This window comes from Micromonospora sp. GCM10011541 (assembly GCF_042650725.1).
Taxonomy (GTDB): Bacteria; Actinomycetota; Actinomycetes; order Mycobacteriales; family Micromonosporaceae; genus Micromonospora; species Micromonospora sicca.
This window is the reverse complement of record NZ_JBHSBP010000033.1, coordinates 1-55,154: the sequence shown is the minus strand read 5'-3', so window position 1 is coordinate 55,154 and position 55,154 is coordinate 1. Positions and strand designations below refer to the sequence as shown.

General features: G+C 73.7%; 53 protein-coding genes (1 of these 53 running past the window's edge). 25 read left to right on the top strand and 28 right to left on the bottom strand.

Annotated features, from left to right (window positions below; all coding sequences use genetic code 11):
* Positions 1-415 carry the beginning of a CaiB/BaiF CoA-transferase family protein gene (locus tag ACFOYX_RS13975; RefSeq protein WP_322441871.1) on the bottom strand. 752 nt of this gene lie to the left of the window's left edge, so 415 of the gene's 1,167 nt are visible here — the first part of the coding sequence; its start codon is at positions 413-415; its stop codon lies beyond the left edge, outside the window.
* Positions 416-688: 273 nt separating this feature from the next.
* Between ACFOYX_RS13975 and ACFOYX_RS13970 the strand changes: the two genes are divergently transcribed.
* From ACFOYX_RS13970 to ACFOYX_RS13955, 4 genes are all read left to right on the top strand, one after another.
* Positions 689-1,708: a TerC/Alx family metal homeostasis membrane protein gene (locus tag ACFOYX_RS13970; RefSeq protein WP_322441870.1), complete on the top strand. Its 1,020-nt coding sequence runs from the start codon at positions 689-691 to the stop codon at positions 1,706-1,708.
* A 93-nt stretch (positions 1,709-1,801) separates the two neighbouring features.
* A complete protein-coding gene (locus ACFOYX_RS13965) occupies positions 1,802-2,401 on the top strand; it encodes a sulfite oxidase-like oxidoreductase (RefSeq protein ID WP_322441869.1) in 600 nt (199 codons plus the stop codon).
* A gap of 1 nt (position 2,402) precedes the next feature.
* On the top strand, positions 2,403-3,164 hold the full coding sequence (locus tag ACFOYX_RS13960; RefSeq protein ID WP_322441867.1) for a ferredoxin reductase: 762 nt from the start codon (positions 2,403-2,405) through the stop codon (positions 3,162-3,164).
* 16 nt (positions 3,165-3,180) lie between these two features.
* A complete protein-coding gene (locus ACFOYX_RS13955) occupies positions 3,181-3,474 on the top strand; it encodes a DUF6510 family protein (RefSeq protein WP_322441866.1) in 294 nt (97 codons plus the stop codon).
* A 108-nt stretch (positions 3,475-3,582) separates the two neighbouring features.
* On the opposite strand, the gene ACFOYX_RS13950 is transcribed toward ACFOYX_RS13955, so the two are convergent.
* The 10 genes from ACFOYX_RS13950 to ACFOYX_RS13905 all read right to left on the bottom strand — a co-directional run bounded on the left by ACFOYX_RS13950 (position 3,583) and on the right by ACFOYX_RS13905 (position 16,328).
* Positions 3,583-4,521, bottom strand: coding sequence for a carbohydrate kinase (locus tag ACFOYX_RS13950; protein WP_322441865.1), 939 nt, complete (start codon positions 4,519-4,521; stop codon positions 3,583-3,585).
* A gap of 1 nt (position 4,522) precedes the next feature.
* On the bottom strand, positions 4,523-5,602 hold the full coding sequence (locus ACFOYX_RS13945) for a glycosyl hydrolase family 32 (protein ID WP_322441864.1): 1,080 nt from the start codon (positions 5,600-5,602) through the stop codon (positions 4,523-4,525).
* 140 nt (positions 5,603-5,742) lie between these two features.
* Entirely contained in the window at positions 5,743-6,777 is a 1,035-nt protein-coding gene (locus tag ACFOYX_RS13940; protein ID WP_109805303.1) for a LacI family DNA-binding transcriptional regulator, read from the bottom strand.
* A gap of 72 nt (positions 6,778-6,849) precedes the next feature.
* Positions 6,850-7,977: a glycoside hydrolase family 172 protein gene (locus ACFOYX_RS13935; protein WP_322441863.1), complete on the bottom strand. Its 1,128-nt coding sequence runs from the start codon at positions 7,975-7,977 to the stop codon at positions 6,850-6,852.
* Between the two features lie 46 nt (positions 7,978-8,023).
* Positions 8,024-8,863 (bottom strand): carbohydrate ABC transporter permease, encoded by an 840-nt coding sequence (locus tag ACFOYX_RS13930; RefSeq protein WP_322441862.1) that lies wholly within the window; start codon positions 8,861-8,863, stop codon positions 8,024-8,026.
* Positions 8,863-9,825, bottom strand: coding sequence for a sugar ABC transporter permease (locus tag ACFOYX_RS13925; RefSeq protein ID WP_322441861.1), 963 nt, complete (start codon positions 9,823-9,825; stop codon positions 8,863-8,865). Before ACFOYX_RS13925 ends, ACFOYX_RS13930 begins: the two co-directional genes overlap by 1 nt.
* Entirely contained in the window at positions 9,822-11,150 is a 1,329-nt protein-coding gene (locus ACFOYX_RS13920) for a sugar ABC transporter substrate-binding protein (protein WP_322441860.1), read from the bottom strand. The genes ACFOYX_RS13925 and ACFOYX_RS13920 overlap by 4 nt, the downstream gene beginning before the upstream one ends.
* A 465-nt stretch (positions 11,151-11,615) precedes the next feature.
* Positions 11,616-13,292: a glycosyltransferase family 2 protein gene (locus ACFOYX_RS13915; protein WP_322441859.1), complete on the bottom strand. Its 1,677-nt coding sequence runs from the start codon at positions 13,290-13,292 to the stop codon at positions 11,616-11,618.
* Positions 13,289-14,869 (bottom strand): glycosyltransferase family 4 protein, encoded by a 1,581-nt coding sequence (locus ACFOYX_RS13910; RefSeq protein WP_322441887.1) that lies wholly within the window; start codon positions 14,867-14,869, stop codon positions 13,289-13,291. The genes ACFOYX_RS13915 and ACFOYX_RS13910 overlap by 4 nt, the downstream gene beginning before the upstream one ends.
* A 229-nt stretch (positions 14,870-15,098) precedes the next feature.
* On the bottom strand, positions 15,099-16,328 hold the full coding sequence (locus ACFOYX_RS13905; RefSeq protein WP_322441858.1) for an MFS transporter: 1,230 nt from the start codon (positions 16,326-16,328) through the stop codon (positions 15,099-15,101).
* A gap of 423 nt (positions 16,329-16,751) precedes the next feature.
* On the opposite strand from ACFOYX_RS13905, the gene ACFOYX_RS13900 reads away from it, so the two are divergent.
* Positions 16,752-17,279 carry a GNAT family protein gene (locus tag ACFOYX_RS13900; RefSeq protein WP_322441857.1) on the top strand — a complete coding sequence of 176 codons (528 nt, stop codon included), beginning with the start codon at positions 16,752-16,754 and terminating at the stop codon, positions 17,277-17,279.
* A gap of 46 nt (positions 17,280-17,325) precedes the next feature.
* Here ACFOYX_RS13900 and ACFOYX_RS13895 read toward each other — a convergent pair whose 3' ends face one another.
* On the bottom strand, positions 17,326-17,487 hold the full coding sequence (locus ACFOYX_RS13895; protein ID WP_161557994.1) for a hypothetical protein: 162 nt from the start codon (positions 17,485-17,487) through the stop codon (positions 17,326-17,328).
* Positions 17,484-18,095, bottom strand: a complete 612-nt coding sequence (gene rpsD, locus ACFOYX_RS13890) for a 30S ribosomal protein S4 (RefSeq protein WP_322441856.1) — start codon at positions 18,093-18,095, stop codon at positions 17,484-17,486. The genes ACFOYX_RS13895 and rpsD overlap by 4 nt, the downstream gene beginning before the upstream one ends.
* 400 nt (positions 18,096-18,495) lie before the next feature.
* Between rpsD and ACFOYX_RS13885 the strand changes: the two genes are divergently transcribed.
* Positions 18,496-19,797: an NAD(P)/FAD-dependent oxidoreductase gene (locus ACFOYX_RS13885; RefSeq protein WP_322441855.1), complete on the top strand. Its 1,302-nt coding sequence runs from the start codon at positions 18,496-18,498 to the stop codon at positions 19,795-19,797.
* Between the two features lie 7 nt (positions 19,798-19,804).
* Here ACFOYX_RS13885 and ACFOYX_RS13880 read toward each other — a convergent pair whose 3' ends face one another.
* The 3 genes from ACFOYX_RS13880 to ACFOYX_RS13870 all read right to left on the bottom strand — a co-directional run bounded on the left by ACFOYX_RS13880 (position 19,805) and on the right by ACFOYX_RS13870 (position 22,969).
* Positions 19,805-21,004 (bottom strand): AI-2E family transporter, encoded by a 1,200-nt coding sequence (locus ACFOYX_RS13880; RefSeq protein ID WP_322441854.1) that lies wholly within the window; start codon positions 21,002-21,004, stop codon positions 19,805-19,807.
* 114 nt (positions 21,005-21,118) lie between these two features.
* Complete coding sequence (locus ACFOYX_RS13875; RefSeq protein ID WP_322441853.1) at positions 21,119-21,910, bottom strand: fused MFS/spermidine synthase; 792 nt, start codon at positions 21,908-21,910, stop codon at positions 21,119-21,121.
* A gap of 78 nt (positions 21,911-21,988) precedes the next feature.
* Complete coding sequence (locus tag ACFOYX_RS13870; protein WP_322441852.1) at positions 21,989-22,969, bottom strand: DUF2267 domain-containing protein; 981 nt, start codon at positions 22,967-22,969, stop codon at positions 21,989-21,991.
* A gap of 202 nt (positions 22,970-23,171) precedes the next feature.
* Here ACFOYX_RS13870 and ACFOYX_RS13865 point away from each other — a divergent pair, with 202 nt between their 5' ends.
* The 4 genes from ACFOYX_RS13865 to ACFOYX_RS13850 all read left to right on the top strand — a co-directional run bounded on the left by ACFOYX_RS13865 (position 23,172) and on the right by ACFOYX_RS13850 (position 25,264).
* Positions 23,172-23,486: a hypothetical protein gene (locus tag ACFOYX_RS13865; protein ID WP_322441851.1), complete on the top strand. Its 315-nt coding sequence runs from the start codon at positions 23,172-23,174 to the stop codon at positions 23,484-23,486.
* Between the two features lie 180 nt (positions 23,487-23,666).
* Entirely contained in the window at positions 23,667-24,014 is a 348-nt protein-coding gene (locus tag ACFOYX_RS13860) for an STAS domain-containing protein (protein ID WP_322441850.1), read from the top strand.
* A gap of 70 nt (positions 24,015-24,084) precedes the next feature.
* Complete coding sequence (locus ACFOYX_RS13855) at positions 24,085-24,531, top strand: response regulator (protein ID WP_109804626.1); 447 nt, start codon at positions 24,085-24,087, stop codon at positions 24,529-24,531.
* A 181-nt stretch (positions 24,532-24,712) separates the two neighbouring features.
* Positions 24,713-25,264 (top strand): ATPase, encoded by a 552-nt coding sequence (locus ACFOYX_RS13850; protein WP_322441849.1) that lies wholly within the window; start codon positions 24,713-24,715, stop codon positions 25,262-25,264.
* 7 nt (positions 25,265-25,271) lie between these two features.
* On the opposite strand, the gene ACFOYX_RS13845 is transcribed toward ACFOYX_RS13850, so the two are convergent.
* Positions 25,272-26,117 (bottom strand): hypothetical protein, encoded by an 846-nt coding sequence (locus ACFOYX_RS13845; protein ID WP_322441848.1) that lies wholly within the window; start codon positions 26,115-26,117, stop codon positions 25,272-25,274.
* A 343-nt stretch (positions 26,118-26,460) separates the two neighbouring features.
* Here ACFOYX_RS13845 and ACFOYX_RS13840 point away from each other — a divergent pair, with 343 nt between their 5' ends.
* Positions 26,461-27,411, top strand: coding sequence for an endonuclease/exonuclease/phosphatase family protein (locus ACFOYX_RS13840; RefSeq protein WP_322441847.1), 951 nt, complete (start codon positions 26,461-26,463; stop codon positions 27,409-27,411).
* A gap of 10 nt (positions 27,412-27,421) precedes the next feature.
* Here ACFOYX_RS13840 and ACFOYX_RS13835 read toward each other — a convergent pair whose 3' ends face one another.
* Both ACFOYX_RS13835 and ACFOYX_RS13830 read right to left on the bottom strand, forming a co-directional pair.
* Positions 27,422-27,847 carry an OsmC family protein gene (locus tag ACFOYX_RS13835; protein ID WP_109804628.1) on the bottom strand — a complete coding sequence of 142 codons (426 nt, stop codon included), beginning with the start codon at positions 27,845-27,847 and terminating at the stop codon, positions 27,422-27,424.
* 75 nt (positions 27,848-27,922) lie between these two features.
* Positions 27,923-28,870 (bottom strand): serine/threonine-protein kinase, encoded by a 948-nt coding sequence (locus ACFOYX_RS13830; RefSeq protein ID WP_322441846.1) that lies wholly within the window; start codon positions 28,868-28,870, stop codon positions 27,923-27,925.
* Between the two features lie 179 nt (positions 28,871-29,049).
* Here ACFOYX_RS13830 and ACFOYX_RS13825 point away from each other — a divergent pair, with 179 nt between their 5' ends.
* The 3 genes from ACFOYX_RS13825 (at position 29,050) to ACFOYX_RS13815 (ending at position 32,023) form a co-directional block, all read left to right on the top strand.
* Positions 29,050-29,283, top strand: a complete 234-nt coding sequence (locus ACFOYX_RS13825; protein ID WP_322441845.1) for a hypothetical protein — start codon at positions 29,050-29,052, stop codon at positions 29,281-29,283.
* A 510-nt stretch (positions 29,284-29,793) separates the two neighbouring features.
* The gene (locus tag ACFOYX_RS13820; RefSeq protein ID WP_377534004.1) at positions 29,794-30,540 is read left to right on the top strand and encodes a response regulator transcription factor; all 747 of its coding nucleotides are present in this window, start codon (positions 29,794-29,796) and stop codon (positions 30,538-30,540) included.
* Positions 30,518-32,023 (top strand): ATP-binding protein, encoded by a 1,506-nt coding sequence (locus tag ACFOYX_RS13815; RefSeq protein ID WP_322441844.1) that lies wholly within the window; start codon positions 30,518-30,520, stop codon positions 32,021-32,023. The genes ACFOYX_RS13820 and ACFOYX_RS13815 overlap by 23 nt, the downstream gene beginning before the upstream one ends.
* Before the next feature lie 188 nt (positions 32,024-32,211).
* On the opposite strand, the gene ACFOYX_RS13810 is transcribed toward ACFOYX_RS13815, so the two are convergent.
* Complete coding sequence (locus tag ACFOYX_RS13810; protein WP_322441843.1) at positions 32,212-33,057, bottom strand: arginase family protein; 846 nt, start codon at positions 33,055-33,057, stop codon at positions 32,212-32,214.
* 37 nt (positions 33,058-33,094) lie between these two features.
* Here ACFOYX_RS13810 and ACFOYX_RS13805 point away from each other — a divergent pair, with 37 nt between their 5' ends.
* Entirely contained in the window at positions 33,095-33,775 is a 681-nt protein-coding gene (locus ACFOYX_RS13805; protein WP_322441842.1) for a helix-turn-helix domain-containing protein, read from the top strand.
* Positions 33,776-33,788: 13 nt separating this feature from the next.
* Here the strand turns inward: ACFOYX_RS13805 and ACFOYX_RS13800 are convergent, their stop codons facing one another.
* Entirely contained in the window at positions 33,789-34,187 is a 399-nt protein-coding gene (locus tag ACFOYX_RS13800) for a VOC family protein (RefSeq protein ID WP_322441841.1), read from the bottom strand.
* Positions 34,188-34,370: 183 nt separating this feature from the next.
* Here ACFOYX_RS13800 and ACFOYX_RS13795 point away from each other — a divergent pair, with 183 nt between their 5' ends.
* The 4 genes from ACFOYX_RS13795 to ACFOYX_RS13780 all read left to right on the top strand — a co-directional run bounded on the left by ACFOYX_RS13795 (position 34,371) and on the right by ACFOYX_RS13780 (position 39,488).
* Entirely contained in the window at positions 34,371-34,520 is a 150-nt protein-coding gene (locus tag ACFOYX_RS13795) for a hypothetical protein (RefSeq protein ID WP_165439974.1), read from the top strand.
* A gap of 17 nt (positions 34,521-34,537) precedes the next feature.
* A complete protein-coding gene (locus tag ACFOYX_RS13790; protein ID WP_322441840.1) occupies positions 34,538-35,947 on the top strand; it encodes a class I SAM-dependent methyltransferase in 1,410 nt (469 codons plus the stop codon).
* Positions 35,948-35,996: 49 nt separating this feature from the next.
* Positions 35,997-37,985 carry a sulfatase-like hydrolase/transferase gene (locus ACFOYX_RS13785; protein WP_322441885.1) on the top strand — a complete coding sequence of 663 codons (1,989 nt, stop codon included), beginning with the start codon at positions 35,997-35,999 and terminating at the stop codon, positions 37,983-37,985.
* 219 nt (positions 37,986-38,204) lie between these two features.
* Positions 38,205-39,488, top strand: coding sequence for a citrate synthase (locus ACFOYX_RS13780; protein ID WP_322441839.1), 1,284 nt, complete (start codon positions 38,205-38,207; stop codon positions 39,486-39,488).
* A gap of 82 nt (positions 39,489-39,570) precedes the next feature.
* Here ACFOYX_RS13780 and ACFOYX_RS13775 read toward each other — a convergent pair whose 3' ends face one another.
* Entirely contained in the window at positions 39,571-40,977 is a 1,407-nt protein-coding gene (locus tag ACFOYX_RS13775; RefSeq protein ID WP_322441838.1) for a glycosyltransferase family 4 protein, read from the bottom strand.
* Positions 40,978-41,294: 317 nt separating this feature from the next.
* On the opposite strand from ACFOYX_RS13775, the gene glgX reads away from it, so the two are divergent.
* The 3 genes from glgX to treZ are packed head-to-tail and all read left to right on the top strand — an operon-like array spanning position 41,295 to position 47,480.
* A complete protein-coding gene (glgX, locus tag ACFOYX_RS13770) occupies positions 41,295-43,412 on the top strand; it encodes a glycogen debranching protein GlgX (RefSeq protein ID WP_322441837.1) in 2,118 nt (705 codons plus the stop codon).
* Position 43,413: 1 nt separating this feature from the next.
* Positions 43,414-45,750 carry a malto-oligosyltrehalose synthase gene (gene treY / locus ACFOYX_RS13765; protein WP_322441836.1) on the top strand — a complete coding sequence of 779 codons (2,337 nt, stop codon included), beginning with the start codon at positions 43,414-43,416 and terminating at the stop codon, positions 45,748-45,750.
* On the top strand, positions 45,747-47,480 hold the full coding sequence (treZ, locus tag ACFOYX_RS13760) for a malto-oligosyltrehalose trehalohydrolase (protein WP_322441835.1): 1,734 nt from the start codon (positions 45,747-45,749) through the stop codon (positions 47,478-47,480). The genes treY and treZ overlap by 4 nt, the downstream gene beginning before the upstream one ends.
* Positions 47,481-47,637: 157 nt before the next feature.
* Here treZ and ACFOYX_RS13755 read toward each other — a convergent pair whose 3' ends face one another.
* The 4 genes from ACFOYX_RS13755 to ACFOYX_RS13740 all read right to left on the bottom strand — a co-directional run bounded on the left by ACFOYX_RS13755 (position 47,638) and on the right by ACFOYX_RS13740 (position 50,046).
* Positions 47,638-47,802, bottom strand: coding sequence for a hypothetical protein (locus ACFOYX_RS13755; protein WP_201749705.1), 165 nt, complete (start codon positions 47,800-47,802; stop codon positions 47,638-47,640).
* A 14-nt stretch (positions 47,803-47,816) separates the two neighbouring features.
* On the bottom strand, positions 47,817-48,023 hold the full coding sequence (locus ACFOYX_RS13750; RefSeq protein ID WP_091094605.1) for a helix-turn-helix transcriptional regulator: 207 nt from the start codon (positions 48,021-48,023) through the stop codon (positions 47,817-47,819).
* Entirely contained in the window at positions 48,023-48,502 is a 480-nt protein-coding gene (locus ACFOYX_RS13745) for a DUF2975 domain-containing protein (protein WP_322441834.1), read from the bottom strand. Before ACFOYX_RS13745 ends, ACFOYX_RS13750 begins: the two co-directional genes overlap by 1 nt.
* 65 nt (positions 48,503-48,567) lie before the next feature.
* Positions 48,568-50,046: a glutamate--cysteine ligase gene (locus ACFOYX_RS13740; RefSeq protein WP_322441833.1), complete on the bottom strand. Its 1,479-nt coding sequence runs from the start codon at positions 50,044-50,046 to the stop codon at positions 48,568-48,570.
* A gap of 181 nt (positions 50,047-50,227) precedes the next feature.
* On the opposite strand from ACFOYX_RS13740, the gene ACFOYX_RS13735 reads away from it, so the two are divergent.
* On the top strand, positions 50,228-50,566 hold the full coding sequence (locus ACFOYX_RS13735; RefSeq protein ID WP_322441832.1) for a DUF3817 domain-containing protein: 339 nt from the start codon (positions 50,228-50,230) through the stop codon (positions 50,564-50,566).
* Between the two features lie 56 nt (positions 50,567-50,622).
* On the opposite strand, the gene ACFOYX_RS13730 is transcribed toward ACFOYX_RS13735, so the two are convergent.
* Positions 50,623-51,483, bottom strand: a complete 861-nt coding sequence (locus ACFOYX_RS13730) for an alpha/beta hydrolase (RefSeq protein WP_322441831.1) — start codon at positions 51,481-51,483, stop codon at positions 50,623-50,625.
* Between the two features lie 37 nt (positions 51,484-51,520).
* On the bottom strand, positions 51,521-52,069 hold the full coding sequence (locus tag ACFOYX_RS13725) for a hypothetical protein (protein WP_322441884.1): 549 nt from the start codon (positions 52,067-52,069) through the stop codon (positions 51,521-51,523).
* Between the two features lie 139 nt (positions 52,070-52,208).
* Between ACFOYX_RS13725 and ACFOYX_RS13720 the strand changes: the two genes are divergently transcribed.
* Together ACFOYX_RS13720 and ACFOYX_RS13715 are read left to right on the top strand one after the other, a co-directional pair.
* A complete protein-coding gene (locus ACFOYX_RS13720) occupies positions 52,209-53,333 on the top strand; it encodes a Vms1/Ankzf1 family peptidyl-tRNA hydrolase (RefSeq protein ID WP_109802495.1) in 1,125 nt (374 codons plus the stop codon).
* The gene (locus tag ACFOYX_RS13715) at positions 53,326-55,089 is read left to right on the top strand and encodes a thiamine pyrophosphate-binding protein (protein WP_322441830.1); all 1,764 of its coding nucleotides are present in this window, start codon (positions 53,326-53,328) and stop codon (positions 55,087-55,089) included. Before ACFOYX_RS13720 ends, ACFOYX_RS13715 begins: the two co-directional genes overlap by 8 nt.
* Positions 55,090-55,154: the final 65 nt, after the last annotated feature.

Here is a 55,154-nt window from a genome sequence, read left to right as displayed (position 1 = left end):
CGATGTCGTGCCCGGCGGACGCGGCGAGGGGGCCCTGTTGTCCCCAGCCGGTCATCCGCCCGTAGACCAGCCGGGGGTTGACCGCGTGACAGTCGTCGGGGCCGAGCCCGAGGCGTTCGGTGACCCCGGGGCGGAAGCCCTCCAGCAGCGCGTCGGACCGTTTGACCAGGGCCAGCACCACCTCGCGGCCGGCGGCCGACTTGAGGTCCACGGCGACGGAGCGGCGGTTGCGGTGGAGCAGGTCCCCGGGCAGGCTGCCGAACCCGGCGGGTGCCGTCCGGTCCACCCGCACCACGTCGGCGCCGAGGTCGGCCAGCATCATCGCAGCGAACGGGCCGGGCCCGATGCCGGCCAGCTCGATCACGCGGACCCCGGCGAGGGGGCCGACCGGGATGGGCGCTGCGTCGTCGGTCATCGGGCCACGATAGGCGTCCGCCGTCCACCCCGTCGCCCCCCGGGCCGGCGGCGTACCGCCACCCAGCGGTTGACCAGGGCAACCAGCTGACCTGGGGTGGCGGGTCCGACTTGGCGGACGAGCCGAGCGGCCCTAACCTTGCGACACGAGGGGAGTACTTCCCACGAACCATTCCGGTCAGTACGGTGCGCCCCGGGCGCGCCTCGGGTGGTTGCCCACGGGAACGGTGGGTGAAGGAGACCTCGAACATGTCACGGTGTTCGAGGAGGCCCCATGACCGAATTGTCATATCTGTCCGCCGCCGAGCTGTCGTCGGTCGGCACCCCCACGCTGTGGGGGGTGACCATCGCCGGGGTGCTCGCCCTGCTGGTGCTGGACTTCCTGGTCACCCGCCGCCCACACGAGGTGTCGATCAAGGAGGCGCTCGGCTGGTCGGCGTTCTACATCGCCCTGCCGCTGGCCTTCGGTGCCTGGGTCTGGTCCCGCTTCGGCTCCGAACTGGGCGTGCAGTACCTCACCGGTTACCTGGTGGAGAAGTCGCTCTCGGTCGACAACCTCTTCGTCTTCATGCTGCTGCTGGCCGCGTTCGCGGTGCCGGCCGTGCTCGCCCAGCGGGTGCTGCTATACGGCATCGCCGGCGCGCTGGTGCTCCGCGCGATCTTCATCGCCCTCGGCGCCGCCGCCCTGCAGACCCTCGACTTCGCCTTCCTGCTGTTCGGCCTCATCCTGATCGCCACCGCGGTCAAGCTGCTGCGCGACGCCCTCTCCGGGCACGCGCAGGAGGTCGACATCAACAAGATGCGGTCGGTGCGGCTGCTGCGCCGGTTCATGCCGGTGGTCGACGAGTACCACGGCACCAGGATGACGATCCGGCAGCACGGCCGGCGCGCGCTCACCCCGCTCGCCCTGGTCGTGGTGGCGGTGCTCGCCACCGACATCGTCTTCGCCGTCGACTCGGTGCCCGCCGTCTACGGCATCACCGAGGACCCGTACCTGGTCTTCGCCACGAACGCGTTCGCCCTGCTCGGCCTGCGGGCGCTCTACTTCGTGCTGCACGCCGCGCTGAGCCGCTTGGTCCACCTCAGCTACGGCCTGGCCATCATCCTCGCCTTCATCGGGGTCAAGCTGGGCCTGCACTGGGCGCACGGCAGCTGGTCCGGCGTACCGCAGATCCCGACCCTCGCCTCGCTCGGCGTGATCATCGGCGTCCTGGTGGTCGTGACCCTGACCAGCCTGCGCGCCACCCGCGACCGCGAGTCCGTCGACGCCGCCGTCGTCACCGAACGGCACTGACCCCGGGATCCGGCCGCCGTGGTTGGTCACCCACGGCGGAGAGTCCGGCCGATCGGGGTGTCCAACCCCACCCCCGGGTGGTACGACTGTCGGGTGGGAATTGTGTCGCCTGGCTTCCAGGGTCGGCCCCGCTCGGCCGAACCGGCCCTGCCGCCCGGCCAGTATCTGACCGAGGACTTTCCGGTGCTCTCCGCCGGTCCGACGCCGCGGGTGCCGCTGGACACGTGGGAGTTCGTCGTCACCGACGAGGGGGGCGCCGAGTTCCGGTGGTCCTGGGCCGAGCTGATGGGCCTGCCGCAGGAGACGCCCACCGTGGACATCCACTGCGTCACCCGGTGGTCCAAGCTCGGCACCAGCTGGCAGGGGGTGTCGCTGGACACCCTGCTGGAGGGAATCGGGACCGCCGCCCGGTACGCGCTGGTCCACTCGTACGGCGGATACACCACCAACCTGCCGTTGGACGACCTGCGCGGTGGCCGGGCCTGGGTGGCGCACACCTACGACGGCGGCCCGCTGCCGGCCGAGCACGGCGGCCCGGCCCGGCTGCTCGTCCCGCACCTGTACTTCTGGAAGTCGGCCAAGTGGGTGCGGGGCATCCGGTTGCTGGTCGACGACAAGCCGGGCTTCTGGGAGACCGCCGGCTACCACGACTACGGCGACCCGTGGCGCGAGCAGCGCTACCAGGGCGACTGAGGTGGCCGCGCCCACGACCGGCAGCCGGGTGGCCGCGCCGCTGACCTGGCGGGTGGCCTGGCTGGTGGAGCGCCGGACCGAGACGCCGACCGCGCAGACCCTGGTCCTGGAGGCGCCCGGCTGGCCGGGGCACCTGGCCGGGCAGCACGTCGACGTCCGGCTCACCGCCCCGGACGGCTACCAGGCCGGCCGATCGTACTCCCTCGCCGGTCCCGCCGAGGGGGACCGGATCGCGCTGACCGTCCAGAAGGTGCCCGACGGGGAGGTCTCGCCGTACCTGATCGACGTGTACGCCGAGGGCGACCCGGTGGAGGTGCGTGGCCCGGTCGGCGGCTGGTTCGTCTGGCGTACCGACGAGACCGCGCCGGTGCTGCTGGTGGCCGGCGGCTCGGGCGTGGTGCCGCTGATGGCGATGGTCCGGGCCCGCCGGGAGGCGGGCAGCCGGGTGCCGTTCCGGCTGATCTACTCGGTGCGCACCCCGGCGGACGTGATCTACGCCGACGAGCTGCGCCGGCGGGCCCGCGACGACCAGGGTCTGGACGTGGCGTACGTGTACACCCGGGAGGCGCCCGAGGGGTGGCGGGGCGAACCGCACCGGATCGGCCTGGCCGACGTGAACACCCATGGCTGGCCGCCGGACCTGGAGCCGCTCTGCTACGTCTGCGGCCCGACCGGGTTCGTGGAGACGGTGGCGGACCTGCTGGTCGGGCTGGGACACCAGGCCCGGCGGGTGAAGACCGAACGGTTCGGCCCGACCGGTTGAACGGCGAGGAGACCTGATGACCGACATGTCCTACCTGGACGGCAACATGCTCGACGGGCCGCTGCGCGAACTGTTCGCGGTGGACCTGAGCGCCGCCACCGGCCGGTGTGAGTCGTGCGGGACGGTCGGTCCGGTGGCCGGGCTGCACGTCTTCTCGCACGCTCCGGGCCTGGTGGGCCGCTGCCCGGCCTGCAGCGGGGTGATGCTGCGGCTGGTCCGGGCGCCCGACCGGGCCTGGCTGGACCTGCGCGGCACGACCTACCTCCAGGTGCCGATGCCGCTGGACCAGCCGCACCCCCGCCCACTCTGACCGACCGAAACCCGGTCCACCTCGCGGACTTCACCCGCGAGGAATGACCCACCGCTCCTGGACGGTACCGTCCCGGTCGAACGATGGCTGTCCGAGATCGAAGGCGGTTCACGCGTCGACGACGTTCGCCAACTCGTCGCGGCGGGGTGGGTCGGCGCCCGGCCGCTCGCAGGTCATCCCCGCCACCAGCGTGGCGTGGTCGAGCACCGCGCCGAGTCGCGCCCAGTCCAGCGCGCCGACCGCCGCCGGGGCGGCGGCGTCTGCCTCGACCAGGGCATCGAGCAGTCCGGCGGTGAAGGCGTCGCCCGCGCCGACGGTGTCCGCCACGGCCACCCGGCGGGCCGGTCGGGCGACGGACACGTCGGTGGTGGCGGCGTACGAACCCGCCGCGCCCCGGGTCGCCACCACCAGCCGTACGCCGAGGTCGAGCAGGCGGTCGGCCGCCTCCTCGACGGAGGCCCCGGGGAAGAGCCAGGCCAGGTCCTCGTCGCTGGCCTTGACCAGGTGGGCGTGCCGGGCCAGCGTGAGCAGCCGCGCCCGGGCGGCGTCCGGGTCGGCGAGGACCGCCGGGCGCACGTTCGGGTCGAGGCTGACCAGCACCCGGCCGGCGGCGTGCTCCCGGGCGAGCAGGTCGGCGAGCAGGTCCGCCCCGGGCGGCAGCAGGGTGGCCAGCGAACCGGTGTGCAGCACTCGGGTGCCGGCCGGCACCCCGTCCAGCTCGTGCGGCGCCCAGTGCCAGTCGGCAGTGCCGTCGAGGTAGAAGTCGTAGCTGGCCGCCCCCGTGACGTCCAGCGCGACGACGGCGAGGGTGGCCGGCCGGTCGTCGGCCACCGCCCAGGTCAGGTCCACCCCGTTGGCCTCGGCGTGCGCGCGCAGCCGGCGTCCGAACGAGGTCCGGGAGAAGCGGGCCAGCATCGCGGTCGGCCGGCCGAGCCGGGCAAGCCCCACCGCGACGTTGAGCGGGCTGCCCCCTGGGTGGGCGGCGAGCAGGTCGCCGCCGCCGGAGGGCGCGAGGTCGATCACCGCCTCCCCGAGCACGGTCAGCACGTCAGGCCCCCGCGGCCAGGGCGTCCGCCGCCGTCGCGCCGTTGACCTGGGTGCCGGCCGCGGGTGGGCCAGCCTGGCCGAGGTCCGGGGCGACATCCCGGCGGCCGTGCACCGAGTACGGCACTCCCGGCTCGGCGTCGCCGAGCAGCACCGTGCCGTCGTCGAGCACCCGGACCGGGATCGGGTCGCTCAGCTCGCCGACGAACCGGCCCTGCTCGTCGTGATTGTGGAAGGCGAGCAGCTGCCACCGGCCGTTATTGTCCCGCACCAGGCGTCCGCTGTAGAGGCTGTCATCGGTGAGCCGCTGCGCCTTCGTGGCGTCGAACGGGCCGAGCAGCGAGTCGCCCGGCACCGCCCACACCCCGCAGGCCCGGGCGTCGCGGCAGCGCTCGGCAAGCTGGTCGTGCAGGCAGGAGAAGATCAGGATCGGCCGGCCGTCGACGATCTCCACCTGGGGGACCTCGAGGTGGCCGAAGCCGCTGCCAGCCGTGGTGACCGGCGGCTGCGCCGTCCAGTGCACCAGGTCGTGCGAGCGGGCGTGCGCGATGACGCCCCGGTCGTCGACGGGCCCCTCGTTGGCCCGCGCCGTGATCAGCATGTGCCAGCCGTCGCCGTCCGGGTCCGCGAAGACCCAGGGGTCCCGCCACGCCTCGTCCTGCCAGGTGGAGTCGCCGAACCGCTCGTACCAGCGGCCGGCGGCGGTGAGCACCGGCGAGGTCGGGTGCCGTTCCCAGGTGACCAGGTCGTCCGAGGTGGCCAGCCCGATCCGCTGCACCAGGGCGCGTTCCGTGCTGCCGGCGCCGGTGTAGAACATGTACCAGCCGCCGTCCGGGCCGGGCAGCACCGAGCCGGTCCAGGTGGCCACGTCGTCGAAGGCGGGCCGGTCGGCCGGGACCAGCGCGTCGGCGAGCTGGGTCCAGGTCCGAAGGTCGGTGGAGAAGGCGTGGCCGACGCTGGCCCGGAAGTGCCGCCGGTCCGGGTCGCCGAGCGCCCGGGAGGCGCGCAGGAAGTACAGGTGGTGGGTGTCGCCCTCGCGGGCGAACCAGAAGTCCCAGATCCAGGCGTCGGGAAGTCGCAGCACGGTGGGTCCTTTATCTCGGCCGCCGTCAGCGGCGGTGTGTCGACGCCGCGAGTGGCGGCGGGGGTGCGTCGGCCGCGCTGGTGCGCGGCGGGCAGATGGATGCCGTCGGGTACGTCGGTGGGGCCCGACGGACGGACCGGTCAGTTCGGGGCTGTGGCGACCGACTGGCGGCGGACCAGCGGGCAGGGCATGACGACCTGCCGGGCGGTACGCCGGCGGGCCCCCTTGGGCTGGTCGAGCAGGTCGACCATGGTCTCCACGGCCCAGGCGCCCATCTCGTAGTGCGGCAGCGCCACGGTGGTCAGCCCCGGGTACAGCCCTTCCGCGATGAGTTCTTGGTTGTCGAAGCCGATCACCGAGAGGTCGTCGGGGATCCGCAGGCCGAGTTCGGCCGCCGCCCGGTACGCGCCCATCGCCATCCGGTCGTTGAAGCAGAACAGGGCGGTCGGCCGCTCGGCCCGGCCGAGCAGCTCCCGCGCCGCCCGGTAACCGCCGGGGGTGTCGGACTGCTCGACGACGACCAGCTCCGGCCGGAACGGCACCCCCGCCGCCCGCAGCGCCTCCTGGTAGCCCAGCAGACGGCCGTGGGTGGCGGGGATGTCGTCGACGTTGGTGAGAAAGCCGATCCGACGGTGGCCGTGGGTGAGCAGCTCGCCGACCGCCACCTCGCCGCCGCCGCGCTCGTCCGGCACCACCGACGGGTACGCCCCGTCGGTGCTGCTCGCGTCGAGCAGCACCACCGGCATCGGGCGCAGCTCGTCCGGGACCCGCACCACCTGGTGGTACATGGTCGCGTAGAGCACGCCGTCCACCCGGTGCCGGGCGAGCGCCTGGACCTCCCGCCGCTCGACCTCCGGGTCGCGCCCGGTGGTGAGCAGCATGAGCAGCCAGCCGCGGGCCGAAGCGGTCTCCTGCGCGCCGAGGATGATCCGCCCGGCGTGCGGGGTGGTGGCGATCTCGTCGCTGAGCAGCCCGAGGGTCTGCGAGCGCTGCAGCCGCAGCCCCCGGGCCAGCCCGTTCGCCGCGTAGCCGAGCTGGCGGGCCGCCGACTCGACGCGTTCGCGGGTCTCCGGGCTGACCCGGGTGCCGGACTTGTTGTTCAGCACGTGGGACACGGTGGTCACCGAAACGCCCGCCGCGGCGGCTACGTCGCGGATGCTCGCCTTCTGTCCCATCAGCTCACCATCGCAGTGCTCGGGTGGGCCCCGCCGTCCGGAGTGGACGACCGGCCAACGGTATCGGAGCGGTCACTCGTCCCACAGGCCGTGCTCGGGCCAGCGGCGCGGCAGGCGCTCGTCGACCGGCGGCAGGTCCAGCAGCGGCTTGTGCGGGTGGTGCTGGTACCAGTACGCCACCGACGAGAAGTCGTTGCCTTGGTCGTTGGCGTGCCCGTGCTCAATGGTCACCTTGATGCTCTTGCTGAAGCGCACCGGGTCCTCGATGTGGAACCGGTACATGCTCCACAGGCCGAAGTGCTCCTGGGGGCTGCTGGCCAGGCTGATGCCGTGGTACGGCCCGGCGTACGCCCCGCTGGGGAAGCCCCATGCGGCGTTGAAGTAATCCTCGGTGCCGGTGCCGTGCAGCGACGGCGGCCACTGCTCGCCGTCGATGAAGATCATGTCGTCGCCCTCACCCGGCCAGCTGTACGGCTGGTTGGAGGCGTTGTGGTTGTCGATGCTGAGCACGCAGCCGACGTAGTGCCCGGCGCCGCCCTCGGCGTCCAGGATGACGTAGTTCTCCTCGCCGGTCAGGTTGGTGCCGGGCAGGTCCCACGGCGCCGGCTTCTCGCCCGGGGCGAGCCCGTTGGGCACCGGCGTGCACGGCTTCTCCTGCCGGTAGTACGCGTGGAAGCGGCCCACGTCGTCCGGCACCGCCTCGTCGGTCAGCTCGTAGTCGACGTAGTAGAAGAGGTTCTCGATCGGCTGGTCGCTCTCGTTGCGAATGACGATCTTTGCGTGGCTGCCGAACGGCATCGGGAAGTACGAGTTCATCGCGGCGGCGAACGGCCCCTTCGGACCCCGGCGCGGCCCGAACACCATGCTCAGCGGCAGCGACACGTAGTGCGTGCAGGTGGCGTGGCCGACGCCGAAGAAGTCGCCCAGCGGGCTGCGGACGCTCGGGTTCTCCTCGCCGTCCCAGTACATCTCGATGACCAGCTTGCGGAGGTACATCGGGGAGTAGCAGCGGGTGGTCAGCCAGATGTGCTCGATCACGCCGGTGCCGGTGATGTCGGCCAGCACGGCGGTCTCGCCCGGGGGCACCACCTTGAAGTCGCGGTTGCCGCCGGTGCGGTCCCAGCTCGACTCGCGCTTGGAGCGGCCGGCCTTGACCCGGGAGAGGCCACCGAGGGGGCTGGTGGGTCGCCAGAACGACATGGTGTTCCTTTCGAGGGGTTGTGCGTCGGTGCAGGGGGAGCGGCGGTCAGCCCTTGACCGCGCCGAGGCTGAGCCCGGCGACGATCCGGCGTTGCAGCAGCAGCGTCAGGACGACCGCGGGTACGGAGTAGAGGGTTGCGAGGGCCGTCATCGGACCCCAGTCGAGGCCGAACTGGCTCTGGAAGTTGGCGATCGCGATCGGGGTGGTCTGCGCCCGGACCGAGGTGATCAGGAGGGCGAAGAGGAACTCGTTCCAGGAGGCGAGGAAGGCGAAGATGGCGGTGACCGCGACCCCGCCGGAGACCACCGGCAGGATTACCCGCAGCAGCGCGGCGAACCGGCCGCAGCCGTCGACCAGGGCGGCCTCCTCGATCTCCCGGGGCACGCCCTCGAAGAAGCTGGTCAGCAGCCAGATCGACAGCGGCAGCGCCACCGTGGTCTGGGCCAGGGCCAGCCCGGTCGGGGTGTCGGTGAGGCCGACCGCGCCGAGGATCGTGACCAGCGGGATGCCGACCGCCACCGCCGGGGCCATCCGGACCAGCAGCGAGCCGGCCATCAGCGCCCGACCGGTCCGGCTGCGGTACCGGGTGATGCCCCAGGCCGCCGGGATTGCCAGCGCCATCGACAGCAGGGTGGCGATGACGGCCGTGCTGACGCTGTTGATGAACGAGGCGGTGACGCCCGGCCGGTTCACCGCGGCGAGGTAGTTCTCCAGGCTGAACCGCTGTGGCAGCACGGTCGGCGGCACCGCGATGGCGTCCACCGGCGGCTTGAAGGAGGTAAGCACCAGGTAGACGAAGGGGAACCCGTAGACCACCACGACCGCGACGGCGGCGGCCCAGAGCAGCCCGGTCTTCACCCGCGCGGCGAGCAGGTGGGACGACATCACGACTCCTTGCCCGGCCGCCAGATGGTCAGCACCGCGACCATCGCGACCATCATCATGACGATCATGAACAGCGTGCTGGTGGCGGCGGCCGTGCCGGGGTCGTTGTAGCTGACCATCGTCTTGTAGATGGTCAGGCTCAACGTCTCCGAGGCGGACTGCGGGCCACCGCCGGTCTGGATGAGGATCACGTCGAACGCCCGGGCGGCGTCCACGCCCCGGATGATCAGCGCTACCGCGATCACCGGTCGCAGCAGCGGCAGGGTCACGCTGACCAGCAGCCGCAGTCCGCGGGCGCCGTCGAGACGGGCCGCCTCGTACAGGTCCGGCGGGATGGCCTGGAGGCCGGCGTAGAGCACCAGGGTCATGAACGACGTGGTGAGCCAGACATCGGGCAGCGCCACCGAGAAGAGCACCAGATCGGGGTCGCTGAGCCAGGAGACGTCACCCGGGTTGTCCAGGATCCCGACCCGGGTGAGCAGCTCGTTGACGATGCCGACGTTGTCGATCATCAGGAACCGCCAGAGCAGGCCGGCGACCACCGGGGCGATCATCAGTGGGTAGAGGAAGAGCGTCTGCAGGATCCGGGAGCGCGGCCCGAGCCGGTGGAACAGCAGCGCCACCGCCAGGCCCAGCAGCAGCTCGGCCGTGACCACGATGACGGTGTACGCCAGGGTCCGGCCGGCGGCCGCCCGGATGCCCGGGTCGGTCAGGGCGGTGACGTAGTTGTCCAGCCCGACGAAACTGCGCCCGTTGCCCAGCTCGGAGCCGGTGTAGAGGCTGTCCAGGGCGAGCTTCACCAGCGGCCAGCCGACCAGCGCGAGCAGCACCACCGCGGCCGGCGCGGCGAGCAGGGTGGCGTACCCGGCGTCCGACAGCCCGCGGCGGGTGCGCCACCCACCGGCCTGGGCCGGCGTACGAGGGGCGGTCCCCGGCGGTGCTGCCTGCGCTGTCGAACTCATTTGATGATGCCCTCGATCTGGGTACGTGCCGCCTTGAGCAGCGCGGCGTAGTCCGCGCCCGGCGTCAGCGCCTTCTGGATGGTGGGGACCAGGACGCTGTCGACGATCCGCTGCCAGTGCGGGGTGGCAGGGCGGGCCCGGGTGGCGCTGGCGTTGAGCGTGGCCAGCAGCGGGCCGAACGACTCGTAGCCGGGCTTGTCGGCGTACTGCTGGTAGGCGGACTTGCGGGCGGCGAGGCCGAGGGTGGTGTCGATGCTCAGCGCGTTGTGGTCGTAGGCGGCCTTGATGAACTGCTGGGCCAGGTCGGCCTTGGCGCCGCCCTTCGGGGCCGAGAGGTACCACGGGCCGGGGATGCCGGCGACGCCGGCGGTGCCGCCGACCATCGGCGCCGCGCCGACCTTGCCGGCGACCTTCGCGTCCTGCGGGATCTGCCGGTACGCGTGCGCCCAGAACCGGGTCATCGCGGTCTGGCCCTGGTTGAACAGGTTCTGCGCGGCGTTCCAGTCGGTCTGCGCGGCGCCCGTGGGGGCGACCTTGTGCTTGTTGTTCAGGTCGGCGTAGAAGGCCAGCGCGGCGACGTGCTGGGCGTTGTCGACGATGACGTTGCCGCTGTCGTCGAGGACGACGCCGGGGGAGCCAGCCTGGAGCACGTGGGCCAGCCACTCGGTCTCCACCGCGCCCTTGACGTCGGTGCCGTAGAGCTTCTGGTCCGGGCGGGTGAAGAAGGTGGCGATGTCGGTGAATTGCTGCCAGGTGGTGGGCGGGGCGAGCGGGTAGCCATACTTCTTCTGGAAGGCCGCCTTCTCCTTCGGGTCCTCGAACAGGTCCTTGCGGTAGAAGAGGATCTCGCTGTTGGTCCACACCGGCATGCCGATGAAGTGCCCGTCGGCCTGCGCCTCCTGGATCAGCGCCGGGAAGAGGTCGGTCTTGACCGCGTCGGTGAACAGGCCGTCCAGCGCGGCGAGCTTGTTCGCGAAGAGCGGGATCCAGACCGCGTCGACCGCGCAGACGTCGAAGGAGGGCTTGCCGCCGGCCAGTTCGCTGGTCAGCCGGTTGAACAGCCCTTCGTAGGGGAGTTCGACCAGGGTGACGGCGCTGCCGGTGTCCTGCTTGAACTTGTCGACCACCGGCTGCAACTCGATTTTGCCGCCGCCCTCACAGGCGACGGTGAGGGACTTGTCGCCGGCGGAGCCGCTGCCGCTGGCGCCACCGGCGCCGCAGGCCGAGGTGCCCAGCAGGGCGGCCGCGCCGGCTCCGGCGGTCAGGCCGAGGAAGCCACGGCGGTTCCACCCGCCGGTTGTGGTCCGCATACCGCGAATAGCCATGGTCTGCTCCGTTCAGGGGTTCGCCGGGCGCGTTGGGGGCGCGCGCCGGAGCGCGTGGTGGGAGACGGGTGGGGTGCCAAAACCTTTTGGCAAAAGCTTTTGGCAGAGCGTAAGAGCGCCCTTCGTAGCGGTCAAGTGTCGAATCTGTTACATCCCCGTACCCGCCGGCCCCCGGGCGGCGGCGGCCGCCGCGCTCACCTTCCGGGCCAGCGCCGACGCCAGCGCCCACTACACCGTGAACGTCGACGCGGCCCGGGCTGGTCAAGCTGTGGCGGCCGGGCCGGGACGTCGCCGTGTACCCGACGCCGATCGTGCGCGGCCGGACCTACCACCTGAAGGTGGTGGCCGCAGGTTCACGCATCAGGTCTTCCTGGACGGGGACACCACCCCGGTGATCGACGTCTGCGACGGCACGTACGCCGGTGGCCGGTTCGGGGTGAACGTCTTCGACGCGGTGGGGGAAGCTCAGGACTTGACGCTGAGCTGAGCCACCTGCACCGGGCCCGGCTCAGCGTGGTTCCCCGGCGCGGCCACGGTCGTCGTCGGGGAACCGGCCGGCCGGGTCGCCGGCCCGACCGTACGGACCGGCGTCGGAGCGGCCGGCCCGCTGCGGCGCAGGCGGCGGGCCAGCCGGCTGACCAGCTGCCCGGCGGTCACCGGGACCACGGAGAGGACGAGCTGCCCGCTGCGCGGGTCCACGGTGGCGGCGACGCCGTACAGGCGCAGGCCGTGCCGGAGCAGGCGGGGACGGCCGGTGGCCAGCCGCGGCGCGCGGACCGGGGCGCTGCCCCGGCCGTGTGTGCCGGTCAGCTCGGCGCGGACCGGGTGCCGCTGGCCGGTCGCCGCGCTGGCGGCCAGCAGCCGGTCCACCGGGAAGTCGGTGCGGACGGTCCGGCCGGTGGGGTCGGTGGCGTCCAGCAGGGTGGTGCCGGGGAGCTGCCCGGCGACCAGCCGGACCGGCCCGGCCTCGGCCGCGAACCGGGGGTACGGGCTGCGGGTGGTCACCGCGAGGGTGAGCCCGCCCTGCCAGGTCACCTCGACCGTGTCGAGCTTGGCCAGCCAGTCGGCCCGGACGTCGGTGACGTCGGCCCAGCCGCCGGTCCGGGCGCCCGGGTAGCCGGCGTGCCACCGGCCGTTCTCGACCACGGTCGGGGGGACGCCGCGTTCGGCGTCCTGGTCGATGACGGCGAGCAGGTCGTCCACGCCACCCGCGGTCACCGCGCCGAGCCGCAGCCGGGCCTCGATGTCGAGCCGGTCCCGCAGGTCGTCGGTGACGTACCGGTCGACCAGCCGGCGGACCACCGCGTGCACCTGTTCCTGGTCGGCCCGGTCCAGCCGGCGGAAGTCGTCGCCCACCAGGTTGGCCAGTTCCAGCCCGACGTGGCGGCGCAGCACCGCGTCGCGCCGGGGGCCGGCCGGGATGAGCGCGGCGACGAACGCGAAGAGCCGTTCGACGCTGACCAGCCGGGCCGCCAATCGGCTGTGGTAGGTGATGTTGCGGGCGTTGAGCCGGCGTACCGCGTGGTAGTAGTCGTAGTCGGCGAGCACCGAGGTGCGCCGGGCCCGGTAGCAGGCTTCGAGGGTGAACGGCTGGTCGCTGAGGACCGGCATGTCCTCGGGGAAGCGCAGCCCGTGCCGGTCGACCAGCTCCCGCCGGAACAGCTTCGTGTTGGCCAGGGCCCAGGGCAGCGCCGAGTCGAACAGGTCCACGTCGACCGCGTTCCCGGCGGCGAAGACGTCGGAGAAGACGTGCCGGCCGTTGACCCCGACCACCCTGCCCAGCACCACGTCCGAGCCGTGCCGATCGGCCGCGGCGACCAGCCGTTCCAGCGCCTCCGGCCCGAGGTGGTCGTCGGAGCCGAGGAAGAAGACGTACCGGCCGGTGGCCAGTTCCAGTCCCCGGTTGCAGGGGGCGGCCGGGCCGCCGGAGTTGGGCTGGCGCAGCACCTTGACCGTGCCGGGGTGCCGGGCGGCGAGCCGGTCCAGCAGCCGACCGCCCCCGTCGGTGGAGCCGTCGTCCACCGCCACGATCTCCATCCGCTCGTGACCGATGGTCTGCTCCAGCAGCGAGGAGAGGCATTTCCGCAGGTACGGCATGGTGTTGTAGACGGGGACGACGACGCTGACGTCGGGCGCGGTCATCGGATCGCTCCTTGGGCGGTCGGCCGGTCGGGCAGGGGCGCGCCGGGCGTCGCGGGGTCGGGCGTCGGGGGCGGTCCGGCGTCCGCCAGCAGCCGGTGGTAGACGCCGTCCAGCACCTCGGCCTGCGCCCGCCAGGTCCAGCTCTCCAGCAGACCCGGCCGGTCGTACGCGGCGCGGTAGCGGGCGGGGTCGGCGAGCACGGCGCCCACGGCGCGGACGAAGTCGTCGACGTCGGCGGCCCGGAACACCTCGCCCTGACCGGTCTCCCGCACGGTGGCGGCCATGGTCCGCACGTCGCTGACCACCAGCGGCAGCCGGGCGTGCGAGTACTCGAAGAACTTGGTGATCAGCGCGATCTCGTGGTTCGGCCAGCGGTGGATCGGGATCACCCCGACGTCCGCGTCGGACAGGAACGGCACGACCTGCCAGTGCGGCACGTACGGCAGGACGTGCAGCCGGTCGGCCACCCCGGCCCGGGCGGCCCGGGCGGCGAGCTGCTCGACGTACCGCAGCGCGGGGTTGACCACCAGCGCGACGTGCACCCCGGGCAGTCGGGGCAGAGCGTCGACGAGCGTGTCCAGGCCGCGCTGCGGTGCGGCCGCGCCGCTGTAGACCAGCAGCGGCACGTCGGCGTCGAGGCCGCACTCGGCGCGGATCTCCGGCGGCGGCGCGTCGTCGACCGGGCCGTGCTCCGCCGCGGGGGCGTTGAGCAGTACGGCCGGCGGCGCGGGCAGCCGGTGCTCCCGGCGCAGCAGCTCGGCGAGGTCGTTGGAGACGGTGAGCACCGCGTCGGCGTGCGGGGTGTACTCCCGCTCGTGCGCCCGGTGCGCCGGCAGCCAGCGGGCGTGGTCGCGCCACGGCTTGATGCCGGGCAGGAACTCGTGTGCGTCCCAGACCAGCGCGACCCGCCGGCCCTGCCCGGCGGCGCGGATCTTGGCGCGGGCGCCGACCCCGAGCATCCGGAAGTCGTGGGCGTGGATCAGGTCGGGGCGGAGGCGGTCGATCTCCGGGCCGTAGGCCAGCTCGTAGTCCCACAGCCCGGGCTCCAGCCGCCGCCAGGCGCGGTCGCCCTGCACGACCTGCCAGAACAGGGTGTACGCCCGGTCCCACGGGTTGCGGAACTTCCGCCCGCTGCGGACCCGGTTCAGCATCTTCGTCCGCAACCACACCCACCGGCCGACCAGCCGGGCCACCGTCGCGCGCAGCCGCAGTCCCCGGCGGGCCCGGCGCAGCCGGCCGGGATCCAGCTCGCCGGCGCGGGCCCGCTGCTCCAGCAGCGCGGCGCGGACGGTCAGGTCGGCCTGCCATGCCCGCACCCAGTGGGCCCGGTGCTCGGCGATCCCACCGGGCCGGTACGCCAGCGGCCAGCGCAGCCAGGAGCGGCGGAACTCGTGCCGGCGCCGGTCCAGCGGGTTCGGCATCGGCAGCAGCCGGACCTCGGCGACGCCGAGCTGCCAGCGGCGCTCCACCTCGTCCGGCGACCGGCCGAGCAACGTGACGTCCCAGCCCGCCTCGGCGGCCGAGCGGGCGATCTTCTGCACCCGGGAGTCGCCCTCGACCCTGTTGTCGACGAGCATGACGATCCGGCCGCGGCGCGGTCCGGCCGTCGTCTCGTCCTGTCCCACTGCTGGTCCTCCGCTGGTCGGCCGGCGTCTCAGGCGCGACCCACGCTGGTGGAGCCAGTCGTCTCAGCGACGACGTGGACATGACGTCCAGGCGACCGTCAGGCGGCAGTTGGGTTGTGACCCAGGGCACAGCGACCGCCGGTGGGGAGGCCGAACGGGCCCCCCCACCAGCGGCGCCCGGTCAGCCGTCGGCGGCGGCGAGCCGTCGCCAGACCAGCGCGGTGAGCAGCGCCATCGCCGTTCCCGCCAGCCAGAACGGCGCGACGATGCTTCCCGTCGCCTGGGCGACCAGGCCGCCGGTCGCCGTGCCGACGGCCGCCCCGCCCAGGTCGGCCAGGGAGTACGCGCCGTTCACCCGGCCGCGCAGCCGGTCCGGCACGAGTCGCTGTCGCAGCGACACGACCACTACGCCCCAGACCATGGTGTGCACGCCCCAGATGGCCAGGGCCGCCCCGGCCACCCAGGGTTGCCGGGTGGTGGCGAGCACCACCTGGAGCCCGACCTCGACGAGCAGCCCGACCCGCAGCAGCGTCGGAGTGCCGAACCGGGCCCGCAGCCGGGGCGCCAGGGCCGTGCCGGCCAGCCCGCCGAGCGCGGCGGCGGTCAGCAGCACCCCGTACCCGACCTCGGTGAGGCCGAGCCGCTGCCGGGCGTAGAGCACGAACGCCGCGAACGCCGCGCAGAACGCCACGTTCATCACCGCGATGCAGCCCGCGAGGGTCCGGAGCACCGGCACGCCCCAGAGCGCGCGTACCCCGGCTGCGATGTCGGCCCGCAACGACCGGCGGGGGTCGCCGACCGTCGGTGCCCCCACCGTCGGGGGCACCGGACGCCAGCGCAGCAGCGCCAGCAGCAGCGCGGCCAGCCCGAAGGTGGCCGCGTCGAAGGCGAACGGCGCCGCCGCGGCCAGGACGAAGAGGTACGCCCCGAGCGGCTTGGCCGCGAACTGGTTGCCGAGCACGAAGGTGGCGAAGAGCCGGCTGTTGGCCTGCTCCAGCCGTTCCGGCGGGACCACCGACGGCAGCAGCGCGCCGGCTGCCGCGTCGGACAGGGTCTCCCCGACCGAGGTGAGAAAGAACGCCAGGCAGATCAGTGGCACGGTGGCCCGCCCGGCGAGCACCGCGACGGCGAGCGCGGCCAGCACCAGGCCCCGGCCGACGTTGACGCCGACGATCAGCCGGCGCCGGTCGAGCCGGTCGACCAGGGCCCCGCTGACCAGGGCGAAGAGCAGCCACGGCAGCTGCTGGGCGAACACCGCCGCGGCGAGCGCGGCCGGGTCCCGGGTGAGCGAGGCGACCAGCAGCGGTCCGGCGACCATGGTGACCCCGTCGCCGAGGTTGGAGACCGCGTTTGCGGTCCAGAGGCGGCGGAAGTCGGGGCCGAGCCGGCCGGTGGGGACGGTGGCGGTCATGCCGACCACCGCGCAGGGGTCTGACGTCCGGGCGCGACGAGGCGCCCGGACGGGTTGTCCGGAAGCACGAGGAACTCCCTCGGAAGCGATGTGGGTTGGCGTGGTCACGCCATGACGGAAGACCCGCGCGGGGGCGGGTCACCTGATCGCTTCGCGGCGAGGGGCGGGTGTCGAGGAGGCGATCCCGCTCACGGCGGCGGAGCCGGCGGTGGGCGGAATCGGCGGGCCAGGCGGCGACGGGCGCCGCGTGGCTCGGGTCAGGACACCGTGGTCCCCAGCGGCGAAGCGGGAGCCAGCACCGTGCCGAGAAGAGCCATACCCATGATCGACCTCCTGTCGTCCACGGGTCACGCTAGCGGCCGTCGGCCCGGTCCGCGGCCCCGGTTGGATATCGGTCGGGGCGGTGGGCGAGAGTGTGGCTACGTGAGATACCTGCGCACCGACGGGCGGGTCGGGATCCGCCGCCCCCGCCCTGCCGACGAGAGCGAGTTCCTCGCCGCCGCCCGGCGCAGCCGGGACCTGCACCACCCGTGGCTCGCCGCCCCGGACGATCCGGAGAAGTACGCCGCGTACCTGCGCAAGGTCCGGGGGCGGGACAGCTCGGGCTACCTGTTCTGCGACCTGGCCACCGGAGAGATCGCCGGGTACGCGACCATCAGCGGCATCGTGCTGGGCGCGCTGCGCGGGGGCTACCTCGGCTACGCCGCCCTCCTGCCGTACGCCGGGACCGGGCACGCCTCCGCCGGCATCGGTCTGGTGCTCGACCACGCCTTCACCGGGCTGGGGCTGCACCGGCTGGAGGCGAACATCCAGCCCGGCAACGAGCCGTCCAAGCGCCTGGCCCGCCGGCTGGGGTTCCGGCTGGAGGGCTTCTCCCCGGACTACCTCTTCATCGACGGCGCGTGGCGGGACCACGAGCGCTGGGCGATCACCGCGCCGGAACCCGCCTGACAGCGTGGTGGCGGCCGCCGTACGGCGACCGCCACCGGATGTCGGCTCAGCGTCCGGGGCCGCGGGCCTGCGGACGCTGCCCGGTCAGGCGCTCCAGCCGCGCCTGTTTGTGCTCGACGCGCCGCCGTTGCCGGGGCGTCAGCTCCGGGCGGCCGCTCTGCCGCAGGTACGTCGGCACCCGCCGGTCGTTCGGGATCGGCAGCTTCATGATCCGGTCCTCCGTTCCTCATGGACGGCGAGGGAGAGGTCCCGCAGCACCGGTACCTCCTGCCGCTGCGGCTCCCGGGTCAGCGTCGCGGTGAACCGCTCGGGCCGCACCTCCAGGTACGGCGGGGCGTCGCCCTCGGCGTACCCGGCGACCGCGAAGGCGACCGGGGCCCGGCACTGCCGCTCCGGCCGCACCCGGATGGTCTGCCCGGGGCGGACCAGGTACGACGACCGGTTGACCTTGCCGCCGTCGACCGTGAACGTGTTGTGGGCGACCAGGTCCCGGGCCTCGTCCATGGAGCGCGCGAAGCCCGCCCGGTGCACCAGCGCGTCCATCCGCTGCTCGAGCTGCCCCACCAGGTTCTCCGCCGCGTCACCCGGCTGCCCGCCCGCCGCCGTCAGGGCCCGGGCCAGCTGCCGCTCCCGCAGCTCGTAGGCCGCACGTACGTGGTGCCGTTGCGCGTCGTCCAACCGGTACCCGCGCGGGGCGCGCCGTGGCCCACCGCGTACCCCGACCGGGTGTCGTTGCCGCCGCAGCCGGTAGCCGTGCGCGGGATGCAGCGGGACGATGTCCTCGGGCGAGGGACGTACCGTGGTCCGGACCGCCATGTCGTTTCCTCCCTCTCTCGCGGTCCCACCACCCTCCGCCGCCGTCGGGTGAGGCGACCCCACCCGGTCCGGGTGAGCCGGCGGTCAGCTGCCCGGCTTCGGGAAGGCCACCGGGCTGCGGTGCCCGTCCCGGTCCACCGCCCGGACGCCGAAGAAGACGTTGTCCTTGGAGAGGTCCACCGTCACTTCGGTGACGTCACCGACCGGGATTACCTGCTGCCACTCGGCCGGTTGCGGTCGGGCCGGCCGGCCCGGACCGGGCGGCGGGCCGGCCTCGTGCGCCGCGGCGGGCGCGGCGGCGAGCGACGGCTACGTCCGGCTGAGCCACGGCTGATCCCGTCCCCGGCCGGGCGAGAATCGCCCACGTTTGTCGCGCGTGTCGACGGGAACGGCAGCGGGCATGACGAAACCTCGTGTGGTGATCGTGGGGGCCGGGTTCGCCGGATACCACGCGGCGAAGACGTTGAGCCGGCTCGCCGGCAAGCGGGCGGAGATCGTCCTGCTGAACTCGACCGACTACTTCCTCTATCTGCCGCTGCTGCCCGAGGTCGCCGCCGGGGTGGTGGAGCCGACCCGGATCTCGGTGCCGCTGTCGGGCACCCTGGACGGCGTCCGCGTGGTGATCGGCGAGGCGGACCGGGTCGACCTGCAGAACCGCTGGGTCGGGTACCGGCAGCAGGAGGGCGACCGCGGCCAGCTGGCGTACGACCGGCTGGTCCTCGCCGTCGGCAGCGTCAACAAGCTGCTGCCGATCCCCGGGGTGACCGAGTACGCGCACGGCTTCCGCGGCCTGCCGGAGGCGCTCTACCTGCACGACCACGTGGTCCGGCAGATCGAGCTGGCCGAGCTGTCCGAGGACCCGGCCGAGCAACGGGCGCGCACCACCTTCGTGGTGGTGGGCGCCGGTTACACCGGCACGGAGGTCGCCGCGCACGGGCAGCTCTTCACCGACCGGCTGATCGCCCAGCGGCCGCACCTGACGGTGCGCCCGCGCTGGATGCTGCTCGACATCGCGCCCCGGGTGCTGCCCGAGCTGGGCGAGCGGATGTCGCGGACCGCGGACCGGGTGCTGCGGCGACGCGGCGTGGACGTGCGGATGGGCACCTCGGTGTCGGAGGCCACCCCGGACGGGGTGATGCTGACCGACGGCGAGTACGTGCCCACCTGCAGCCTGGTCTGGTGCGTCGGCGTGCGCCCCGACCCGTTCGTCGCGGAGCTGGGGCTGCGTACCGAGAAGGGCCGCCTGGTGGTGGACGAGTTCCTCAACGTCCCCGGCTACCCCGAGGTGTACGCCTGCGGCGATGCGGCCGCCGTGCCCGACGTGACCCGGCCCGGCCAGATATGCGCGATGACCGCCCAGCACGCGCAGCGGCAGGGCAAGCTGGCCGCCCACAACATCGCCGCCTCCTACGGGCACGGCAAGCGGAAGCCGTACAAGCACTACGACCTGGGCTGGGTGGTCGACCTCGGTGGCAAGGACGCGGCGGCCAACCCGTTGAAGGTGTCGCTGTCCGGCCTGCCGGCCAAGGCGGTGACCCGCGGCTACCACCTGCTGGCCATGCCCGCCGGGAACCGGGCCCGGGTGGGCGCCGACTGGGTGCTCGACGCGACCATGTCCCGGCCCGCCGTGCAGCTCGGCCTCGTCCCGGCCAACGCGGTGCCACTGGAGAGCGAGTCGCCCGAGATTGTGCGCCGGGCCTGAGCGACGGTCAGCCGCCGGCCGGCGGCGCGGCCCCGCCCGTCTCGGGGGCCCGCCCGCCGGCCGGCGGTTGGTCCGGCCCGCCGCGCGACGGCGCTGGCCTGCTGGTGGATCCGTCCTGCCTGCCCGCCCCGCCCGCCGGCTCGGCGGCGCCGGTGGCGGGTGACGGCACGGTGCGCAGCCCCTTCGGGGCGAACTCCCGGAGCAGGATCTGGGCGATCCCGGCCGCCGGGATGGCCAGCAGGGCACCGAGCAGGCCGGCCAGCTCCGCCGCGACCAGCACGCTCACCAGCACGGTCAGCGGGTTCAGCCGGACCGCCCGGGACATGATCACCGGCTGGAGCAGATGATTCTCCGCCTGCTGGTAGACGACGAAGAAGACCAGCACGATGACGCCCGCGGTGGGGGAGTGCGCGAACCCGGCGCCCGCCGCGATGATCGCGCCCAGCGTCGCGCCGACCAGCGGGATCAGGTCCGCGATGGCCACCAGCAGGGCGATCACCGCGGCGAAAGGCACGCCGGTGAGGAACAGCACCAGGAAGGTCAGGCCGCCACAGATCAGGCTGATCAGCAGGTTGCCACTGAGGTAGCCGGTGATGGTGCGGGCGGAGTCCCGGCCGATCCGGCGCAGCCGTTCCGCCCCGCCGTCGCCGACCAGGGCCAGCGCGCCGGCGATGATCTTCGGGGCCTCCAGCACCATCAGGTACGCCAGAACGATCACCGTGACCACCCCGGCGACGGTCTGGACCACGCCCCGTACCACCCCCACGGCGGGCTGGCCGAGCCGCGAGCCGTACCGCTGGAGCTGCTCGGCGTGGGTGTTGGCGTAGTCCCGCAGCCGGAACCGGGTCAGCAACTCGCCCACCGGTCCCCGGCCGGCCCGGGCCTCCCGCACCAGCTCCGGCGCCCGGTCGGCGAACCGGCCCACCTCGCCGGCCAGTGGCAGGACGATCACCGCGACGAGGGCGCCGAGCAGGACGAACGCGGCGAGGAAGACCAGCAGGGTGGCGAGCGCGCGCCGTCGAACCAAGCCGCGTTGCAGCCGGTCGACCAGCGGTTTCAGGGCCACCGCGAAGAACGCCGCGACCAGGGTCCAGATCAGCACCCGTCGGGCGGCCCAGACCAGGGCCAGCCCGACCAGGGTGACCAGCACCAGGCCGATGACGATCAGCGCCCGGCGCGCGGTGGACCGGTCCTGGGCGTCGCTCATCCGGCGCGGCTACCCGGCGCGGCTCCGGGAAAACCCGACGCCCGATCCGGGCCGGCGCCGGAGGGAAGGGCTTGCCGGGATCCGCTCGGTCGGGCGCGCCGGGTGGGGCGCGGGTCAGTCCGCGGCGAGGGTGGCGTCGGTGGCGGGGCGGGCGCCGGAGACGAAGGCGTCCAGCGCGGGGCCGTGCAGCACCCCGCCCGGGGCGGGGTCGCCGGCCACGCGGGCGGTCAGCCGGCGTACCGGCAGGCGGTCGGGCCGGTGCGCGGCGGCCAGCACCAGGTTGCCGTACCGGCGTCCGCGCAGCATCCGGCGGTCGGCGACCAGGCACACGTCGGCGAAGACCGCGCGCAGGGTGGCCACCTGCGCCCGGCAGAAGACCAGCGGCGGGAGGTCGGTGACGTTGACCAGGTAGACGCCGTCCGGGTGTAACGCCCGGGCCACCTCGGCGGCGAACTCGACGCTCGCCACGTGCCCCGGCATCCGGGCCGCCCGGTAGACGTCGGCGAGGACCAGGTCGTACCGACCGGGCGGGGCGGCGGTCAGCGCGTCCCGGGCGTCGGCGACCACCACGGCCACCTCGGGTGGCGGCGGCGGCAGTTCCCGGCGGACCAGGTCGACGACCGCCGGGTCCCGCTCGACGACCAGCTGCGCCGATCCGGGGCGGGTGGCGGCCAGCCAGCGCGGCAAGGTGAGCGCACCGCCGCCCAGGTGCAGCGCGGTCAACGGCCGGCCCGGCGGGGCGGCCAGGTCGATCACGGCGGCCATCCGGCGGACGTACTCGAAGTGCAGGTGGCGCGGGTCGACGACGTCCACGTACGACTGGGCGACCCCGGCGGCGAGCAGCGTACGGCCGGTCCGTCGGGCCGGGTCGACGACCAGCGCCAGGTCGTCGGCGTCGCTCTCCATGGCCGGCAACGCTAGCCCAGGCGGTGGGCGGCCGGCCGGGTCGGGCCGGCGGGTGCCGCGCCCGCCGGCCCGGGCGGCTCAGCCGGCGTTCATCCCGGCGCCGACCTCCTCGATGGCGTCGTCGACCCGGTGGGCCAGGTCGACGTCGAGGCCGGTCACCCCGTCGACCCGTTGGGTCCGCACGGTCAGTACGGCGCTGTCCGGGTCCGGCCGGCCGATCTGCGGGGCGCGGCCGACCTCGGTCCGGAGTTGGTCGAGCCGGTCGAGCACCCGGTCCAGGTTGTCCGGTGGCAGCTCGATCGTGCGGACCAGCGACTGCCGGTCGCTCGACCAGTACCGCAGGCCGCTGAGCGCGTCCCTCAGCTCCTGCTCGTTCAGTGGGGCCGTGGCCGACGTCGGACCCACCAGGCCGCCGCCGGGCTCCGGCGGCGGCGCGAGCAGCTCCCGCAACCCGTCCGGTACGCGCAGCGACTCGACGAGGTCGCTGTCGGCGTCGGCCAGCGCCGCGAGGGTCGCCTCGGCCTGGTACCGCGCCTGCTCCGGGGTGCGGCCGCTGATCCGGGCCACCTCGGCGAGGAAGCCCGCCAGGTCCTGGTGCCGCTCGATGCCGTCTACCGGCACCACGTCGTGCAGCTTCATCGGCACCGCCTCGAGCAGCCGTTCCCGCGCCGCCTCGTCCAACGCCCATGCCAGCGCCAACACGGTCGCCTCGGCGCCCACCTTGGCCGTGGTGAAGTCGACCCCGGCCCGCCGGCAGACGTCGTCGACCAGGGCGCGGTATCCGAGGGTGGTCACCCCGGGTGCGCCCTTGCCGGGTTCAGTGAGCGGCCGAGCGGGCTGCGGCACGCCGGCCGGCGGCGGGGCGGGACCGCCCCGGGTGGTGTCCGGCTTGTGTCGCCCGGCGGGCGGCGGGCCGGCCCGCCTCCCCCGGTCCAGGGAGGTGATCTGCTTGGACGCGCTCAGGCTGGCGCCGGTCTGGCTGGCCTGCCGACCTCGCTCGCGGGCCTCCCGGGCCAGGGCCCGTCGGCGCTGGTTGTCGCCCTCCATCTGCTTGCGCATCGTCGCACCTCGTTCCTCGTCGGTACCGCTGTTTCCGCGGGTCGCCTTCCCGCCGTCGCGGGGAAGGAAACGACCCCGGCGGGCGCCCGGCGGTGGCCGGACGTCAGCTTCATTCGCTGGGGGTGAGGGGTGCTCACCCGACGGCGGCCCATGATCGGGGTGGACCGGAAGACTTCCGAGGCACGCGGAAGGGAAGGTCGTCATGAAGAGGATCGTCGAGATCGTCCCCGCCCGACCCGGCTGGTACGCCCGGTGGCAGTTGGCCTCCGAGGACACCCGCTGTTACCCGGTGACCCTGTGGGCGCTGCTGGAGGAGACCGACGGGACCGGCCGTGAGGTGGTCGGCGTCGACTCCGTCGGACAGTGGCCCGGAGCGGACGACAACGAGGCGGGTGGGGAGTTCGTCCGCTATCTCTTCCAGACGCCCGATTCCGGGCCACCGGAGGACGCGGAGCCGCCCGCGGTGGAGGAACTGCGGTCGACGGGCCCGCGGTTGCAGCCGGTCCCGGCTGCCTGAGCCACCCTCCCCGGCCCCCGGCCCCTGGTCCCAGGGCCGGGGGCCACCCCGTCCTCCGACCCGCGCATCAGCGGCGGGAGGTGCGCGCTGACCGTTGCCGTCCGAGCGTCGCGACCCGTCTCGCGTATACTTGCTGCACTGCAAGCACCCCGCCTGCGGTGGGAGCGGGAGGGATCCAGGTTGACGCTCACCGTCACGCACGCCCGGCGGGCCGGCGGTCCGGCGTGCCTGCGACTCGCCGGTGAGCTCGACATGAGCACGTCCCCCCAGCTCAACGCCGCGATCGACCGGCTCGCCGCCGACGGTGAGCGATACCTGCTGATTGATCTCACCGAGCTGACCTTCTGCGACTCGACCGGCATCGCGGCGTTCATCCGCGGGGACAACCGGGCCTCGGCCGACGGCGGTTGGTTGCGGGTCACCGGGGCGGGTGGGCGGGTGGCGCGGGTGTTGCAGGTGACCGGGCTCGCCGAGGTTCTCCGTTACGACGCGGACACGCCCGATCTGGCCTCGCCGTTCCGCCCGTGATGGGCTAGATTTCCCCGCCAGCAGGTGACCGAGAGGTCCCACCCCGCCACCGACACGAAGCAGGTAACCCATGGGTCCAGCCAGCCCCAGCCCCGTTCGGATCCTGGTGGTGGACGACGACCCGGGCGACGTCCTGATGATCGAGGAGGCCCTCGAGGACTCGGACGTCGAGAAGGTCATCGACGTGGTCAACGACGGCCAGGAGGCGATGGAGTTTCTCCGGCGCGAGGGCCGGCACACCGACGCCCGCCGCCCCGACATGATCCTGCTCGACCTGAACATGCCCCGGATGGACGGCCGGCAGGTGCTCGGTGAGGTGAAGCGGGACGAGGACCTGCGCACCATCCCGATCGTCGTGCTCACCACGTCGAACGCGGACACCGACATCGTCGGCAGCTACACCCTTCAGGCCAACGCGTACGTGACGAAGCCGATCGACCTGGACGACTTCAACGACGTGGTGCGCCGCATCGACGAGTTCTTCGGCCGCGTGGTCGTGCTGCCGAAGCGTTCCTGAGCCTGGTTCGTCCTCATCGCCGCCGCCCGTACGTCGGGTGGCGGCGATTGTCCACGCGCGGTCGCCGGTCGTCGACCGCCCTCGGATGCTGAACATTTTTCTCGAAGCGCCCCGGCCGTCGCCGGCAGCGCCCAGGATCGGCAGGTGGGGAAGAAACACCAGCTGCCTGGGGGGCGACAGTATGAGGTTCTCCGTCGTTGAGACCGGTTACGACCAACGGCAGGTCGATTCCTGCCTGGACGAGCTGGGGATCCGGTTGACCCGGCTCGCGGCGCGGGCGGAGAGCGCCGCCGGCGCGGGTCGGGAGTGGGACCAGATCCGGCAGGAGGCGAGCCACCTCTGCGATCTGCTCGACCGGCGGGGCGCGCCGGCCGCGGGCGACGGTACGGCCGGGCGGGCCGGCGCGATGACGGTGGAGCGGGAGGCCGCCGCCCTGCTGGCGCTGGCCCGTGGCGAACTCGACGCCGCCCGCGCCGAGGCCCGCCTGGTGCGGGAGCGGGCGTACGCGGAGGCGGTGGAGGCCCGCCGCGACTTCGAGGCGGCTCTGCTGGCCCGCCGGCGGCGGGAGGCCCGGGTCGACGACCTCCTCGCCGGCCTGGCCGTGGATCCGGTGCCGGCCGACACCCCGACCGCCGCCGCGGCCGTGCCCGGCAACGGGGTGCCGGCGACCCGGGTGGCCACCGGCGTCACGGACGCCCCGGCCGAGCCGCCGTCCGAGCGGAGTGCGGCCTGACCGCGGCTCAGATCAGCGCGTCGACCACGGTGGTGGCCCGCTCCTCGTGCTTGGCGTACGCGTCGGGGAAGGCGGAGACCTGCACGGTCTGGGCGGCCTCGGTGATGCTGAGGTCCGCCCAGCCGGGCACCTCGAGCAGCGCCGCGTAGAACGCCCGGGCCGCGTACGCCGGGCGCATCAGCTCGGCGACGCTGCCCCAGCCGCTGCTGGGCCGCTGCTGGAACAGCCCGACCGAGTCGTGGTCGGCGCCGCTGCCCTGGTGCGGATAGTCGTACGACTCGGGCAGCACGTCGCTGGCCAGGTTGTAGAGGTTGCTCTCCTGCATCGCGGTGGCGATGGCCACGATGAGCCCGCGGCGCGGCAGCTTCATGTCCCGCCCGACGTCGACGATCACCTTGGCGTTGTCCATCTGGCGCTGGTCCAGGCCGGCGACCGGCCGTGGGCGCTTCGGCCGCACCGGCTTCCGGGGGGCCTTCTTCGTCGGCTTGGGGCTCGGGGTGGCGGCCGGCACCGGGGTGACCGGCACGGCGACCGGCGGCGCGGTCCGCTCGAAGTCCCGGGAGGCGCGCTGCTCGGCCTCGGCGGCGGCCGCCGCCCGGTCCGCCATCACCTCGCGTACGGGCTCGTGGCGCTGCCCGATGTCCCGGGCGCCGACGACGGCGACCAGGCCGAGACAGCAGGTCACGCCGGTGGCGACGGCAATCCGGGCCGAGGTCGAGGCGAGAGGTCCGCGGCGCGGCGGTTCCGGGGCCCGGTGTCGCCCGATCGTCCTTTCGGCTGACGCGACATCGGTGGTACGGCCGGTGGGCGGCGTCTCGGTCTGCTTCTGCTCGGGGGAGTCGTCGGGATGCACTCGCCGAGGCTAGAGAGCATCCCGTCGCTTGCCACCGGGCCGGTTGATGGCATGCGTCACAATTTGCCATGATCCGCGGGGGCATTACCCTCGCGAAATCACGAAGCAGGCTCATCACTCGTTTCGGATTTGTCGGCTATTAACGATCCGCCAGGGCGAAGCGGGCGTAAGATCATCTTCGGTGCGCGACGCGCGGCCCTCCTCCGTTCGGCCCATGGGTCACCCCGCCGACCTGCCGGCGATCGGTCCCCCGGAGGTGCCGGTCCGTCAGGCCGTACCCCGGTCGACCCGGCTGCCGCCGTCGGCCCGCCGGGGCCATTCCCGGCTCGATACGATGCGGATGGTGACGGAGGGCGTGATCGACGAGCGGACGACCGATGCATCACACGGCCGCGGGGACCGGCGGGGGTTGCTCGTCTGCCTGCTCGCCGGCCTGCTCGCCGCACTGCTCGCCGGCCACCGCGCGATCCCCAACGTGCACGGTTTCGGCAGCCTGGTCGACAGCGCCACCCCGCTGCTCGGCCTCGGCGTACCACCGCTCGCGCTCGCTGCCGCGCTGCGCCGGTCCCGGCGGGCGCTCGCGGCGGTGCTGCTCCCGGCGGTGGTCTGGGCGGCGCTCTACGGCGGCGCGTGGCTCCCACCGGCGGCCGGGGCCGGCCCGGCCGCGATCCGCGTCGCCAGCCAGAACCTGCGGTCCGGCAATCCCGACCCCGCCGCCACCGTGGCCCCGCTCGCCGGCTCCGGCGCCGACCTGATCGCGCTCCAGGAGGTCGACGAGGAGGACCGGGTCGACGCCGCGCTGCGCGGGCGGTACCCGCACCAGGCCACGGTGTCGACCGTCGCCCTGTGGAGCCGGTGGCCGATCCGGGACTCCGCCGGCGTGGACACCGGACTGGGCTGGACCCGGGCGCTGCGCGCCGTGGTCGCCGCCCCGGGCGGCGACCTGGTGGTCTACGTCGTCCACCTGGGCTCCGCCCGGGCGGGGCACACCGCCACCCGGGACGAGACCCTCACCGCCCTGGCCGCGACCGTCCGCGACGACCACGCCCCCCGGCTGGTCGTGCTCGGCGACCTGAACACCGCCGCCACCGACCGGGTCTTCGTGCCGCTCACCCGGCTGCTGCACGACGCGCAGGCGGACGCCGGGCAGGGATTCGGCTTCACCTGGCCGGCCCAGCTGCCGGTGACCCGCCCCGACCACGTGCTCTACCGCGGGCTCACCCCGACGGCGGCCGGCGTGCTGCGCACCCCGGACAGCGACCACCGGGCCGTGACCGCCGGCTTCCGCTGGTGAGCCCGGCGGCTCAGTGCCGGCCGTTCTCCGCCGGGGTGACCGTGAGCCGGTGCCGGCTGTTGTCGCCGCTAGAGAAGGGCCAGAGCCGGTCGGCGTACGCGACCAGGTCGGCCAGCTGTTCCCGGGTCAGCCCGGCCGAGGAGATCTCGGCGTGCACGTCGGCCCGGTAGCGGCCGTCGTCGTCACGGCCCAGTCTGGCCTCCGCGGTCACCTGGACCGTGTGCGCTTCGTCGGTGATGTCGGCGGCGGCCTCCACCGCCGCGTGATGCAGGCAGGACGCGAACGCGGCGGCGAGCAACTGCTCGGGCTTCAGCCCGGTGCAGTGCGGCGCCAGCGGCGACGCGAGGGCGGTGGAGAGGCCACCGTCGTCCGTACGTACATGTCCGCCCGCGGCGGTCGCGGTGGCCTCGTGCAGCCAGGAACTCGGATCCGGCATCGCGTTCCTCCCGTCACTCACCCGCCCGGCTACCCGGCCCCCGCCGGGTGAAACCGGGCCGGGGCCCGTGGAGGCTCAGCTGGCCCACTCCCTGGGTTGCCGGTCGACGGCCATCGCCTCGGTGGCCTCGGCGGCCGCCCGGTCGGTCCACGCGGAGACCGGCGCGGTCCGCTGCCGGGGCGCCGCCGTCACCATCGGCACGTAGACCCGGGCGTCCACCACCTCGGCGAGCAGCAGCGCGGCCATCAGGCTGCTGGGGCGCTGCGCCGGGTCGTCGGCCAGGCAGCGCCGGCACAGGTCGGTGACCTCTGCCGGCAGGCCGTCGATCTCCGGCAGCGGCTCCGGCGCCTGCCGCTTCCGCGCGCCCAGCAGTTGGGTGGTGCTGCTGGCGGCGTACGGCAGGCGGCCGGTCAGGCAGTAGTAGAGCAGCACACCGAGGGCGTACATGTCCGCGGCGGGGGTGGCCGGCTGCCGGTCCAGCTGCTCCGGGGCCAGGTAGGCCGGGGTGCCCACCACGATGCCGTCCGGGGTGTGGTCCGTCGCGCCGGTCGAGGTGGCGATGCCGAAGTCGAGGACCTTCACGCCCGACGGCGCGAGGATCACGTTGGCGGGCTTCACGTCGCGGTGCACGATGCCGTGCGCGTGCGCGGCGGCCAGGGCGGCGCTCACCTCGGCGCAGACCCGGACGGCGATCCGCCAGTCCAGCGGGCCCGCCCGCAGGTGGGCGGCCAGCGTCTCGCCCTCGGCCAGCTCCATCACGATGTAGGGCGCCTCGCGGCCGGGCATGGCCGTCGAGGTGCCGAAATCGTGCACGCTGGCCACGTTCGGGTGTACCAGCCGGGCCGCCGAGCGGGCCTCGGACCGGATCCGCTCCACCGACGTCGCCTCGTCGTCCAGGCTGGGCGAGATCAGCTTCACCGCGACCGTCCGGTCCAGCACGAGGTCGTGGGCCCGCCAGACCTCCGACATCCCGCCGACGCCGACCCGCTGTTCGAGCTCGTACCGCCCGCCCAGCGTCCTCATCGACCACTCCTCGTCCTCGTCCCGCCCCGGCCCGATCCGGCGCTTCGGGACGCGGTACCCGGGGCCCGAGCTGGGCAAACCGCCCCGGGTTTACCGGCCGGGGCCGGCCGCGGCGGGGTAGCTTCCCCTCCAGGGGCACGGTGACCACGGGTGCCGGCCCGAGGATGGAGGGTGTGCGGGTGGCTGAGGTGCGCGTACGGTTCGTCGGCGGGCCCGCCCACGACCTGGTCCGGGAGTTGCCGGCCGACCCCGACGGCGCGCCGCCGCAGTGGTGGATCATGCGCCATCCCGGCCATGCCGCGCCGGCGGCCGGCGGCGGACCGGACCACCTCTACGAGCGGGACCACCGGGACGGGTACGGCACCTGGACCATGCGGTTCGTCCGCACCGACCCGCTCGGCGCGACCGAGTGAGGCGCGGCGGTCAGGCCGGGCCGCGCCGGTGGTGCCGAGGATGACCGAGGCGACCAGTTCCGGGTCGTCGTGCATCGGCACGTGGCCGCAGCCGGTGAGCGGCGACCGTCAGCGCCGTCCACGGCGAGGCCGGCGCCCCGCCGGTACGCGGGTCGCGTGCGCCCACCGGGCCGGTGCGCCTCGGCCAGTTCCGCCTCCGCGGCGCGCAGCACGGCCAGCCGGCCCGCCACCGCGCGCCGGGCCGCCGGCAGCGCCGTCCGCTCGGTCACCGCCACCCGCGCCGGCTTGTCCCGCCACCACCAGCGAGCCTCGAAGCTCCCGTCCAGTCCCATGCCGCCAGCCTGCGGGCCGTGCCTGGAGGGCAGGTGGGTCGGACCTGTGGCCGCGCTGTGCCTCGGCCGCACCGCCGGGTGCGGGCCTCGCGCGCGTGTGGGCGACCCGGCGGGGCCGCACAGCTGGTACACAGGATCGGGACAGGCCCGGCACAGCGCAGCGACCCACGATGGGGGCATGGTCATGGACGGGCAAGCCACACAGAGTCGGATCGAGCTGCGTCGCCCCGACGGCGAACCGGTGCGGGTGCTCGTGGTCGACGACGAGCCGACACTGACCGACCTGCTCTCGATGGCCCTGCGCTACGAGGGCTGGCAGGTCCGCAGCGCGGGCAACGGGATGACGGCGCTGAGCACGGCCCGGCAGTTCCAGCCCGACGCGGTGGTGCTCGACGTGATGCTGCCCGACCTGGACGGCTTCCAGGTGCTGCGCCGGCTGCGCGAGCAGACCCCGACCGTGCCGGTGCTCTTCCTCACCGCGCGGGACGCGGTGGAGGAGCGGATCGCCGGGCTCACCGTCGGCGGCGACGACTATGTCACCAAGCCGTTCAGCCTGGAGGAGGTGATCGCCCGGCTGCGCGCGCTGCTGCGCCGCTCCGGTTTCGCGGTCGCCACCCGGGAGGACGCCGTGCTGACCGTCGGCGACCTCAGCCTGGACGAGGACAGCCACGAGGTACGCCGGGGCGGCGATCTGATCACCCTCACCGCGACCGAGTTCGAGCTGCTGCGCTACCTGATGCGCAATCCGCGCCGGGTGCTGAGCAAGGCGCAGATCCTCGACCGGGTCTGGAACTACGACTTCGGCGGCCAGGCCAACGTCGTCGAGCTCTACATCTCGTACCTGCGCAAGAAGATCGACGCGGGCCGTGAGCCGATGATCCACACGCTGCGCGGCGCGGGGTATGTCCTCAAGCCCGCGGAGTGATCTGCGCGGGCGGCTGCGGCGGCGGCTGGCCGGCTGGTCGCTGCGCCGCCGGCTGGTCCTCTCCGTGGTGGCGCTGCTCGCCCTGGTCAGCATCGGCATCGGCGGGGTCACCACGGTTGCCCTGCGGCACTTCCTGATCGCCCAGGTCGACAATCAGCTCACCATGGGTGACCGGCGCACCGGCGACCTGCCGCCCTGGCTGCGCCAGCCCGGGGACCCGCGACGGCCGGACTCCTGCAACCAGCCTGGGCCGGAGCCGCCGCGTGGCTTCCGGCCCGGCTCGATCGCGATGCGGGTCGCCTGCGGGGTCACCACGGCTACGGCCCGAACCGAGTCCGGGACAGTCGACACCGTTTCGGCCACCGACGTCACCGCGCTGTCCGCGCTGCCGCTCGACGGGCGGCCCCGTACCGTCGAGGTCGGCGACCGGGGTGACTATCGCGCGGTGGCCCATCGGACGCCCGACGGGGACGTGCTCGCCGTCGCCATCCCGCTGACCGGCGTGGAGGAGACGGTCATGCGGATGATCGTCGCCCAGGCCGGCGTGGTGGCCGCCGGGCTGCTCATCGCGGGCGGCCTCGGCGCGCTCATCGTCCGGGCCACCCTGCGCCCGCTGAACCGGGTCGCCGCAACCGCCGCCCGGGTCACCGAGTTGCCGCTGGACCGGGGCGAGGTGGCGCTGTCGGTGCGGGTGCCGGCGGCCGACACCGACCCGCGTACCGAGGTGGGCCAGGTGGGCGGCGCGCTGAACCGGATGCTCGGCCACGTCGCCGCCGCGCTCGCCGCCCGGCAGGCCAGCGAGATGCGGGTACGCCAGTTCGTCGCCGACGCCAGCCACGAGCTGCGTACCCCCCTCGCGGCCATCCGCGGGTACGCCGAGGTGGCCCGGCGCGGCCGGGACCGGGTGCCGCCGGACGTGGCCCACGCGCTGCGCCGGGTCGAGTCGGAGAGCACCCGGATGACCAGCCTCGTCGACGACCTGCTGCTGTTGGCCCGGCTCGACTCCGGCCGGCCCCTGGCGGCCGAACCGGTCGACCTGACCGCGCTGGTGGTCGATGCGGTCAGCGACGCGCACGTGGCCGGCCCGGAGCACTGCTGGCAGCTCGACCTGCCCGACGAGCCGATGGCCGTGACCGGGGACGCGGCCCGGCTGCACCAGGTGGTGGCGAACCTGCTCGCCAACGCGCGGGTGCACACCCCGCCCGGCACGACCGTGACCACCCGGCTGGCCCCGGTCGCCGGTGGGGTCGAGGTGAGCGTCGCCGACGACGGGCCGGGCATCCCACCCGACCTGCAGGACGAGGTCTTCGAGCGGTTCGCCCGCGGGGACAGCTCCCGGTCCCGGGCGCACGGCAGCACCGGCCTCGGCCTGGCCATCGTGGCCGCCGTGGTGGAGGCCCACCACGGCCGGGTCGACGTGGCGAGCCGCCCCGGCCACACGGTCTTCACGGTGTGGCTGCCGGATTCCACAGCCGACGCATAGGTGTTCACGGTGCCGGACCAGCGGGCCGCCCGAGGCCTGCCGGCATGGACAGAACAGAGAGCCTGCTGACCGCGCCCACGACCGCGCAGCCCGCACCGGCGCCCACCGCGGCGCCCGTGGCGGACCCCGCCGCGTCGGTTCATCCTGCTCCGGCTGGGCATGCGCCACCGTCGTCGCTGACCGGCAGGTCAGGAAGCGAGAGCGGCCGAGAGGACCTCGACGAGGCGTCGGGCGTGGCGCCCGTCGGGGTCCTCGTCGGCGTTGAAGTCGGCCACGCTCAGCCCGAGCAGTCGTTCGGACCGGGCCAGCGGTCCGACCAGCGCGACCAGGTCGTCCCAGTCGAGACCGTCCGGCTCAGGATAGGTCACCGCGGGCAGCGCACCGGGGTCGAGCACGTCGAGGTCGAGGTGGAGCCAGGCCGGCGCGACCCCGTCCGCGGCCAGCTCCCGGCCGACGGCCGCGGCGCCGCGACGCCGCAGCGCGGCCGCCGGGAGCCGGACCACCCGGGGGTCGACCCGGGCGGCCTCCCGCCGGCTCGGATCGTCGCCGGGCGGGCGGTGGCCGAGCAGTCGGACCTGCGCCGGGTCGACCAGCGCCCGGCCGAACAGGTCGGGGCCGTGGCCGGTGAGGATGGACAGCTCCATGTCCGCCCCTTCGCCGGTCTCCGACGTCCGGCCGTCGAAGAAGTCGACGTGACCGTCCAGGAACCACAGGCCCGTACCGGCCGGCAGGTCGAGGAAGACGCCCAGCAGGATCGTGCAGTCCCCGCCGAGCACCAGCGGACGCTCGCCGGTGGCCCGCACCCGCGCCACCCCCGCGGCGATCGCGCTGCTCGCCCGGCGGACCTGCGCGGCGCCGATCAGGCCGGTGGCCGGGTCCCGCCGCGGATCGTCGATCCGGGCGTCGACCGCTCCGCCGTCCCGCGCGTCGAGCCGCTCCAGCAGGCCGGCCGCCCGCAGCGCGCCCGGCGCGCGTTCCTCGCCCCGGCCCCGGCCCGAGGAGTCCAGCGCCGCGTCCAGCACCGTCCATCGCACCGCCGCAGGCTAGCGTGCGCGTGGCAGGCTGGGCGGCATGTACCGGGAGATGCCGGCCGATCTGCCCGGCGCGGTGCGCTGGACCAGCGTCAGCGGCGGCGCGCCCGCCCGGGTGTTGCCGGACGGTTGTCTGGACCTGCTCTGGTCCAGCCGGTCCGGGCTCCTCGTCGCCGGCCCGGACCGCACCGCGTACCTCACCGACCCGACGCCGGGGGAGCGGTGGGTCGGCCTGCGGCTGCCGCCGGGCATCGGCCCCGCCGTCTTCGGCGTCCCCGCCGACGAGCTGCGCGACCGGCGGGTGCCGCTGGACGTGCTCTGGGGCCGAGCGGCGACCGAGGTGGCCGAGCGGCTGGGCGAGCGGCCGGGCGCCGTCGCTCTGGAGTCCGTCGTCGCCGCCCGGCTGGCCGCCGCCGGAGGGCCGGACCCGCTCGGCGTACGGGTCGCCGCCCTGCTCGCCGCCGGGACGAGCGTCACCGCGACCGCCGCCGACGTCGGCCTCGGCCCGCGCCTCCTGCACCGACGCAGCGTGAGCCTCTTCGGGTACGGCCCGAAGACCCTCGCCCGCATCCTGCGCATGCAACGGGGGCTGGCCCTGGCCCGCACCGGCACGCCACTCGCGGAGGCGGCTGCTCGCGCCGGCTACGCCGACCAGGCCCACCTCACCCGCGAGGTGCGGGAGTTGGCCGGGATGCCACCCACCCGGCTGCTGGGGAGCTGACCGGCCGGGCGGGTCAGCGGGATTTCAGGGGTGCGAACAGGTCCACGCCGTTGCCGTCCGGGTCGTGCAGGACCGCGTACCGCTGGCCCCAGAAGGCGTCCCAGGGCGCCAGGTGGCCGTGGTGCCCCGCCCCGGTCAGCTCGGCGTACCAGCGGTCGACCTCGGCCGGGTCGGCGCAGCGGAACGCCAGGTTCGCCCGGGGGCTTCCGGTGGGCGCCGTCCAGTGCGGATCGAAGCCGCGGATCATGTCGACGGTGTCCCAGGCCAGCCGGACACCGCTGTCCAGGGTGATTTCCACGTGCGACTCGCGCTCCGCGCCGGGCGGGATCGCCAGCCCCAGCCGGCGGTAGAAGTCCAGGGTGCATGCCATGTCGGTGACGGCCATGCCGATCAGGTCGAAGTGAGGTGTCATGGCGGTCACGGTAGGGGCGCACGGGGCCGGTCGTCTTGAACGGAACGGACGTGGGCGCAGTGACCCGTGTGGCCTTCACGACCGGCCCGCGCGGCGTACGGTGTCAAGGAGACAAGTCCGGCTTAAACGGCTAAATGCCTCGTCGCGGCCGGCCTCCATGACGGCGAGGGAAGGGAGCAGCCGGTGATGCACCTGGCCTACCTGGACGCGGGGTCCGGCAGCCTGATCGTGCAGGCGGTGGTCGGTGGGGTGGCCGGAGCGGCGGTGGCGGCCAAGCTCTACTGGCGGCGGCTGGTCGCCCGGTTCCGCCGTCAGCCCACCGACCAGCGCTGAACGGGCCGGCAGCGGCGATGACCCACCCCGACACCGGCCTCCGGGCCGACCCCGGATCCTTCCGCGACCCGACCAACCGGGTCTTCCACCGCGACGGCGAGGTGCTGCGCGGTCTCGACGACCGGGCGACCGCGGACTGGCGGGCCCTGGCGGGCAGCGGCTTCTTCCGCTCCCTGCTGGCCGAGGGGAAGGTCTGCGGCACCGAGGAGGTCGCCGCCACGCCGCCCTGGTCCGCGACGCTCCGGCACGAGCGCATCCCCTTCGTCTCACACCCCTACGAGTGGTCGTTCGGCATGCTGCGGGACGCCGCGCTGCTGCACCTGGAGGTGCTGCGGGCGGCGCTCGACGGCGGGTTCACCACCAAGGACGGCTCGGCGTACAACCTCCAGTGGCGGGGCGCCGCGCCGGTCTTCATCGACGTCGGTTCCTTCGAGCCGCTCCGCGAGGGCGAGCCGTGGGCCGGGTACCGGCAGTTCTGCCAGACACTGCTCTATCCGTTGCTGCTCCAGGCCCATCTCGGCGTCGACTTCCAGCCCTGGCTGCGCGCCCGGGTCGACGGAATCGAGCCGGACCAGATGCGCCGGTTCTTCGGCGGCGCCCGCCGGCTGCTGCCCGGCGTGCTCACCCACGTGCACCTGCACGGCGCGATGCAGCGGCGCAACTCGCGTGCCACCACGACCGACGTGCGGGCCCAACTGCGCGACGCCGGGTACTCCCGGGAGCTGGCGGCGGCGACCGTCCGCGGCATCGAGAAGCTGGTCCGCCGGCTGGACCGCCCGCCGGGCGGCAGCCACTGGTCGGACTACCAGCGCACCTGCGGCTACTCGGCGCAGGACCGGCTGGCCAAGGAGCGGTTCGTCGAGGAGGCGCTGGCCGGCGCGGACACCCCGGCGCTGGCGCTCGACCTGGGCGCCAACGACGGCCGGTACGCCCGGATCGCCGCCCGGCACGCCGGGTACGTGGTCGCGGTCGAGCAGGAACCGGCGGTGGTCGACGCGCTCTACCGGGCGCTGCGGGCGGAGGGCCAGCGGCGGATCCTGCCGCTGGTGATGGACCTCGCCGATCCCTCGCCCGGCGGCGGCTGGCGCGGCGTCGAGCGCGCCGGCTTCGCCGACCGGACCCGGGCCGACGTGGTGCTCGCCCTGGCCGTGGTGCACCACCTGGCGATCGGGCGGAACGTGCCGCTGGCGGCGGTGGTCGACCAGCTCGCGAACCTGGGCGCGCCCGGCGCGGCGCTGGTGGTCGAGTTCGTCCACCCCGAGGACCCGATGGCCCGCCGGCTGCTGGCCAACAAGCCGGACGGGCTGTTCCCCGACTACCGGCGGGACGCCTTCGAGCGGCTGCTCGCCGCGCGCTGCCGGATCATCCGGTGCGCGGAACTGCCGTCGGCCACCCGGACGCTCTACCAGGCGGTGGTGGGTGGCTGAGGGCACGCTCGCGCCGCCCGACGTCCGACCCGTACCGTCCGCCCCGGCGCTGCCGGGTCGGCCCTGGCGGGCGGAGCTGGGGCGGCTGCTCGAGGTGGTCGCCCTGGTCGGGCTGGTGGTCACCCAGCCGCTGCTGGACGTGCTCGGCCGCAGCCCCGACTTCTTCCTGTTCCACCGCGCCTCGCGGGCCGACATCCTGCTCCTGGTGGCGCTGATCGCGATCGCGCCGACCCTGCCGTTCGCGCTGCTCGGCGCGGTCAGCCTGCTGGCCGGGCGGACCGCCCGGGCGGCGGTGCACACGCTGCTCGTCGGGCTGCTGCTGGCCGCCCTGGCCGTCCAGGTCGGGCGGCACGGCACGCCGCTGCGGGGCGTACCGCTGCTGCTGGTGGCGGCCCTGGCCGGCGCGGCCGGGGCGGCCGCGCACCGGCGCTGGCGGGCGCCCGGCCGGGTGCTGCGGGTGGTGGCGCTCGGGCCGGCGGTCTTCGTCGGCCTGTTCGTCTTCGCCTCGCCGGCCTCGGCGGTGGTGCTGCCCCGGGCGCACGCCGGCGCCGCCGGGGTGGCCGGCCCGGGCGCCCACCCGCCGGTGGTCATGATCGTCCTGGACGAGCTGCCGCTGGTCTCGCTGCTCGGCCCCGACGGCAGGATCGACGCCACCCGCTACCCGCACTTCGCCGAGCTGGCCCAGGGTTCCACCTGGTACCGCAACGCCACCGGGGTCAGCGGCTGGACGCCGTACGCGCTGCCGGCCATGCTCACCGGCCGCTACCCGGCCGAGCCGTACGCCCCGCACTACGCGCAGTACCCGGACAACCTCTTCACCGCCCTCGGCGGCCTGTACGAGATCAAGGCCGAGGAGAGCATCACCCGGCTCTGCCCGCCCAGCCGTTGCGAGCAGCCGGCCAGCCCCGAGCAGGGGCTCGGCGTGCTGGTCCGGGAGAGCGGCAAGCTGCTGCGCCAGGTCACCGCCCCGGTGGACAGCCGGATCGACCCGGAGAACTCCTACCGCGAGCTGACCCGGGCCGAGGCGGGCCTGGACGCCGCCGAGCCGGTGCCCGCCGACCCGAAGTTCCGCTGGGACACCCTCGACGACAACCAGCCCGCCCGCTTCACCAGCTTCCTGGCCGGGCTGCGCCCGTCGTCCCGGCCCACCCTGCACTTCCTGCACCTGCTGATGCCGCACTCGCCGTGGGTGTACCTGCCGTCCGGGGCGCACTACGCCGCGCCGGATGATCTGCCCAGCGACGGCGCCGGCTGGGTGGACCTGGCCCGGCAGCGGCACCTCGCCCAGCTCGGCTACACCGACCGGCTGATCGGCGAGACGCTGCGCACGCTGCGCGCCAGCGGCCTCTATGACAAGGCCCTCGTCCTGGTCACCGCCGACCACGGGGTGAGCTTCCGGAGGGACTGGCAGGGCCGGGGGATGGACGCGATCAACCACGCGGCCGACCAGGTGGCCTGGGTGCCGATGTTCGTCAAGGAGCCCGGCCAGCGCGCCGCTCGGGTGGACGACCGCAACTGGGAGCACGTCGACCTGTTGCCCACCATCGCCGATCACGCCCACATCCGGATCCCGTGGCGGATGGACGGCCGGTCCGCCCGGCAGGCCCCGCGCGAGCGCGCCGACAAGCGCTTCTACGACCGCCCGGGCCAGCCGGTGACGATCACCGGCGGGGTGCCGTCGCCGCCGGCCACGCCGATCCCGGATCCGCTGGTGGGCACCCGGGTGGGGGAGCGGGCGGCTGGCGGTACGGCGAAGGTGGCGAACCTCGCCGCGTTCCGCGCCGTCGACCCGGCGCACGGCGAGCTGCCGGCCCTGGTCTGGGGGACCGTGCCGGCCGCGGTGCCGGACGGGACGATGCTGGCGGTGGCGGTCAACGGCACGGTCGCCGCCGTCGTCCCGGTCGTGCCGCCCGACCGGGGTGGCCGGCGCTTCGCGGCGCTGCTGCCCGACGACCGGCTCTTCACCGCCGGCGCCAACCGCCTCGACGTCTACCGGGTGGGCGCCGACGGCGCGTTGCGCCGGCTCGCCCTCTCCTGAGGCCGGCTTCCCGCCCCCGGCCGCACCGTCCTCGCCACCGGCGCGCCCCGTCCCTGCCGCCCTGCCCTGGGTCATGCACGGGGTTTCCGAGCCGGCAAGTCGGGAATCGGGTGACGCATACCTCACCGCGGAACCACGACGAGCGGTGCCCCCGATACCGCGATTACGGTAAAAGCGAAGGCAACTCAACGAAGATCTTGCCGGCGAAGCGAGGAACACATGACGGAAGTCAAGCTCGACCACCCCGGTGGGCAGCTGTCGATGCCGGTCCAGTCCGCGGTCGAGGGCCCCGCCGGCATCGGGGTGAGCCACCTGCTCAAGGAAACCGGGATGACCACGTACGACCCCGGTTTCGTCAACACCGCGTCCTGCTCGTCCGCGATCACCTACATCGACGGTGATGCGGGCATCCTGCGATACCGCGGGTACCCGATCGAGCAGCTGGCCGCGAAGTCCTCCTTCCTGGAGGTCTCCTACCTGCTGATCTACGGCGAGTTGCCGACCCAGCAGCAGCTGACCGAGTTCAGCGAGCGGATCCGGCGGCACTCCCTGCTGCACGAGGAGATGCGCCGCTTCTTCGACGGCTTCCCGCGCGACGCCCACCCGATGGCCGTGCTGTCGTCGGCGGTCAGCGCCATCTCCACCTTCTACCAGGACAGCCTGGACCCGTTCGACTCCGAGCACGTGGAGATGTCCACGGTGCGGCTGATGGCGAAGGTTCCCACCATCGCGTCGTACGCCTACAAGAAGTCGATCGGGCAGCCGCTGCTGTACCCGGACAACTCGCTGGGCTACGTGGAGAACTTCCTCCGGATGACCTTCGGCGTCCCGGCGGAGCCGTACGAGGTCGACCCGGTGATGGCCCGCGTGCTGGACATGCTGTTCATCCTGCACGCCGACCACGAGCAGAACTGCTCCACCTCGACCGTGCGGCTGGTCGGTTCCAGCAACGCCAACCTCTTCGCCTCGGTCTCGGCCGGCGTGAACGCCCTCTTCGGCCCGCTGCACGGCGGCGCCAACCAGGCCGTGCTGGAGATGCTCGAGAAGATCAAGGCCGACGGCGGCGACGTCCGCTCCTTCGTGCGGAAGGTGAAGGACAAGCAGGACGGCGTGAAGCTGATGGGCTTCGGCCACCGGGTCTACAAGAACTACGACCCGCGCGCCGCCATCGTGAAGAAGGCCGCGCAGGACGTGCTGGGCCGGATGGCCAAGCCGGACCCGCTGCTGGACATCGCGATGGAGCTGGAGGAGATCGCCCTGGCGGACGACTTCTTCGTCTCCCGCCGGCTCTACCCGAACGTGGACTTCTACACCGGCCTGATCTACAAGGCCATGGGCTTCCCCACGAAGATGTTCACGGTGCTCTTCGCCCTCGGCCGGCTGCCCGGCTGGATCGCCCAGTGGCGCGAGATGATCAACGACCCGGAGACCAAGATCGGTCGCCCGCGCCAGATCTACACCGGCTACCCGGAGCGCGACTACCCCCCGGCCGCGGATCGCTGACCCCGCCCCACCCGCCCACGAAGGCCGCCGACCCCACCCGGGGCTCGGCGGCCTTCGTCGTACCATCCCGCCGGGGGGTGGGTCAGCGGAGGCCGGCGGCGGTGAGGAGGTTGCCGGCCGGTATGGGGGTGGTGGCTCGACCAACGGTCATGCGGTGTTCGGCGCGTTCGGCGGTGAACTGGGGGTCGTTGGCGATCGCGGCGGCGTAGGTGGCGGCGGTGCGGGCGGCGATGGCGGACCACCCGTACTGCTCGTGGACCATGGTGCGGGCGCGGCGGGCCAGCGCGCGGGCGTGCTCCCGGTCCGACAGCAGGGCGTGCACCGCCTCGGTCAGCCCGTCCGGGTCCTGCGGGGCGAAGGTCATCCCGGTGACGCCGGGCTCGACGATCTCGGCCAGGCCGCCGGTGCGCGCCACCGCCAGCGGCGCGCCGGCCGCGGCGCCCTCCAGGGCCACCATGCCGAACGGCTCGTAGATGCTCGGCACCGCGAAGCAGTCCGAGGCGGCCATCACCGCGGGCAGGTCGGCCCCGCCGAGGAAGCCGGGCATGCTCACCGTGCCGTCCAGGCCGAGCCGGTGCACCTCGGCTTCGAGGGCCGGCTTGTACGGCCCGTCGCCGACGATCACCGCGCGCAGCCCGGGGTGCCGCTCGCGCAGCCGGGGCAGCCCGGCGAGCAGGTGCTGCACGCCCTTCTCGTAGACCAGCCGGCCGGCGAACGTGACCAGCGGCCCGTCTCCGGCGAACCGGGCGCGGGCGGCGGCGACCGCGGCGACCGGTGCCCGCCAGCGCTGCGGCTCGACCCCGTTGGGCACCACGTCGACCCGCCCGGTCGGCACGCCGAAGAGTGCGGTCACCTCGTCGCGCATGTAGCCGGAGCAGACGATGACCCGGCCGGACTCGGCGCTGAGCCACTGCTCGACGCCGTGGATGGTGCGGTTCATCTCCTCCGGCAGCCAGCCCTGGTGCCGGCCGGCCTCGGTGGCGTGGATGGTGCTCACCAGCGGCACGTCCAGGTGCTCGCGCAGGGTCATGGCGGTGTGCGCGACCAGCCAGTCGTGGGCGTGGATCACGTCGTAGCCGCCGGACTCGGCGGCGCGCAGCGCCGCCCGGGTCAGCGTGTGGTTGAACGCCATGGTCCAGGCCAGCAGGGAGCCGGTGGCGAGCGGGAAGGTGACCGGGTCCTCGGCCGCTCGGAGGATCCGGACGCCATCGGCGTACTCCTCCAGCGGGGCGCCCTCGGCGTGCCGGGTGACCACGGTGACCTCGTGGCCGGCGGCGGCCAGGGCGACCGACAGCGCGTGCACGTGCCGGCCGAGCCCGCCCACCAGCACCGGCGGGTACTCCCAGGAGAGCATCAGGATGCGGCGGGTCCGCGGGGGCACGCCGGGGCCGGGGGTCTGCTGCGGGATCTGGGGCCGGGAGGTCAGGGTGGGCCGGTGCGTCCGGTCCGTGGCGGTGGCGGGCTGCTCGCCGACCCGCAGGGTGGTCACATCAATCTCCGTCCATGCACGAAGGGTCGCGCCGGCAACGGTGGCGGCGGAAAGAGGGGTGGGGGAGGCCGAGAGGCCGAGCGGACCCGCCCACGCGGACGCGTCCGCATCAAGCAAAGGGCATCGGGCCGTCCCGCGCATCTCGAAAAGGCCTATCGTGACCGAAGACACCCAAAGGTCCATCGAAGGTCACGTTGGTGGATATCGGGTGTGGTCCGAACGGGTGGGTTGACCGCTCCGGCGACGGGGCATTAGCGGCGTGCGCACCGGCGGTCCGCCCGTTCGGTGCGCTCATGATCAGGTGCCGAAGGAGCGACATGCAGGTCTGGCCGGGCGACAGCTATCCCCTGGGCGCCACCTACGACGGGATGGGCACGAACTTCGCGATCTTCTCCGAGGTGGCCGAGAAGGTCGAGCTCTGCCTGTTCGACGAGTGGGACACCGGCGCCGAGCGCCGGGTCGAGCTGCGCGAGGTCGACGCCTACGTCTGGCACGCGTACATCCCGGGGATCGAGCCGGGCCAGCGCTACGGCTATCGGGTCCACGGCCCGTACGACCCGGCTGACGGGGTGCGCTGCAACCCGCACAAGCTGCTGCTCGACCCGTACGCCAAGGCGGTCGACGGGGAGGTCTCCTGGGGCCCGGCCGTCTACGACTACGTGCTCGGCGAGCCGGACCGGATGTCGGAGCTCGACTCGGCGCCGTTCGTGCCGAAGTCCGTGGTGGTCAACCCGTACTTCGACTGGGGCAATGACAAGCCGCCGCGAACCCCGTACCACCACTCGGTGATCTACGAGGCGCACGTGCGCGGGCTGACCATGCGGCACCCGGACATCCCGGAGGAGCTGCGCGGCACGTACGCGGCGATCGCCTCACCGGTCATGATCGACCACTTCAAGCGGCTCGGGGTGACCGCGGTCGAGCTGATGCCGGTGCACGAGTTCGTGCACGACCACCGCCTGGCCGACCTGGGGCTGCGCAACTACTGGGGCTACAACACCATCGGCTTCTTCGCCCCGCACCAGGGCTATTCCGCCCTGGGCCGCCTCGGCCAGCAGGTGCAGGAGTTCCGCGGCATGGTCAAGGCGCTGCACGCCGCCGGCATCGAGGTGATCCTCGACGTGGTCTACAACCACACCGCGGAGGGCAACCACCTGGGCCCGACGCTGAGCTTCAAGGGCGTGGACACCGCCGGCTACTACCGGCTCAGTGAATCCGACCGGCGGTACTTCGTCGACTACACCGGCACCGGCAACAGCCTCAACGTGCGCAGCCCGCACTCGCTCCAGTTGATCATGGACTCGCTGCGCTACTGGGTGACCGAGATGCACGTCGACGGCTTCCGGTTCGACCTCGCCGCCACGCTGGCCCGCGAGTTCTACGAGGTGGACCGCCTCTCCACCTTCTTCGAGGTGGTGCAGCAGGACCCGGTCGTCAGCCAGGTCAAGCTGATCGCCGAGCCGTGGGACGTCGGGCCCGGCGGCTACCAGGTCGGCAACTTCCCGCCGCAGTGGACCGAGTGGAACGGCAAGTACCGGGACACCGTGCGGGACTTCTGGCGCGGCGAGCCGGCCATCCTCGCCGAGTTCGCCTCCCGCATCTCCGGCTCCGCCGACCTCTACCAGGACGACGGCCGCCGTCCCTTCCACAGCATCAACTTCGTCACCTGCCACGACGGCTTCACCCTCAACGACCTGGTGTCCTACAACGACAAGCACAACGAGGCCAACGGCGAGGAGAACCGGGACGGCGAGAGCCACAACCGGTCCTGGAACTGCGGGGTCGAGGGGGAGACCGACGACCCGGCGGTGCTGGCCCTGCGGGCCCGGCAGCGGCGCAACTTCCTGGCCACCCTGATGCTCTCCCAGGGCGTGCCGATGATCGGCCACGGAGACGAGCTGGGCCGCACCCAGCACGGCAACAACAACGCGTACTGCCAGGACAGCGAGCTTGCCTGGGTCGACTGGGACACCGCCGACGCCGAGCTGCTCGCGTTCGTCCGGCGGCTCACCGACTTCCGCACCCGCCACCAGGTGTTCCGCCGGCGCCGGTTCTTCACCGGGCTGCCGGTGGGCGGCCGGGCCGCCGGATCGGGCCTGCCCGACCTGGCCTGGTACACCCCGGACGGCCGGGAGATGACCGGCGAGGACTGGGGCAACGACTTCGGCCGCTCGGTGGCCCTCTTCGTCAACGGCGACGGCATCCCGGAGCGCGGCCAGTACGGCCAGCGCCACCGGGACGACTCGTTCCTGCTGCTGTTCAACGCGCACGACGCGCCGCTGGACTTCACCCTGCCCGGGGAGGAGTTCGGGCAGCGGTGGGAGCTGGTGATCAGCACCGCGGAACCGGACCCGGAGAAGACCACCCTGGTGGAGGCGGGCGGCACGGTCTGCGTACCCGACCGCTCCCTGCTGGTCCTCGAGAGGACGGCCTGACATGTCCGACACCCCTCAACCTGACGTGACGGCGGCAGCGACGACGCGGGTCGGGTCGACCTACCGCGTCCAGATCCGGCCCGGCTTCGACCTCGGCACCACCGCTGGGCTCGCCGACTACCTCGCCGACCTCGGCGTCACCCACCTCTACAGCGCGCCGCTGCTCGCCGCCACCCCCGGCTCCGCGCACGGCTACGACGTGGTCGACCACCGGGCGGTCAACCCGGAACTCGGCGGCGAGGCCGGTCGCCAGCGGCTGGTCCGCGCGCTGCGCGCCGCCGGCCTCGGCCTGGTCGTGGACATCGTGCCGAACCACGCCGGGGTCGCCCAACCGGCGGCCAACCCGGCCTGGTGGGACGTGCTTCGCCGGGGCCGGGACTCGGCGTACGCCGACTGGTTCGACATCGACTGGGACCGCGGCCGGCTGCTGCTGCCGGTGCTCGCCGACAGCCCGGACGCCCTCGAGGACCTCAAGGTGGTCGAGGGGGAGCTGCGCTACCACGAGCACCGCTTCCCGATCGCCGACGGCACCGGCGCGGGCAGCCCCCGCGAGGTGCACGACCGGCAGCACTACGAGCTGATCTCCTGGCGGCGCGGCGACGCCGAGCTCACGTACCGCCGGTTCTTCGCCGTCTCCGACCTGGCCGGCCTGCGGGTGGAGGACCCGGCGGTCTTCGCCGCGACCCACGCCGAGATCCTGCGCTGGGCCGACGCCGGCGAGCTGGACGGCGTCCGGGTCGACCACCCGGACGGGCTGCGCGACCCCGCCGGCTACCTGGCCCGGCTGCGCGCGGCCGCGCCGGCCGCGTGGCTGGTGGTGGAGAAGATCCTCGAGTACGGCGAGGAGCTGCCGGCCTGGCCGGTCGACGGCACCACCGGCTACGACGCCCTGGCGGCGGTCAGCGGGCTCTTCGTCGACCCGGACACCGAGGGCGACTTCACCGCGCTCGACGCCCGGCTGACCGGCCACCACACCTCCTGGCAGGACCTGACCCACGACACCAAGCTGGCGGCCGCCACCCGGCTGCTCGCCGCTGAGCTGAGCCGGCTCGCCGCGCTCGTCCCCGACCTCGACCAGCAGGACGCCCGGGCGGCGCTGGCCGAGCTGGCCGCCTGCTTCCCGGTCTACCGCGGCTACCCGCCCGAGGGTGCCCGACACCTGGCCGCCGCCCGGTCGGAGGCGGGCCGGCGCCGCCCCGACCTGACCGCCACCCTGGACGCGGTCACCGCCCGGCTGCGTGACCCCCGGCACGAGCTGGCCGCCCGTTTCCCGCAGCTCACCGGCGCGGTGATGGCCAAGGGCGTCGAGGACACCGCCTACTACCGGTGGAGCCGGTTCGTCGCGCTCAACGAGGTCGGCGGCAGCCCCGCGCACTTCGGCGTGCCGCCGGCCGAGTTCCACCGGTTCGCCGCCGCCCGGCAGGTACGCTGGCCGGCCAGCATGACCACCCTCTCCACCCACGACACCAAGCGCGGCGAGGACGTCCGGGCCCGGCTCGCCGTCCTGTCCGAGCTGCCCGGCCGCTGGGCCGAGCAGGTGACGGACTGGATGTCCCGCGCGCCACTGGCCGACCGCGCCTTCGCCCACCTGCTCTGGCAGACCGCCGTCGGGGCCTGGCCGATCGAGCGGGACCGGCTGCACGCGTACGTGGAGAAGGCCGCCCGGGAGGCCTCGCTCTCCACCAGCTGGGCCGACCCGGACCTGGCCTTCGAACGCCAGCTGCACGCCCTGGTCGACCGGATGTACGACGACCCGGGCCTGCACGCCGAGATCACCGCGTTCGCCGCCGGGATCACCCCGGCCGGTTGGTCCAACTCGCTCGCCCAGAAGCTGGTCCAGCTCGCCATGCCGGGTGTGCCGGACACCTACCAGGGCACCGAACTCTGGGAGAACTCGCTGGTCGACCCGGACAACCGCCGGCCGGTCGACTTCGCCGTACGACGGGACCTGCTGGCCCGGCTCGACGGCGGCTGGCGGCCCGAGGTGGCCGCCGACGGCGCGGCGAAGCTGCTGGTGGTCTCCCGGACGCTGCGGCTGCGCCGGGACCGCCCCGAGCTGTTCGCCGGCTACCGCCCGGTGCCGGCGCGCGGCCCGGCCGCGCGGCACGCGCTCGCCTTCGACCGGGGCGGCGCGATCGCGGTGGCCACCCGGCTGCCGCTGCGGCTGAACCGGGCCGGCGGCTGGCGGGACACAACCCTGTCACTTCCCGTTCATTCGGTCGCTGACATGTTCACCGGGCGGGTCTACAGTGGCTCTGAGCTGCTCATGCATGATCTGCTGAGCACCTATCCCGTCGCCCTGCTGGCTCCCACCGACTCCGTGGAGGCTGCCGCATGACCGAGTTCACGGTGTGGGCGCCCGAGGCCGCCCGGGTCCGGCTGCGCCTGCCCGGCGCCGCCGACCATGAGATGCGCGCCGGCCCGGACGGCTGGTGGCGGGTCGAGGTGCCGGGCACCGGGCCGGGCACCGACTACGCGTTCCTGCTCGACGACGACGACCGGGCCCTGCCCGACCCGCGGTCGGCCTGGCAGCCCGCCGGGGTGCACGGGCCGAGCCGGCTCTACGACCACGCCGCCTACCACTGGACCGATCGGGGCTGGACCGGCCGGCAACTGCCCGGCAGCCTCCTCTACGAACTGCACGTCGGCACCTTCACCCCGGAGGGCACGTTCGACGCCGTCATCGGCCGTCTCGACCACCTCGTCGACCTCGGCGTGGACATGATCGAGCTGCTGCCGGTCAACGCCTTCAACGGCGAGCACAACTGGGGCTACGACGGGGTCTGCTGGTACGCCCCGCACCAGCCGTACGGCGGGCCGGACGGGCTGAAACGCCTGGTCGACGCCGCGCACGCCAAGGGGTTGGGGGTGATCCTCGACGTCGTCTACAACCATTTCGGGCCCTCCGGGGCCTACGCGCCGATGTTCGCGCCGTACCTCACCGAGCAGCGCAACACCTGGGGCCGGACGGTCAACCTGGACGGCCCGCACTCCGACGGGGTACGCCGCTACATCATCGACAGCGTGCTGATGTGGCTGCGCGACTACCACGTCGACGGGCTGCGGCTGGACGCCGTGCACGCCATGCCGGACTCCCGGGCCACCCACTTTCTGGAGGAGGTGGCGGTCGAGGTGGAGGCCCTCTCCACCCACCTGGGTCGGCCGCTGTCGCTGATCGCCGAGTCCGACCTCAACGACCCGAAGGTGATCACCCCGCGCGAGGCCGGCGGCTACGGCCTGCACGCCCAGTGGAACGACGACGCCCACCACGCCCTGCACAGCCTGCTCACCGGCGAACGGCAGGGCTACTACGGCGACTTCGGCTCGCTGGAATGCCTCGCCGACGTGCTGACCGGCGCGTTCTTCCACGCCGGCAGCTGGTCCAGCTTCCGCAACCGCGGCCACGGCCGGCCGGTCGACCGGCAGCGCACCCCGGGGCACCGCTTCGTGGCGTACCTGCAGAACCACGACCAGATCGGCAACCGGGCCACCGGCGATCGGATCTCCGCGACGCTCTCGCCGGCGCTGCTGCGGGTCGGCGCCACCCTGCTGATGACCGCGCCGTTCACCCCGATGCTGTTCATGGGGGAGGAGTGGGCGGCCAGCACCCCGTGGCAGTTCTTCACCAGCCACCCGGAGCCGGAACTGGCCACCGCGGTGGCGACCGGGCGAAAGCGCGAGTTCGCCGCGCACGGCTGGCCGCCCGGCGACGTGCCCGACCCGCAGGACCCGCAGACCTTCGTCCGCTCCCGGCTGGACTGGGCCGAGCTGGACAAGCCCGAGCACCGCGAGATGTACGACTTCTACCGGCGGCTGATCGCGCTGCGCAAGAGCCGTCCCGACCTGTCCGACCCGCGGCTGCACGCGGTCGACGTCCGGCACGGCGACCAGTTCCTGGTGATGCGCCGGGGCGAATGCCTGGTGGTGGCGAACCTCGCCGGCAAGTCACAGCGGATCAACCTGCCCGGGATGGTGCGCAACGTGCTGCTGGCCACCGGCACCGGCGTCACCGTGATGCGCGACGGGATCGAGCTGCCGCCGGAGTCGGCCGCCATCGTGGCGCTCTGATCACCCGCTACCTGTTCGCGGGGATTCCCGTCAGCGACTACCCGGCGGCGCTGGCCTGGCACGAACGCCTGCTCGGCCGATGGGTGCCCAGGCGGGCGTGGGCGGCGTCGAGCTGCCCCGAGATCGGCGGCGCGGCTGAGCGCCGGCGGCTGTACTGCTACCTGCTGCGTCGGGCGAGCCGCACGCCGAACGCAACCGCGCCGACGATGAGCGCTACGCCCAAAAGCTGGAGGCCCGGCGAGTCATCGGCCTCTCCGTGCACGATGCCGGCGACGCCGAGCGCGATGGCGAGGATGGCGACGATGGCCAGGAGGTACTTCATGCGGTCTCCTGTCGTCATTCCTCGACCCATTCGAGGAGGTCGCCGGGCTGGCAGTCGAGCACCCGGCACATGGCTTCGAGGGTGCTGAAGCGGACGGCCTTGGCGCGCCCGTTCTTGAGCACGGCCACGTTCGCCGGGGTGAGCCCGACCCGCTCGGCGAACTCGCCCACGCTCATCTTGCGTTTGGCCAGCTCGACGTCGATGCGCACGACGATGGGCATCAGATCACCGCTTCCATGTCGGTCCGCAGCGAGGTGGCCTGCCGCAGCAGCGCCCGCATCACCAGCATCAGCAGCGCCAGCACGGCGACGCCGATCGACATGAGGAACAGCAGGAGCGGCAGCCCCGGATCGTCGGCCTTCGCGGCGACGTAGAGGTCCACGCCGAAGAGCACCGCCCCCGCGGCGACGATGGCCCAGACGATCGCGTCCACCCACACCAGCGAGGCCTCGGTGAAGATCCGGTCCTTCTTGACCAGGGTGAGCAGCTTCCAGGTGGCCACGATCACCACCTGGACGCAGAGCACCCAGAAGACCGTGATGGCCGTCAGCGGCCACCTGAGGTACGCCTCGTCCGGGGACTCCTTGGCCATGTAGGCGAACTGCCCGGGCAGCGACATGGTCTGGAACAGGACCAGCACCCCGAACAGCAGCGCGAGGAAGACTTTGAGCGGGCCCACCACTCGATGCACGGTGAGCATGCATCGAGTTTCACTCGTTAGCTATCGAAAGTCAATAGGTGACGGCGGAGGGGAGAGGGGGTCGGTCAGGGGATCGGCCACTCGTGCACCGGGCGGTTGCTGTGCATCAGCTCCACGTAGTGCCGGACCACCTCGCGCAGCGCCTCGGGCCGGTCCAGGTGGTCGGCGGACTCGAACCGGTGCAGCGTCTCCACCTGCCAGGTCGCGCCGTTGCGCCCGGTCAGGCAGCGCTGCTCGACGATGCCGAGCAGCCGGTCCCGCTCGGTCGGCTCGAGCCCCCACCGGTCCAGCCCGTGGTACGCCAGCGGCAGCAGCCGGCGCAGCACCAGCTCGGTCACCGGCAGGTAGCCCAGCCCGGGCCAGAACGCCTGGGCGTCGATGCCGTGCCGGGCACAGTTGGTGAAGTTCTCCTCGGCCGCGCTGAACGACATCTGCGACCACAGTGGCCGGTCCGACTCGGCCAGGGCGCGGACCAGCCCGAAGTAGAAGGCGCTGTTGGCGATGGTGTCCACCACGGTCGGGCCGGCGGGCAGCACCCGGTTCTCCACCCGCAGGTGCGGGCGTCCCTTCAGCACGTCGTAAACGGGGCGGTTCCAGCGGTAGATGGTGCCGTTGTGCAGTCGCATCTCGGCGAGCTTCGGCACGTCCCCGGCCGCCAGGGTCTCCGCCGGGTCCTCCGGGTCGCAGACCGGCAGCAGCGCCGGGAAGTAGCGCACGTTCTCCTCGAACAGGTCGAAGACGCTGGTGATCCAGCGCTCGCCGAACCAGACCCGGGGGCGTACCCCCTGGGCCTTGATCTCCTCGGGGCGGGTGTCGGTGGCCTGCTGGAAGAGCGGCACCCGGGTCTCCCGCCACAGCTCCCGGCCGAAGAGCAGCGGCGAGTTCGCGCCGAGGGCGACCTGGATGCCGGCGATCGCCTGGGCGGCGTTCCAGTAGTCGGCGAACTGGGCGGGGCTGACCTGGAGGTGGACCTGGGTGCTGGTGCAGGCCGCCTCGGGGGTGATGGTGTCCGCGGTGGTGGCCAGCCGCTCCACGCCGCTGATCGAGATCCGCAGGTCCTCGCCGCGGGCGGCGAAGATCTGCTCGTTCAGCAGCGTGTAGCGGGGATTCGCCGAGAGCGTCTCGGCGGTCAGGTGTTCGGGGCGCAGGGTGGGCAGGATCCCGATCATCACCATGTGCGCGTCGACCGTACGGGCCTTCTCCTCGGCCGCGTTCAGGCTGGCCCGGACGTGCTCCTCGAACTGCGCGGTGCCGGTGCCGACCAGCCGGCGCGGCGCCACGTTGATCTCGACGTTGAACTGGCCCAGCTCGGTCTGGAAGCTCGGGTCGGCGATGGCGGCCAGCACGTCGGCGTTGCGCATGGCCGGCTGCGAGTCCTCGTCGACCAGGTTCAGCTCGATCTCCAGGCCGGTCATCGGCCGCTCCACGTCGAACCGCGACTCGCGCAGCATCTCGGCGAAGACGTCGAGGCAGCGGCGTACCTTCTCCCGGTAGCGGGCCCGATCCTCCCGGCTGAAGGTCCGCGTGCCGACGTCCTCGCCCATGGTCACCACCCTGTCACCGCTGGTTCCCCTAACCTCGCACGTCACGGCGGAGCGGGGAAGACCCGAAGGTCCTTTACCTACCCGGCCACGGCCCTCGTGATCCCCGTCGCGTCCGGCGTCCGCGCGCCCCGTCCCGCCCGGCGCGCTGGCTAGCATGGCCGGCGACCCGTGGGGAGAGGCGATGCGCGAGAAGATGACCACGCTGTTCGTGGCGGCGGCGATCGCCGAGGCCTGCTCCTGGCTGGCCCTGCTGGCCGGCATGGCGGTCAAGTACGGCCCGCCGGCCAACGAGATCGGCGTGCACGTCTTCGGGCCGATCCACGGCGCGCTCTTCGTGGTCTACGGCATCCTCGTCCTCGTGGTGGCCCGGCTGCGCCGGTGGCGCCTGCTGACCACCGTGCTGGCGCTGGCCTGCGCGGTGCCGCCGTTCGCCACCCTGGTCTTCGAGCGCTGGGCCCGCCGGCGCGGCCTGCTGGACGACGCCTCGACCCCGGCGCGCAGCCTCACCCCGGTCGGCTGACCCGCCGGCCGACCGCCACGGCCGACCCACGCCGCCCGTTTGCCGGGCCGCGCCGCTCAGCCGGCCAGGAAGTCGGCCAGCACCGCGGCGAGCCGCTCCGGCGCCTCCTCGGCCATGTGGTGCCCGGAGTCCACCGACGCGGCGCGGACGTCGTCGGCCCAGTCCCGCCAGATGGCCGCCGGGTCGCCGTAGAGGTCGACCATGTCGTCCCGCTCGGACCACACGAACAGCACCGGGCAGACGATCCGCCGGCCGGCCGCCCGGTCCGCGTCGTCCGCCGCCCGGTCCGGTCCCAGGCCGGCCCGGTAGTCCTCGCACATCGCGTGCACCGTAGCCGGGTCGTGGATGGCCCGACGGTAGTCGGCGTACGCCTCCTCGCCCATCGCCGCGGGCGAGCCGCCGTACCAGGCGTCCGGATCGACGTTGATCACCCGCTCCGCGGGCCTGTCGAGCTGGCCGAGGAAGAACCAGTGCCACCAGCGGGCCGCGAACCGGGCGTCGCAGCGGGCCAGCGCCTCACCGATCGGCACCCCGTCGAGCACCCCGAGCCGCGACACCCGGGCCGGATGGTCCAGCGCCGTCCGCATCGCCACGTACGCGCCCCGGTCATGGCCGACCACCGCCGCCCGGTCGTGGCCGAGCGCGTCGAGCAGCCCCACCACGTCCGCGGCCATGGCCCGCTTGGCGTACGTGGTGTGCGCCCGGTCGCTCGGTGGCTTCGACGAGCCGCCGTAACCCCGCAGGTCCGGGCAGATCACGGTGTGCCGGTCGGCCAGCAGCGGGGCGACCCGGTGCCAGGTGGCGTGGGTACGCGGGTGCCCGTGCAGCAGCACCACCGGCGACCCCGATCCGCCGTGCCGGACCCGCAGCCGCACCGGGCCGACGTCGATCTCCTCGAGGGTGAATCCGGTGAACATGGCCGCACCGGTGCCCCCGACCGGCCGGGCGGAAACCTCAGCCGAGCGCCGACCAGGCGGCGACCCCGACCAGCAGCAGCGCGCCGAGCGCCGCCTGGAGCAGCAGCGGCGGACCGAGGTGGGACCAGACCGTCGCGGTACGCGGGGTGAGCAGCTGGCCGGTGGTCAGGTTGACGATCCGTTCGATCCGCGGCGGCAGTTCCGGGTCGCGCTGGGGGCGCAGGGTGAGCTGCACGTGGTCCGCGGGGTGCAGGGCGCTCTGCGGCAGGTGGCCGTGCAGTTCCACCTCCAGCAGCCGGTCCGCGCCGTCGCGCAGCCGCAGCGGGGTCACCAGAAACTCGGGCCCCTTCTTCAACTCCTTGAAGCTGCGCCGCGCGCCCCCGCCGCCGCTGCTCAGCAGCGACCGCACCAGCAGCATCAGCAGCCCCATCACGCCCGCCGCGGTGAGCACCGCCACCAGCACCGGCTGGCCCACCCGCACCTCGCGGGGGTAGCCCTCCAGCAACCGGACCACCCGCCCGGTGACGATCCGCTCCGCGGGATGGACCGCGCGCCGGATGTGGAGGTCATTATCCATGATCACCACCGAGAGTCCCGTTTCGTTCACTCATGGTATCGGCTCCCCGGGTTGAACGACATGAATGAACGACGGTCACGCGGGGGCCGTCAGGTGACATCCGGGGCCGCGCGGGTATGCGTGCGGCCGAGCTGGAAAGGGGTCGAGCATGCAGCTGTCCTTCCTGCGCCCGCTCTACAACCGTCCCGGGCCGTGGTGCTCGGTCTACCTGGACGCCTCCCGGGACACGCACGACTCCCGTCCCGCGTTGGACCTGCGCTGGCGGGCCCTCAAGGGCCGACTGCTGGAGCAGGGAGCCGACCCGGCGACCATCGACGCGGTCGAGCGGGTGGTCCGTGGGCACGACCCGATGGCGGGGGACTACGGGCTGGCCGTCTTCGCCACCGGCGGGCGGGTGGTGCTCTCCGAGTACCTGTCCGCGCCGCCGCTGCGGGACCTGGCCAGCTTCGCCACCCTGCCGCACACCATGCCGCTGGTCGCCCAACGCGGTGAGCAGGTCGCCTGGGTGCGGGTGCTCGCCGACCGCAGCGGCGCGGACGCCATCGCGGTCAGCGCCGGCGGAGTGCCCCGCAAGGCGCACGTCAAGGGTCGGGAGAACTTCCAACTGCGCCGGGTCAACCCCGGCGGCTGGTCCCAGTCCCGCTACCAACGGGCGGCGATGGAGGCCTGGCACCACAACGCCGGGGACGCCGTCGCGGCCACCGTGCAGCTGGCCGAGAAGGTGGGCGCCGACGTGGTGGTGGTCGCCGGCGACATCCGAGCCACCGGCATGATCGCCGCCCAGATGCCCGAACGCTGGCAGGACGTGCTGGTCCGCACCGACGCCGGCTCCCGGACCGACGGCGCCGACCCGATGCGGATGGACGACCTCACCGTGCAGACCATCGCCGAGGTCGCCGACCAGCGGATCACCACCGCGCTCGACCGGTTCGGCGTGCAGGAGGACGTCGGCGCGGGCCTGGACGCGGTGGTCTCCGCGCTGCAACGCAACCAGGTCGACACGATGCTGATCGTCGACGACCCCTCCGCCAACGGCAAACTCTGGATCGGCCCGGAACCGACGGAGATCGCCACCGACCCCGCGCAGCTGCTGGACATGTCGGTGGCCGACCCGCAACGGGTCCGCGCCGACGCCGCCCTGCTCCGGGCGCTGGTCGGCACCGACGCCGAGCTGACCGTGCTGGCGCCGGAGGAAGCGCCGGAGCTCACCGACGGCGTCGGCGCGGTGCTGCGCTACGTCGACGCCGGCACCCCCGGGCGGGGCAATGGCTGACCGGACGATCGCCGACCTGGTGGTGGAACGGCTGCGTGCCTGGCGGGTCCCCCGCGCCTTCGGTTGCCCGGGGGAGCCGATCGCCCCGCTGGTGGCGGCGCTGGACCGCGCCGGCGGGGATCCGCAGTTCATCCCGGCCCGGCACGAGGAGACCGCCGCCTTCATGGCGACCGGCCACGCCAAGTTCACCGGGGACATCGGGGTCTGCCTGGCCACCCAGGGGCCCAGCGCGGTGCACCTGCTCAACGGCCTCTACGACGCCAAGCTGGACAGCAAGCCGGTGGTGGCGATCGTGGGCGAGGACGTCACCGGCCCGCTCGGCGGCGCGCACGAGGAGATCGGGCTGAGCCGGCTCTTCGGCGACGTCTGCAACCAGTTCGTCCGGTACGGGCGGACGCCCGAACAGGTGCCCGCCCTTCTCGACCAGGCGTTCCGTACCGCCGCCGCCACCCGCAGCCCGACCTGCGTGGTGCTGCCGCGCGCGCTGCAGGTGGCCGTGGTGCCGGACCTGCTGCCGCAGACCGCGGGCGTGCTGACGGCGACCCCGGGGGAGCCGCTGGCCCGGGTGCTGCCGCACGACGCCGACCTGGACGCCGCCGCGGCGCTGCTGTCCGGCAGCCGGCGGGTGGCGATCCTGGTCGGTCAGGGCGGGCACGGCGCCGCCGACCAGATAGTGGCGCTGGCCGACCGGCTCGGCGCCGGGGTGGCCACCTCGCTGCTCGGCAAGCCGGTGCTGGACGAGCGGCTGCCGTTCCACACCGGGGTGCTCGGCGAGGTCGGCACCACCGCCGCCGCCCAGCTGATGGGAGGCTGCGACACCCTGCTGCTGGTCGGCACGAACGACCCGTGGACGGACTACCTGCCGATGCCGGGACAGGTGCGGACCATCCAGATCGACATCGACGGGCGGCGGATCGGCGCCCGGTATCCCGTGGACGTCCCGCTGGTCGGCGACGCCGGCGACACGCTGAGCGCGTTGCTGGGCCGGGTCGCCGACCGGCCCAACGAGCAGTGGCGGGGGGTCGTCGAGGGCTCGGTGGACCGCTGGCGACAGGCCGCCGCCGAGCGGGCCGCCGCCCCGGCCGAGCCGGTCAACCCGCAGCTCGTACTGCACGAGCTCGCCACCCGGGTGCCCCGGACCGGCTCGGTCGCCGTCGACGTCGGGTCGGTCCTCTACTGGTATGCCCGGCACCTGCAACTGCCCCCGGGCGTCCGCGCCCACCTCTGCGGGACGCTCGGCTCGGTGGGTTGCGCCCTGCCGTACGCGGTGGCCGCCAAGCTGGCCCGCCCGGACGAGCCGGTGATCGCCCTGCTCGGCGACGGCGCGATGCAGCTCAACGGGTTGGCCGAACTGATCACCGTGGCGCACCACTGGCGGGAGTGGCGGGACCCGCGGCTGGTGGTCCTGGTGCTGAACAACCGGGACCACTCGGGGATGGGCGGCGGGCGGCGGCCGACCGGGGAGCTGGCTGACCGGCGACCGGACGTGCCGTACGCCGGTTGGGCCCGGCTGCTCGGCCTGCACGGAGTCCGGGTCGACCGGCCGGACCTGGTCGGCCCGGCCTGGGACGAGGTGCTCGCCGCGGACCGGCCCAGCGTGCTGGAGGCGGTGGTCGACCCCGCCGTGTCGCTGAATCCGCCGGAGCCCGCGCTGGCCGACCTGCGCCGGGTGTTCGCGGACGGCGACGCCGCCCGGCGGGTCCGCGAGCAGACGCTCGAGGCCCAGATGAGCGTGGAGGTCGAGGACGTCGTCTAGGCCCAACGCCGTTCAGTTAGGGCGGCGGTCGGCGTGTCAAGGTGTGCCTGAGACGTGAAGCAGCG

Bases quoted from the DNA above. Each gene is read 5' to 3' on its own strand.
- ACFOYX_RS13720 (WP_109802495.1), top strand. From the start codon at position 52,209: ATGCAGCTGTCCTTCCTGCGCCCGCTCTACAACCGTCCCGGGCCGTGG.
- ACFOYX_RS13895 (WP_161557994.1), bottom strand. From the start codon at position 17,487: ATGAAGCTGCCGATCCCGAACGACCGGCGGGTGCCGACGTACCTGCGG.
- ACFOYX_RS13970 (WP_322441870.1), top strand. From the start codon at position 689: ATGACCGAATTGTCATATCTGTCCGCCGCCGAGCTGTCGTCGGTCGGC.
- ACFOYX_RS13800 (WP_322441841.1), bottom strand. From the start codon at position 34,187: ATGACACCTCACTTCGACCTGATCGGCATGGCCGTCACCGACATGGCA.
- ACFOYX_RS13790 (WP_322441840.1), top strand. From the start codon at position 34,538: ATGACCCACCCCGACACCGGCCTCCGGGCCGACCCCGGATCCTTCCGC.
- ACFOYX_RS13820 (WP_377534004.1), top strand. From the start codon at position 29,794: ATGGTCATGGACGGGCAAGCCACACAGAGTCGGATCGAGCTGCGTCGC.
- ACFOYX_RS13935 (WP_322441863.1), bottom strand. From the start codon at position 7,977: ATGTCGTTCTGGCGACCCACCAGCCCCCTCGGTGGCCTCTCCCGGGTC.
- ACFOYX_RS13755 (WP_201749705.1), bottom strand. From the start codon at position 47,802: ATGAAGTACCTCCTGGCCATCGTCGCCATCCTCGCCATCGCGCTCGGC.
- ACFOYX_RS13865 (WP_322441851.1), top strand. From the start codon at position 23,172: ATGAAGAGGATCGTCGAGATCGTCCCCGCCCGACCCGGCTGGTACGCC.
- ACFOYX_RS13955 (WP_322441866.1), top strand. From the start codon at position 3,181: ATGACCGACATGTCCTACCTGGACGGCAACATGCTCGACGGGCCGCTG.
- ACFOYX_RS13940 (WP_109805303.1), bottom strand. From the start codon at position 6,777: ATGGGACAGAAGGCGAGCATCCGCGACGTAGCCGCCGCGGCGGGCGTT.
- ACFOYX_RS13805 (WP_322441842.1), top strand. From the start codon at position 33,095: ATGTACCGGGAGATGCCGGCCGATCTGCCCGGCGCGGTGCGCTGGACC.
- ACFOYX_RS13745 (WP_322441834.1), bottom strand. From the start codon at position 48,502: ATGCTCACCGTGCATCGAGTGGTGGGCCCGCTCAAAGTCTTCCTCGCG.
- ACFOYX_RS13735 (WP_322441832.1), top strand. From the start codon at position 50,228: ATGCGCGAGAAGATGACCACGCTGTTCGTGGCGGCGGCGATCGCCGAG.
- ACFOYX_RS13870 (WP_322441852.1), bottom strand. From the start codon at position 22,969: ATGCGCAAGCAGATGGAGGGCGACAACCAGCGCCGACGGGCCCTGGCC.
- ACFOYX_RS13905 (WP_322441858.1), bottom strand. From the start codon at position 16,328: ATGACCGCCACCGTCCCCACCGGCCGGCTCGGCCCCGACTTCCGCCGC.
- rpsD (WP_322441856.1), bottom strand. From the start codon at position 18,095: ATGGCGGTCCGGACCACGGTACGTCCCTCGCCCGAGGACATCGTCCCG.
- ACFOYX_RS13910 (WP_322441887.1), bottom strand. From the start codon at position 14,869: ATGCTCGTCGACAACAGGGTCGAGGGCGACTCCCGGGTGCAGAAGATC.
- ACFOYX_RS13850 (WP_322441849.1), top strand. From the start codon at position 24,713: ATGAGGTTCTCCGTCGTTGAGACCGGTTACGACCAACGGCAGGTCGAT.
- ACFOYX_RS13880 (WP_322441854.1), bottom strand. From the start codon at position 21,004: ATGAGCGACGCCCAGGACCGGTCCACCGCGCGCCGGGCGCTGATCGTC.
- ACFOYX_RS13925 (WP_322441861.1), bottom strand. From the start codon at position 9,825: ATGAGTTCGACAGCGCAGGCAGCACCGCCGGGGACCGCCCCTCGTACG.
- ACFOYX_RS13835 (WP_109804628.1), bottom strand. From the start codon at position 27,847: ATGCCGGATCCGAGTTCCTGGCTGCACGAGGCCACCGCGACCGCCGCG.
- ACFOYX_RS13920 (WP_322441860.1), bottom strand. From the start codon at position 11,150: ATGGCTATTCGCGGTATGCGGACCACAACCGGCGGGTGGAACCGCCGT.
- ACFOYX_RS13780 (WP_322441839.1), top strand. From the start codon at position 38,205: ATGACGGAAGTCAAGCTCGACCACCCCGGTGGGCAGCTGTCGATGCCG.
- treZ (WP_322441835.1), top strand. From the start codon at position 45,747: ATGACCGAGTTCACGGTGTGGGCGCCCGAGGCCGCCCGGGTCCGGCTG.
- ACFOYX_RS13750 (WP_091094605.1), bottom strand. From the start codon at position 48,023: ATGCCCATCGTCGTGCGCATCGACGTCGAGCTGGCCAAACGCAAGATG.
- ACFOYX_RS13885 (WP_322441855.1), top strand. From the start codon at position 18,496: ATGACGAAACCTCGTGTGGTGATCGTGGGGGCCGGGTTCGCCGGATAC.
- ACFOYX_RS13855 (WP_109804626.1), top strand. From the start codon at position 24,085: ATGGGTCCAGCCAGCCCCAGCCCCGTTCGGATCCTGGTGGTGGACGAC.
- ACFOYX_RS13875 (WP_322441853.1), bottom strand. From the start codon at position 21,910: ATGGAGAGCGACGCCGACGACCTGGCGCTGGTCGTCGACCCGGCCCGA.
- treY (WP_322441836.1), top strand. From the start codon at position 43,414: ATGTCCGACACCCCTCAACCTGACGTGACGGCGGCAGCGACGACGCGG.
- ACFOYX_RS13815 (WP_322441844.1), top strand. From the start codon at position 30,518: ATGTCCTCAAGCCCGCGGAGTGATCTGCGCGGGCGGCTGCGGCGGCGG.
- ACFOYX_RS13740 (WP_322441833.1), bottom strand. From the start codon at position 50,046: ATGGGCGAGGACGTCGGCACGCGGACCTTCAGCCGGGAGGATCGGGCC.
- ACFOYX_RS13930 (WP_322441862.1), bottom strand. From the start codon at position 8,863: ATGTCGTCCCACCTGCTCGCCGCGCGGGTGAAGACCGGGCTGCTCTGG.
- ACFOYX_RS13830 (WP_322441846.1), bottom strand. From the start codon at position 28,870: ATGAGGACGCTGGGCGGGCGGTACGAGCTCGAACAGCGGGTCGGCGTC.
- ACFOYX_RS13715 (WP_322441830.1), top strand. From the start codon at position 53,326: ATGGCTGACCGGACGATCGCCGACCTGGTGGTGGAACGGCTGCGTGCC.
- ACFOYX_RS13730 (WP_322441831.1), bottom strand. From the start codon at position 51,483: ATGTTCACCGGATTCACCCTCGAGGAGATCGACGTCGGCCCGGTGCGG.
- ACFOYX_RS13915 (WP_322441859.1), bottom strand. From the start codon at position 13,292: ATGACCGCGCCCGACGTCAGCGTCGTCGTCCCCGTCTACAACACCATG.
- glgX (WP_322441837.1), top strand. From the start codon at position 41,295: ATGCAGGTCTGGCCGGGCGACAGCTATCCCCTGGGCGCCACCTACGAC.